General features: G+C 70.1%; 60 protein-coding genes and 3 pseudogenes (2 of these 63 cut by a window edge). 25 read left to right on the plus strand and 38 right to left on the minus strand.

From position 1 onward, the window contains the following. The 3 genes and pseudogenes from ABZ880_RS02155 to ABZ880_RS02165 all read right to left on the minus strand — a co-directional run. A protein-coding gene (locus ABZ880_RS02155; protein WP_361255331.1) for a VOC family protein crosses the window boundary here: on the minus strand, positions 1-347 show its 5' portion. The gene continues 271 nt to the left of window position 1, outside the view; the window shows 347 of its 618 coding nt (coding positions 1-347); the start codon lies at positions 345-347; its stop codon lies off the left edge, out of view. A 63-nt stretch (positions 348-410) separates the two neighbouring features. Further along, positions 411-719: pseudogene (locus ABZ880_RS02160) on the minus strand (alpha/beta hydrolase); the annotation flags it as partial. A 111-nt stretch (positions 720-830) separates the two neighbouring features. Then, entirely contained in the window at positions 831-1,526 is a 696-nt protein-coding gene (locus tag ABZ880_RS02165) for a type 1 glutamine amidotransferase domain-containing protein (protein WP_361255334.1), read from the minus strand. A 298-nt stretch (positions 1,527-1,824) separates the two neighbouring features. Between ABZ880_RS02165 and ABZ880_RS02170 the strand changes: the two genes are divergently transcribed. After that, complete coding sequence (locus ABZ880_RS02170) at positions 1,825-2,376, plus strand: helix-turn-helix domain-containing protein (RefSeq protein ID WP_361255338.1); 552 nt, start codon at positions 1,825-1,827, stop codon at positions 2,374-2,376. Here the strand turns inward: ABZ880_RS02170 and ABZ880_RS02175 are convergent. Together ABZ880_RS02175 and ABZ880_RS02180 are read right to left on the minus strand one after the other, a co-directional pair. Then, positions 2,373-2,516, minus strand: coding sequence for a hypothetical protein (locus ABZ880_RS02175; RefSeq protein WP_361255341.1), 144 nt, complete (start codon positions 2,514-2,516; stop codon positions 2,373-2,375). The genes ABZ880_RS02170 and ABZ880_RS02175 overlap by 4 nt on opposite strands. A gap of 45 nt (positions 2,517-2,561) precedes the next feature. Next, the gene (locus ABZ880_RS02180) at positions 2,562-2,981 is read right to left on the minus strand and encodes a VOC family protein (protein WP_361255344.1); all 420 of its coding nucleotides are present in this window, start codon (positions 2,979-2,981) and stop codon (positions 2,562-2,564) included. A 173-nt stretch (positions 2,982-3,154) separates the two neighbouring features. On the opposite strand from ABZ880_RS02180, the gene ABZ880_RS02185 reads away from it, so the two are divergent. Next, on the plus strand, positions 3,155-3,772 hold the full coding sequence (locus tag ABZ880_RS02185) for a hypothetical protein (protein ID WP_361255347.1): 618 nt from the start codon (positions 3,155-3,157) through the stop codon (positions 3,770-3,772). Between the two features lie 6 nt (positions 3,773-3,778). On the opposite strand, the gene ABZ880_RS02190 is transcribed toward ABZ880_RS02185, so the two are convergent. Next, complete coding sequence (locus ABZ880_RS02190) at positions 3,779-4,525, minus strand: helix-turn-helix domain-containing protein (protein WP_361255350.1); 747 nt, start codon at positions 4,523-4,525, stop codon at positions 3,779-3,781. A 226-nt stretch (positions 4,526-4,751) separates the two neighbouring features. Here ABZ880_RS02190 and ABZ880_RS02195 point away from each other — a divergent pair, with 226 nt between their 5' ends. The 4 genes from ABZ880_RS02195 to ABZ880_RS02210 all read left to right on the plus strand — a co-directional run bounded on the left by ABZ880_RS02195 (position 4,752) and on the right by ABZ880_RS02210 (position 7,449). Then, positions 4,752-5,417, plus strand: coding sequence for a DUF4097 family beta strand repeat-containing protein (locus ABZ880_RS02195; protein WP_361255352.1), 666 nt, complete (start codon positions 4,752-4,754; stop codon positions 5,415-5,417). Positions 5,418-5,470: 53 nt separating this feature from the next. Next, the gene (locus tag ABZ880_RS02200) at positions 5,471-6,433 is read left to right on the plus strand and encodes an ATP-binding cassette domain-containing protein (RefSeq protein WP_361255355.1); all 963 of its coding nucleotides are present in this window, start codon (positions 5,471-5,473) and stop codon (positions 6,431-6,433) included. After that, positions 6,430-7,215 (plus strand): ABC transporter permease, encoded by a 786-nt coding sequence (locus ABZ880_RS02205; protein WP_361255358.1) that lies wholly within the window; start codon positions 6,430-6,432, stop codon positions 7,213-7,215. The genes ABZ880_RS02200 and ABZ880_RS02205 overlap by 4 nt, the downstream gene beginning before the upstream one ends. 105 nt (positions 7,216-7,320) lie before the next feature. Further along, positions 7,321-7,449 carry a hypothetical protein gene (locus ABZ880_RS02210; protein ID WP_361255361.1) on the plus strand — a complete coding sequence of 43 codons (129 nt, stop codon included), beginning with the start codon at positions 7,321-7,323 and terminating at the stop codon, positions 7,447-7,449. Positions 7,450-7,471: 22 nt separating this feature from the next. On the opposite strand, the gene ABZ880_RS02215 is transcribed toward ABZ880_RS02210, so the two are convergent. The 4 genes from ABZ880_RS02215 to ABZ880_RS02230 form a co-directional block, all read right to left on the minus strand. Then, positions 7,472-8,194 carry a VOC family protein gene (locus tag ABZ880_RS02215; protein WP_361255364.1) on the minus strand — a complete coding sequence of 241 codons (723 nt, stop codon included), beginning with the start codon at positions 8,192-8,194 and terminating at the stop codon, positions 7,472-7,474. A gap of 180 nt (positions 8,195-8,374) precedes the next feature. Continuing rightward, on the minus strand, positions 8,375-8,833 hold the full coding sequence (locus tag ABZ880_RS02220) for a PaaI family thioesterase (RefSeq protein WP_361255367.1): 459 nt from the start codon (positions 8,831-8,833) through the stop codon (positions 8,375-8,377). A gap of 52 nt (positions 8,834-8,885) precedes the next feature. Further along, the gene (locus ABZ880_RS02225; RefSeq protein WP_361255370.1) at positions 8,886-9,557 is read right to left on the minus strand and encodes an enoyl-CoA hydratase-related protein; all 672 of its coding nucleotides are present in this window, start codon (positions 9,555-9,557) and stop codon (positions 8,886-8,888) included. A 23-nt stretch (positions 9,558-9,580) separates the two neighbouring features. Continuing rightward, the gene (locus ABZ880_RS02230; RefSeq protein WP_361255373.1) at positions 9,581-10,210 is read right to left on the minus strand and encodes a TetR/AcrR family transcriptional regulator; all 630 of its coding nucleotides are present in this window, start codon (positions 10,208-10,210) and stop codon (positions 9,581-9,583) included. Positions 10,211-10,443: 233 nt separating this feature from the next. On the opposite strand from ABZ880_RS02230, the gene ABZ880_RS02235 reads away from it, so the two are divergent. Together ABZ880_RS02235 and ABZ880_RS02240 are read left to right on the plus strand one after the other, a co-directional pair. Further along, positions 10,444-11,214, plus strand: a complete 771-nt coding sequence (locus ABZ880_RS02235; RefSeq protein WP_361255376.1) for a DeoR/GlpR family DNA-binding transcription regulator — start codon at positions 10,444-10,446, stop codon at positions 11,212-11,214. Between the two features lie 68 nt (positions 11,215-11,282). Then, positions 11,283-11,834, plus strand: coding sequence for a hypothetical protein (locus ABZ880_RS02240; RefSeq protein ID WP_361255379.1), 552 nt, complete (start codon positions 11,283-11,285; stop codon positions 11,832-11,834). A gap of 267 nt (positions 11,835-12,101) precedes the next feature. On the opposite strand, the gene ABZ880_RS02245 is transcribed toward ABZ880_RS02240, so the two are convergent. From ABZ880_RS02245 to ABZ880_RS02255, 3 genes are all read right to left on the minus strand, one after another. After that, the gene (locus ABZ880_RS02245) at positions 12,102-12,449 is read right to left on the minus strand and encodes a hypothetical protein (RefSeq protein WP_361255382.1); all 348 of its coding nucleotides are present in this window, start codon (positions 12,447-12,449) and stop codon (positions 12,102-12,104) included. A 102-nt stretch (positions 12,450-12,551) separates the two neighbouring features. Then, complete coding sequence (locus tag ABZ880_RS02250; protein ID WP_361255385.1) at positions 12,552-12,845, minus strand: antibiotic biosynthesis monooxygenase family protein; 294 nt, start codon at positions 12,843-12,845, stop codon at positions 12,552-12,554. A 203-nt stretch (positions 12,846-13,048) separates the two neighbouring features. Then, positions 13,049-14,008 carry a carbohydrate kinase gene (locus ABZ880_RS02255; RefSeq protein ID WP_361255388.1) on the minus strand — a complete coding sequence of 320 codons (960 nt, stop codon included), beginning with the start codon at positions 14,006-14,008 and terminating at the stop codon, positions 13,049-13,051. 248 nt (positions 14,009-14,256) lie between these two features. On the opposite strand from ABZ880_RS02255, the gene ABZ880_RS02260 reads away from it, so the two are divergent. The 4 genes from ABZ880_RS02260 to ABZ880_RS02275 all read left to right on the plus strand — a co-directional run bounded on the left by ABZ880_RS02260 (position 14,257) and on the right by ABZ880_RS02275 (position 18,371). Beyond that, positions 14,257-15,273: a sugar ABC transporter substrate-binding protein gene (locus ABZ880_RS02260; RefSeq protein ID WP_361255392.1), complete on the plus strand. Its 1,017-nt coding sequence runs from the start codon at positions 14,257-14,259 to the stop codon at positions 15,271-15,273. A 155-nt stretch (positions 15,274-15,428) separates the two neighbouring features. Continuing rightward, positions 15,429-16,442 carry an ABC transporter permease gene (locus ABZ880_RS02265; RefSeq protein ID WP_361255395.1) on the plus strand — a complete coding sequence of 338 codons (1,014 nt, stop codon included), beginning with the start codon at positions 15,429-15,431 and terminating at the stop codon, positions 16,440-16,442. After that, a complete protein-coding gene (locus tag ABZ880_RS02270; protein ID WP_361255398.1) occupies positions 16,439-17,275 on the plus strand; it encodes an ATP-binding cassette domain-containing protein in 837 nt (278 codons plus the stop codon). Before ABZ880_RS02265 ends, ABZ880_RS02270 begins: the two co-directional genes overlap by 4 nt. Before the next feature lie 64 nt (positions 17,276-17,339). Next, positions 17,340-18,371 carry a LacI family DNA-binding transcriptional regulator gene (locus tag ABZ880_RS02275; protein WP_361255401.1) on the plus strand — a complete coding sequence of 344 codons (1,032 nt, stop codon included), beginning with the start codon at positions 17,340-17,342 and terminating at the stop codon, positions 18,369-18,371. Positions 18,372-18,380: 9 nt separating this feature from the next. On the opposite strand, the gene ABZ880_RS02280 is transcribed toward ABZ880_RS02275, so the two are convergent. Continuing rightward, positions 18,381-19,121, minus strand: coding sequence for an SDR family NAD(P)-dependent oxidoreductase (locus tag ABZ880_RS02280; protein WP_361255404.1), 741 nt, complete (start codon positions 19,119-19,121; stop codon positions 18,381-18,383). A 114-nt stretch (positions 19,122-19,235) separates the two neighbouring features. Next, the gene (locus tag ABZ880_RS02285) at positions 19,236-19,730 is read right to left on the minus strand and encodes a MarR family transcriptional regulator (RefSeq protein WP_361255407.1); all 495 of its coding nucleotides are present in this window, start codon (positions 19,728-19,730) and stop codon (positions 19,236-19,238) included. A 131-nt stretch (positions 19,731-19,861) separates the two neighbouring features. Between ABZ880_RS02285 and ABZ880_RS02290 the strand changes: the two genes are divergently transcribed. Continuing rightward, positions 19,862-21,223: an aminotransferase class I/II-fold pyridoxal phosphate-dependent enzyme gene (locus tag ABZ880_RS02290; protein ID WP_361255411.1), complete on the plus strand. Its 1,362-nt coding sequence runs from the start codon at positions 19,862-19,864 to the stop codon at positions 21,221-21,223. A gap of 73 nt (positions 21,224-21,296) precedes the next feature. Here ABZ880_RS02290 and ABZ880_RS02295 read toward each other — a convergent pair whose 3' ends face one another. The 9 genes from ABZ880_RS02295 to ABZ880_RS02335 all read right to left on the minus strand — a co-directional run bounded on the left by ABZ880_RS02295 (position 21,297) and on the right by ABZ880_RS02335 (position 30,882). Next, the gene (locus ABZ880_RS02295; RefSeq protein ID WP_361255904.1) at positions 21,297-21,560 is read right to left on the minus strand and encodes a hypothetical protein; all 264 of its coding nucleotides are present in this window, start codon (positions 21,558-21,560) and stop codon (positions 21,297-21,299) included. 226 nt (positions 21,561-21,786) lie between these two features. Beyond that, positions 21,787-22,197 (minus strand): roadblock/LC7 domain-containing protein, encoded by a 411-nt coding sequence (locus ABZ880_RS02300; RefSeq protein ID WP_361255414.1) that lies wholly within the window; start codon positions 22,195-22,197, stop codon positions 21,787-21,789. After that, positions 22,194-24,305 carry a nitrate- and nitrite sensing domain-containing protein gene (locus tag ABZ880_RS02305; protein WP_361255417.1) on the minus strand — a complete coding sequence of 704 codons (2,112 nt, stop codon included), beginning with the start codon at positions 24,303-24,305 and terminating at the stop codon, positions 22,194-22,196. The genes ABZ880_RS02300 and ABZ880_RS02305 overlap by 4 nt, the downstream gene beginning before the upstream one ends. Before the next feature lie 177 nt (positions 24,306-24,482). Then, positions 24,483-25,358, minus strand: coding sequence for a geranyl diphosphate 2-C-methyltransferase (locus ABZ880_RS02310; RefSeq protein WP_361255420.1), 876 nt, complete (start codon positions 25,356-25,358; stop codon positions 24,483-24,485). Between the two features lie 57 nt (positions 25,359-25,415). After that, positions 25,416-26,702 (minus strand): family 2 encapsulin nanocompartment cargo protein terpene cyclase, encoded by a 1,287-nt coding sequence (locus tag ABZ880_RS02315; protein WP_361255424.1) that lies wholly within the window; start codon positions 26,700-26,702, stop codon positions 25,416-25,418. A 5-nt stretch (positions 26,703-26,707) separates the two neighbouring features. Next, positions 26,708-28,135, minus strand: coding sequence for a family 2B encapsulin nanocompartment shell protein (locus ABZ880_RS02320; RefSeq protein WP_361255427.1), 1,428 nt, complete (start codon positions 28,133-28,135; stop codon positions 26,708-26,710). A 283-nt stretch (positions 28,136-28,418) separates the two neighbouring features. Next, complete coding sequence (locus ABZ880_RS02325; RefSeq protein WP_361255429.1) at positions 28,419-29,534, minus strand: acyl-CoA dehydrogenase family protein; 1,116 nt, start codon at positions 29,532-29,534, stop codon at positions 28,419-28,421. Between the two features lie 335 nt (positions 29,535-29,869). After that, the gene (gene infA / locus ABZ880_RS02330; protein WP_093909198.1) at positions 29,870-30,094 is read right to left on the minus strand and encodes a translation initiation factor IF-1; all 225 of its coding nucleotides are present in this window, start codon (positions 30,092-30,094) and stop codon (positions 29,870-29,872) included. Beyond that, complete coding sequence (locus tag ABZ880_RS02335; RefSeq protein WP_361255433.1) at positions 30,091-30,882, minus strand: GNAT family N-acetyltransferase; 792 nt, start codon at positions 30,880-30,882, stop codon at positions 30,091-30,093. The genes infA and ABZ880_RS02335 overlap by 4 nt, the downstream gene beginning before the upstream one ends. Positions 30,883-31,116: 234 nt before the next feature. On the opposite strand from ABZ880_RS02335, the gene ABZ880_RS02340 reads away from it, so the two are divergent. Beyond that, on the plus strand, positions 31,117-31,350 hold the full coding sequence (locus ABZ880_RS02340) for a hypothetical protein (RefSeq protein WP_361255862.1): 234 nt from the start codon (positions 31,117-31,119) through the stop codon (positions 31,348-31,350). Positions 31,351-31,724: 374 nt separating this feature from the next. Here ABZ880_RS02340 and ABZ880_RS02345 read toward each other — a convergent pair whose 3' ends face one another. From ABZ880_RS02345 to ABZ880_RS02365, 5 genes are all read right to left on the minus strand, one after another. Beyond that, a complete protein-coding gene (locus tag ABZ880_RS02345; protein ID WP_361255436.1) occupies positions 31,725-33,410 on the minus strand; it encodes a putative PEP-binding protein in 1,686 nt (561 codons plus the stop codon). After that, positions 33,407-34,048: a dihydroxyacetone kinase subunit DhaL gene (gene dhaL, locus ABZ880_RS02350; RefSeq protein WP_361255440.1), complete on the minus strand. Its 642-nt coding sequence runs from the start codon at positions 34,046-34,048 to the stop codon at positions 33,407-33,409. The genes ABZ880_RS02345 and dhaL overlap by 4 nt, the downstream gene beginning before the upstream one ends. 130 nt (positions 34,049-34,178) lie before the next feature. Beyond that, the gene (gene dhaK / locus ABZ880_RS02355; protein WP_361255443.1) at positions 34,179-35,177 is read right to left on the minus strand and encodes a dihydroxyacetone kinase subunit DhaK; all 999 of its coding nucleotides are present in this window, start codon (positions 35,175-35,177) and stop codon (positions 34,179-34,181) included. After that, positions 35,174-35,950, minus strand: a complete 777-nt coding sequence (locus tag ABZ880_RS02360) for an aquaporin (RefSeq protein WP_361255446.1) — start codon at positions 35,948-35,950, stop codon at positions 35,174-35,176. The genes dhaK and ABZ880_RS02360 overlap by 4 nt, the downstream gene beginning before the upstream one ends. Positions 35,951-36,250: 300 nt before the next feature. Beyond that, positions 36,251-37,027 carry an IclR family transcriptional regulator gene (locus ABZ880_RS02365; RefSeq protein ID WP_361255450.1) on the minus strand — a complete coding sequence of 259 codons (777 nt, stop codon included), beginning with the start codon at positions 37,025-37,027 and terminating at the stop codon, positions 36,251-36,253. Between the two features lie 61 nt (positions 37,028-37,088). Here ABZ880_RS02365 and dhaM point away from each other — a divergent pair, with 61 nt between their 5' ends. From dhaM to ABZ880_RS02380, 3 genes are all read left to right on the plus strand, one after another. Beyond that, positions 37,089-37,481: a dihydroxyacetone kinase phosphoryl donor subunit DhaM gene (gene dhaM, locus ABZ880_RS02370; protein ID WP_361255453.1), complete on the plus strand. Its 393-nt coding sequence runs from the start codon at positions 37,089-37,091 to the stop codon at positions 37,479-37,481. Further along, positions 37,465-37,755 (plus strand): HPr family phosphocarrier protein, encoded by a 291-nt coding sequence (locus ABZ880_RS02375; RefSeq protein WP_361255456.1) that lies wholly within the window; start codon positions 37,465-37,467, stop codon positions 37,753-37,755. The genes dhaM and ABZ880_RS02375 overlap by 17 nt, the downstream gene beginning before the upstream one ends. 163 nt (positions 37,756-37,918) lie before the next feature. Continuing rightward, a complete protein-coding gene (locus tag ABZ880_RS02380; RefSeq protein WP_361255459.1) occupies positions 37,919-38,230 on the plus strand; it encodes a cutinase family protein in 312 nt (103 codons plus the stop codon). A 390-nt stretch (positions 38,231-38,620) separates the two neighbouring features. On the opposite strand, the gene ABZ880_RS02385 is transcribed toward ABZ880_RS02380, so the two are convergent. Next, complete coding sequence (locus ABZ880_RS02385; protein WP_361255462.1) at positions 38,621-39,316, minus strand: helix-turn-helix domain-containing protein; 696 nt, start codon at positions 39,314-39,316, stop codon at positions 38,621-38,623. 62 nt (positions 39,317-39,378) lie between these two features. On the opposite strand from ABZ880_RS02385, the gene ABZ880_RS02390 reads away from it, so the two are divergent. From ABZ880_RS02390 to ABZ880_RS02405, 4 genes and pseudogenes are all read left to right on the plus strand, one after another. Then, a complete protein-coding gene (locus ABZ880_RS02390) occupies positions 39,379-39,810 on the plus strand; it encodes a hypothetical protein (protein ID WP_361255465.1) in 432 nt (143 codons plus the stop codon). A 327-nt stretch (positions 39,811-40,137) separates the two neighbouring features. Further along, on the plus strand, positions 40,138-40,872 hold the full coding sequence (locus ABZ880_RS02395; RefSeq protein WP_361255468.1) for a DUF899 domain-containing protein: 735 nt from the start codon (positions 40,138-40,140) through the stop codon (positions 40,870-40,872). A gap of 136 nt (positions 40,873-41,008) precedes the next feature. Further along, positions 41,009-41,686 (plus strand): haloacid dehalogenase type II, encoded by a 678-nt coding sequence (locus ABZ880_RS02400; RefSeq protein WP_361255471.1) that lies wholly within the window; start codon positions 41,009-41,011, stop codon positions 41,684-41,686. A 441-nt stretch (positions 41,687-42,127) separates the two neighbouring features. After that, positions 42,128-42,514, plus strand: a pseudogene (locus tag ABZ880_RS02405) (peroxiredoxin-like family protein); the annotation flags it as partial. A gap of 73 nt (positions 42,515-42,587) precedes the next feature. Here the strand turns inward: ABZ880_RS02405 and ABZ880_RS02410 are convergent. Genes ABZ880_RS02410 through ABZ880_RS02425 form a run of 4 tightly spaced genes read right to left on the minus strand, consistent with a single transcriptional unit; the run spans position 42,588 to position 48,001 of the window. Further along, on the minus strand, positions 42,588-43,865 hold the full coding sequence (locus ABZ880_RS02410) for a cation:proton antiporter (RefSeq protein ID WP_361255474.1): 1,278 nt from the start codon (positions 43,863-43,865) through the stop codon (positions 42,588-42,590). Positions 43,866-43,878: 13 nt separating this feature from the next. Beyond that, positions 43,879-45,276, minus strand: coding sequence for a cytochrome P450 (locus ABZ880_RS02415; RefSeq protein ID WP_361255477.1), 1,398 nt, complete (start codon positions 45,274-45,276; stop codon positions 43,879-43,881). Continuing rightward, the gene (locus ABZ880_RS02420) at positions 45,273-46,406 is read right to left on the minus strand and encodes an alpha-hydroxy acid oxidase (protein ID WP_361255480.1); all 1,134 of its coding nucleotides are present in this window, start codon (positions 46,404-46,406) and stop codon (positions 45,273-45,275) included. Before ABZ880_RS02420 ends, ABZ880_RS02415 begins: the two co-directional genes overlap by 4 nt. Before the next feature lie 5 nt (positions 46,407-46,411). Beyond that, positions 46,412-48,001 carry an NAD(P)-binding domain-containing protein gene (locus ABZ880_RS02425; RefSeq protein WP_361255483.1) on the minus strand — a complete coding sequence of 530 codons (1,590 nt, stop codon included), beginning with the start codon at positions 47,999-48,001 and terminating at the stop codon, positions 46,412-46,414. 409 nt (positions 48,002-48,410) lie between these two features. Between ABZ880_RS02425 and ABZ880_RS02430 the strand changes: the two are divergent. Both ABZ880_RS02430 and ABZ880_RS02435 read left to right on the plus strand, forming a co-directional pair. After that, positions 48,411-48,506: pseudogene (locus tag ABZ880_RS02430) on the plus strand (hypothetical protein); the annotation flags it as partial. Between the two features lie 188 nt (positions 48,507-48,694). Next, a complete protein-coding gene (locus ABZ880_RS02435) occupies positions 48,695-48,853 on the plus strand; it encodes a hypothetical protein (RefSeq protein WP_361255906.1) in 159 nt (52 codons plus the stop codon). A gap of 50 nt (positions 48,854-48,903) precedes the next feature. Here ABZ880_RS02435 and ABZ880_RS02440 read toward each other — a convergent pair whose 3' ends face one another. Beyond that, entirely contained in the window at positions 48,904-49,695 is a 792-nt protein-coding gene (locus ABZ880_RS02440) for a transglutaminase domain-containing protein (RefSeq protein WP_361255486.1), read from the minus strand. Between the two features lie 201 nt (positions 49,696-49,896). Here ABZ880_RS02440 and ABZ880_RS02445 point away from each other — a divergent pair, with 201 nt between their 5' ends. Then, positions 49,897-50,184, plus strand: a complete 288-nt coding sequence (locus ABZ880_RS02445; protein WP_361255865.1) for a metal-sensitive transcriptional regulator — start codon at positions 49,897-49,899, stop codon at positions 50,182-50,184. 80 nt (positions 50,185-50,264) lie between these two features. Here ABZ880_RS02445 and ABZ880_RS02450 read toward each other — a convergent pair whose 3' ends face one another. Further along, positions 50,265-52,436, minus strand: coding sequence for an MMPL family transporter (locus ABZ880_RS02450; RefSeq protein ID WP_361255489.1), 2,172 nt, complete (start codon positions 52,434-52,436; stop codon positions 50,265-50,267). A gap of 154 nt (positions 52,437-52,590) precedes the next feature. Here ABZ880_RS02450 and ABZ880_RS02455 point away from each other — a divergent pair, with 154 nt between their 5' ends. Continuing rightward, on the plus strand, positions 52,591-52,989 hold the full coding sequence (locus ABZ880_RS02455; protein WP_361255492.1) for a DUF302 domain-containing protein: 399 nt from the start codon (positions 52,591-52,593) through the stop codon (positions 52,987-52,989). 14 nt (positions 52,990-53,003) lie between these two features. Here ABZ880_RS02455 and ABZ880_RS02460 read toward each other — a convergent pair whose 3' ends face one another. Further along, positions 53,004-53,438 (minus strand): nuclear transport factor 2 family protein, encoded by a 435-nt coding sequence (locus tag ABZ880_RS02460; RefSeq protein WP_361255495.1) that lies wholly within the window; start codon positions 53,436-53,438, stop codon positions 53,004-53,006. Between the two features lie 84 nt (positions 53,439-53,522). Then, positions 53,523-53,801 carry the 3' end of a dihydrofolate reductase family protein gene (locus tag ABZ880_RS02465; RefSeq protein WP_361255497.1) on the minus strand. The gene runs 294 nt beyond the window's last position, so 279 of the gene's 573 nt are visible here — the last part of the coding sequence; its start codon lies beyond the right edge, outside the window; the stop codon is at positions 53,523-53,525.

The raw sequence follows: 53,801 nt of genomic DNA on the forward strand, positions 1-53,801 counted from the left end.
GGATCCGGACCCGGCACCCGGGCGTCGGTCCCGGCGTGGTGGAAGACACCGCCGGCGTCGTGGAACACCTCGCTCGGCTCGGCGCCGAGCCGCTTCAACTCCCCGTGCGCGGCGTTGATGTCGTCCACGATCAGGTGCAGGCCCTGAGCCGAGCCCGGTGTCTGGGAGGTGACCGAGGTGCCGAAGATGACCGACGCCGGCGAGCCCGGCGGCGTCACCTGCACCACCCGGAAGTTCTCGTCGGTGGCGACGTCCGCGTCGAGCCGCCAGCCCAACCCCGTGTAGAAGCCCTTGGCCCGGTCGACGTCGGCCACCGGCACCACGACGACCTCGAGTTTCATGTCCATGACGTGCGCCTCCTGTTCTCGTACGAGATGCCGACGCGACGGGACTCGCGCGGCCGCCAACTGTCAGAGGCACTCGACGTCCAGGACGGCCTGGGCGAACGCCTCCGGGGATTCCTGAGGCACGTTGTGCCCGATGCCCGCCAGCGTGCGGTGGGCGTACGGGCCGCTGAACTTCGCACGGTACGCGCTGCCGTCGCCCGGCAGGGTGAACGGATCCAACGCGCCGTCAAGGGTGATCGTGGGCACCGCGATGCCCGGTCCCGCAGCGAGCTGCGCCTCGATGCCGTCGTAGCGCGGGTCGCCCGCCGCGAGGCCCAGCCGCCAGCGGTAGCTGTGGATCACGATGGCGACGTAGTCGGGATTGTCGAAGGCCTGTTGAGCATGGGGTCCGTCCTGTGAGTTGGGACTGCCGGAGGTTCGCCTCGACGGCGACCGTCGCCCGGGGGAGCACTGCCGTCCGCTGCGCTCCCCCGGGCGTTGCCGCTAGGCCAGCTCCTTCAGCAGCCGCTGCGCCAGGACCGCCGCCGAATGGGGGTTCTGGCCGGTGAACAGATTGCGGTCCTCCACCGTGTACGGCTCCCAGATAGGGCCACGGCTGAACTCGACACCGATCTTTTCCTTCAGCTCGTCCTCGAGCAGCCACTGCGCCTTGTCGGCCAGTCCTACGGCCGCCTCCTCCTCGTTGGTGAAGCCCGTGACCCGGTAGCCCTTGAAGGGCGACCGGCCGTGGATGCGAGTGGCCAGCAGAGCGGAGGGGGCGTGGCACACGATGACGAGCGGCTTGCCGGAGGCGAGCGCCGCCGTCAGCAGCCGGCCCGCGTCGGCGTCCACCCACAGGTCCTGCATCGGACCATGGCCGCCGGGCAGGTAGACCGCGTCGTAGTCCTCGACACGGGCGTCCGACAGCTGGATGGGCCGCCGCATCGCCTCCGCGGAACGGATGATGGCCTCCAGCTCGAGGGCTCCCTCCTCGCCGCCCGCCATCGAGGGACGCAGACTCATCATGTCGACGTTCGGTGTCACGCCGCCCGGTGTCGCGACCACGACCTCATGGCCTGCGTCCGTGATCGCCTTGTACGGCCGCGCGAACTCCTCGGCCCAGTAGCCCGTGGCGTACCGCGTGCCGTCCTTCAACGTCAGGTACGTGGCCCCTGAGACCACGAACAGCACCTTTGCCATCTTCGATCACTCCTGCCGTCCAGGGTGCGCGGTCCGCGTCCGCACCGCAGAACCGCCGTCCCGATCACGCTCCCGCACACGGAGGCACGGTCGAACCCGTGAGACACCCTGGTCGGCCCGGGCCCGCGTGCAGCGCCACAAGTTGGCGACCTCGGGGAACCTGACTGAACGGGTCCCCGTTCAGACTCAGTGGAGGAGAACAGCGTGAAGGAGAACTTCGCCGGGAACGAATCATGACGCTCCCGCCGACAACTCCCTGCACCGAGCGGGCGAATGCCGCCGAAACCGCGCCCGCATCATGGAAGCGGCGGCCCGCCTGGTGATCGAGCGGGGAGCCGAGCAGGTGGCCATGGAAGCCGTGGCGCAGGCCGCCGGAGTGGGGAAGGGCACGCTCTTCCGGCGGTTCGGTGACCGCGAGGGCCTGCTACTGGCCCTGCTCAGCGACGCCGAGGCCGAATTCCAGGAGGCCTACTGCGAGGGTCCGCCCCCGCTGGGGCCGGGCGCCCCGGCCGTGGATCGACTCCTGGCCTTCGGCCGCACCTTGCTGGACCCCGCCGCCAACGCCCAGGACGTGGGCGCCGCCCTCGTCCGCCACGTGCTGGCCGAGCGCCGCCAACGCTCGGAGCTGGGCCGCGCCTTCCACAGCCATATGACGGCACTCATGCAGGAGGCAGACGTGGACGGGGACTGCGCATGCCTCGCCTACGCCCTGCTCACCTTCCTGGAGATCGGACTCCGGGACGATCACCTGCTGCAGGAACGCGGCATGACCGCCACACGTCTGCAAACGGCCCGGGAGGATCTCGTACGGCGCATGACCCGCCCTGCTCCCCGACAAGCCGCCGGCTAGTCCCGTACCTCGTCCACGTCCCACTCCCGCGGCAGCACCTCGTCACCGCAGGCGCAGAACCGGTCGCCCTCCCACACGATGTCGAGCCGCCCGCAGGAGCGGAAACGCACCTCACCGGCACCCGCTCCCCGACTCTTCATGCACGCCAACCCACACGCCCGACGATCGCCCGGGGAATGCCTCCGCTAGCTGCCGCTGCCGTCCACGTAGAGACAGAACGGGTGGCCGGCCGGGTCGAGCATCACTGTGACGTTCTCCTGCGGCTGGTGGTCGGCCTCCCGCGCGCCGAGTTCGAGCGCGTGTGCCACGGCCGCCTGCAGATCGACGACTTCGAAGTCGAGGTGCATCGTCATCCGCTGAGCGCCCTCCTGGGCCGGCCAGACCGGAGGGACGTACCCGTCGGCGTACTGGAAGGCGATGTAGGCCACGCCTTCCGGTGGCGCGATGGCCGCCCCGTCCGCGTCCTCCTTGGCGATCTCCCAGCCCAGCAGCTCCGAGTAGAAGCGGGCCAGCGCCCGTGGATCGGGCGCCTCGAGCACGATGCCCCACCAGTCGTGTCTCGACATACGAGGGGTGCCGGGCTCGTGGCTGGGTCGTCCGTCCATGTCCGCGAGTACTCCCGGATGCTTCGCCGCCGCTGCTGTTCGGCGCCTGATCCCCGGAGCCTACTGGCCTGCTGCGCGTCCGGTCGTGACCGGTCCGCTGAGGCACCCCGTCGACCGGCGGGGTGCCTCTTCGCTCGCCCCCCGAATTCACCCGACCAACAGGACCTCATCCCATGATGGTGCGTCGCTTCTCCCTTGCCATCGCCGGTTCGATCACGGCGATCACATTCGTTCTGCTGACCGCCTGCAGCACCCCGGCCCACTCCACGCCCTCGACCGCCGACGCAACCACCGCTCCCGCCGCCGGTTCGGTGAAGACGCAGCCACCGTCCCAGCTGTGCACGGCCCTGACCGTGGACGCCGCCAGGCAGCTCATCGCCGACGCCCGGCCCACGGCGCAGGTCGGCCCCGACAGGGGCGACGCGCCGGACGTGTGCGGTTACGCCGCCGCCGACGGGACGTCAATACTGTCGCTCACCCCGGCCACCCGCACCTACGCCGCCGAACTGTCCGCCACCCACGACCTGAGCGCGCACCCGACCCCGGCCGGGATGCGTGACGTGCGGGTCGACCCGGTCAGCGACCTGGGCCGGCAGGCCTTTCGGGAAACCGCCCATCAGGTGCGGACGCGGCAGCACATCATCTTCGTCGTGTGGAACTCGGGGGCCCGGACCTGGGTGCTGTCCTTCGCGACCACGGCGGACACCTCGACCAAGTCGGCCACCGTGTCGGACGACAGGGTGGTCCGGGTGGCTCGATCCGTCACCGCGAAACTGGCCGCCGGTCGGTGAACCTCGCTAACTCGGCCCGGCGGCGCTGTCCGAGGGCGTTTCGGGCTTCGTGTGGAGGACCTCGCGGGCCTGTTCCGCGGCGCGGGTCATGCTCTCGGTGACGAAGCCGACGAAGCGGGCGATGTTCTCCAGGCGGGTGGCGGCCGGGGTGCCGGAACCGAGGATGCCGACGCCCTGCCGTGCGGTCTCGGCGAGCTGGGCGGTGGCGCGGGCGCTGGCGAGTATCGACTGATACCAGACGTCGTCGTCGACGACGTAGCGCTCGCGGCGCCCTTCGCCCGGTTCCCGGCGGACGAGGTCCAGATTCTCGAGGAACGCGATCGCTTTGGAGACGGACGCCGGGCTGACCTCAAGGCGCTGGACGAGTTCGGACGCGGTGAGGCTGCCCGCGTCGGTGGTGTAGAGGCAGGTCAGCACTCGGGACATCATCTTGGGAAGGCCCTGCTGCATGAACAGGGTGGCCAGCGTCTCCTCGTACTCCCGCACGGCGGCGGCGTCGCGTCCATGAGCCTGCGTGGGTGCCTCCGCCCCGCCCCGGGGCGCGGCCTGCCTGCGCCGGTGGGCGCGGCGTTCGGTGGCGTGGTGGGCCAGGTCGGCGCGGTAGGCGGCGGGGCCGCCGTTGCGCATCACCTCACGCGTGATCGTCGAGGTCGGACGGTCGAGGCGTCTGGCGATCTCCGCGTAGGCAAGGCCGTCGGCCAGCCCCGACGCGATCTGCTGGCGTTCCTGCTGGGTGAGCCTGCCTCCCGGCATTGCGATCTCCTTCGTCTCTCCCTGGTGCCGCCGCCAGCATAGCGTTCACTCTCAAACCATTGCAACGCAACGAGTGGCTGCTGTTGCATTAGTTCTCAAACCATTGCAACGATTTCCTGTCGCTGGCCTGCAATGGCAGTGAATTTCCGCAACGAACTTGTTGCCGTATTCATGAACGCAACGTAGCTTTTCCTTCATCAGAAACAGCGAGTCGAAGGAGAGCACGATGCAGAAGTTCGACACCCCCGCCCCCGTCCTGGCCGTCCTGGACATCCCCGCGGGCCGCATCCGGTTCATCGCCGCCGACCGCGCCGACACCGTCGTCGAGGTCCTGCCCGCCAACGCCGCCAAGAGCCGCGACGTGAAGGCGGCGGAGCAGATCGAGGTCGGCTACGGCGACGGCGTCCTGCGCATCGCCGCCCCCGCCGCGCACAACCGCCTCCTCGGCACCTCCGGATCCGTCGAGGTGACCGTCCAACTGCCCGCCGACTCCCGCATCGACGCCACGGCGGCCGCCGCCGAACTACGCGGCGTCGGACGCCTCGGCGAGATCACCTTCGACGGCGCCCACCGCCACATCAAGATCGACGAGGCGGCGAGCATCCGCCTCACCGCGACCGACGGCGACATCGAGGTCGGCCGCCTGACCGGCCCCGCACAGATCAGCACCGCACGCGGCGACATCCGCATCGCCGAGGCCGTACAAGGCACCGTCGTGCTGCGCACCCAGGACGGCGACATCTCCGTCACCGCCGCCGCCGGCGTCTCGGCCGCCCTGGACGCCGGCACCGACCACGGCCGCGTCAGCAACACCCTCAAGAACGACGGCACCACCGCACTCGACATCCACGCCACCACCTCCCGCGGCGACATCACCGCCCGCAGCCTCTGATCCGCAAGCCCCTGACCCGCAACCCCTGATCCGCTGCTTCTGAAGGAGCCCTTATGACCACCCCGGCCATCGCGGCACACGGGCTGCGCAAGTCCTACGGCGACAAGGTCGTGCTCGACGGCATCGACCTGGCCGTCCCCGAGGGAACGATCTTCTCCCTGCTCGGCCCGAACGGCGCCGGCAAGACCACGGCCGTCAACATCCTCTCCACCCTCATCTCCCCCGACCCCGCCTCGGGCGAGATCCGCGTCGGCGGCCACGACGTGGCCGCCGAGGCGCAGGCGGTCCGCGCCGCGATCGGTGTCACCGGGCAGTTCTCCGCCGTGGACGGCCTGATCACCGGCGAGGAGAACATGCTCCTCATGGCCGACCTGCACCACCTCTCCCGCGCGGAGGGGCGCCGGGTCACCGCCGAACTCCTGGACCGCTTCGACCTGGTGGACGCCGCGCAGAAACCCGCCTCCACCTACTCCGGCGGCATGAAACGCCGCCTCGACATCGCCATGACCCTGGTCGGCAGCCCACGGATCATCTTCCTCGACGAACCCACCACCGGCCTCGACCCCCGCTCCCGGCACAACATGTGGCAGATCATCCGCGAGCTCGTCACCGGCGGCGTCACCGTCTTCCTCACCACCCAGTATCTGGACGAGGCCGACCAACTCGCCGACCGCATCGCGGTGTTGAACAACGGCACCATCGCCGCCGAAGGCAGCGCCGAGGAGCTCAAGCGCCTCATCCCCGGCGGCCACATCCGACTCCGCTTCACCGACCCCGCCGCCTACCGGTCCGCCGCCTCCGCGCTACGCGAGACCACCCGCGACGACGAGGCGCTCACCCTGCACATCCCCAGCGACGGCAGCCAGCGCGAACTGCGCTCCCTCCTCGACTGGCTCGACACGGCCGGCATCGAAGCCGACGAACTGACCGTGCACACCCCCGACCTCGACGACGTGTTCTTCGCCCTGACCGGCCCCGGCAACGTCCCCAACCAGCCCAAGGAGTCTGCCCGATGAGCGCCCTCTCCCTCGCCGTACGCGACTCGAAGACGATGCTGCGGCGCAACCTCCTGCACGCGCGCCGCTACCCGTCCCTCACCCTGAACCTGCTGCTCACCCCGGTGATGCTGTTGCTCCTGTTCGTCTACATCTTCGGCAACGTGATGAGCGCGGGCATCGGCGGCACCGACCGCTCCGACTACATCGCCTACATCGTCCCGGGCATCCTGATGATGACCATCGGCGGCACGGTGATCGGGGCCGCGGTGTCCGTCGCCACCGACATGAACGAGGGCATCATCGCCCGCTTCCGCACCATGGCCATCCACCGCGGCTCCGTACTCATCGGGCACGTCATCGGCAGCGTGCTGCAGTGCGTGATGAGCGTGGTCCTGGTCGGCGCCGTCGCGGTGGCCATCGGCTTCCGCTCCACCGACGCCACCGTCCTGGAATGGCTGGCCGCGTTCGGGCTGCTCGTACTCTTCGCCCTGGCCCTGACCTGGATCGCCGTCGGGATGGGCCTGGCCAGCCCGAACGCCGAAGCCGCCGCCAACAGTGCCCAGCCGCTGATCCTCCTGCCGCTCATCTCCAGCGCCTTCATCCCGGCCGACACGATGCCGGGCTGGTTCCAGCCGATCGCCGAGTACCAGCCGTTCACCCCGGCCATCGAGACCCTGCGCGGCCTGCTGCTCGGCACCGAGATCGGCCACAACGGCTGGCTCGCCATCGCCTGGTGCCTGGGCCTCGCGGTGCTCGGCTACTTCTGGTCGGCCGCGAAGTTCAACAGCGACCCGAAGTAACCGCCATGACCGCGCGGGCCGTCTCCCGCAACTCGTCCCGCCCGAGGGCGGCGTACCCCGACACCACGTCGGCGCACGCCGCCCCACCGGCGTCCACGGCCACCGGTGGGGCCACGCAAGTCACCACGGCACGACGCCACTGTCGTCGAACAGCCGGCCGACGCAGCCGAGTTCACCCCCGGCGCCGGCGAGGGCCTCCTCGGCATCGCCTTCGACGGCATCACACCGCGCTGACGCCCGCCCGGCACTGCCCTCGCTACCGAGGTGTCAGCACACAGAACTCGTTGCCGTCGGGATCGAGCATCTCCACCCGACCGGTCTCGCCCTCGCCGGAGTCGACTCGGGTCGCCCCGAGGGAGACGAGACGGTCGACCTCCGCCTTCTGGTCACCGTCAGTCGGTGGAGCGAGGTCGAAATGCAGCCGGTTCCGCCCCGTCTTCGGTGCGACGGGCGGACCGCCCCACGTGATCTTCGGACCGCCGTGCGGCGAGCGGATCGCGGTCTCCTGGTCCTGATCCCAGACCAGCGGCCACCTCAGCGCTTCGCTCCAGAAGTAGCCGACGTCCTGCGAACCGTCGCAGGCCAGCGCTCCGATGAAGCCGCATTCGGCGAGGAAGTTGTTGCCCGGCTCGATGACGCAGAACTCGTTGCCGTCCGGGTCGGCGAGCACCACGTGGCCCTCCTCCGGGCGCTGACCGACGTCGATGTGCCGTCCGCCGAGTTCCAGCGCGTCGGCCACGGTCTTCTGCTGCCCCTCCAGGGATGTGCTCGTCAGGTCGAAGTGCATCCGGTTCTGGCCGGCCTTCTGCTCCTGGGTCGGCACAAAACGGATACGGAACCCGGTGTCGTCGCTGGGCAGCAGCGTGACGCCGCCGTGCGGATCGTCGGTCATCTCCCATCCCAGGAGCCCGGACCAGAACTGCGCGAGCCGCAGCGGACGGCTCGCTTCGAAGCAGAGCGCAAACAGTTGAGAAGTCATTCCTTGCACATCTCCGATCCGCTGGCCGACTGCTGCCGCCAGGGCCCCATGGCAGCCCTGCGCGCGGAACCCTATGCGCAAGTGCCGCCATCCGCACCCGAGTTATTCGGCGACGGCCCTGCCCTGCTCTCGGCCACCGCCCTGGGATCACCATTCGGATCGTCTGCGGCAGCGGAGTCCTCAGTCCCGTCCGAGGATGAGGCAGGTCGTGGTGGCGTGGGCGATCAGCTTCCCCTGGTCGTCCACGACCTTGCCCTCCGCCGTGGCGGTGCGCCGGCCGGCGTGGATGACGTTGCCCTCCGCGACGAGCGTCTGGCCGCCGGTGTGGGCGGCCCGGATGTAGTTGACCTTCAGTTCGAGGGTCGTGTAGCCGACACCCGCGGGCAGGGTCGTGTGCACCGCGCACCCCATGACGGAGTCCAGCAGAGTGGCCGCGATGCCACCGTGGACGGCGCCGAGGGGGTTGGCGAAGTCGGGGCGGGTGTCGAGCGAGACGACGGTACGGCCGTGCTCCACTTCGTCGAACCGCATGCCGAGCAGCCTGCCGATGGAGGGGATGTCGGCCTCGGTCGCCTTCACGGACTGTATCCAGCGCATCAGTTCCAGGCCGGACAGGGCGGTGAGGTCGGTCGTGGACACGGGAGTGCTCCTTGCTGTGTGGTGCTCGCGGTCCGGGGTCCGGGGTCCGGGTTCAGCCGAGGGGATTGCCGGTATCGCGCAGGGCGGCGAGGGCGGGCGCGTACATGCGGGTCCTGATGGTCGCGAGGGTATCGCCCGCCTTGGCGGCCTGGGCCTGTGCGATCCGAACTGCCGTGGTCCGTACGGCATCTTCGTCCACGGCGTGGTCGACGATCTCGGCGGACAGGGCGTCGTGGCCGCCGTACCGGCGTGCGGTGACCATGGCCTCATGGGCGGTGCGCGGGGTCAGGCGGGACTGGATGAGGGCGGACATGCCAGGCGTGAAGGGGATGTTGATGTCTGCCTCGGGCAGACACCAGAAGCCGCGGTCGGCGCGCATCACCCGAAAGTCGTGAGCCAGGGAGAACATGGCGCCGGCGGCGAAGGTGTGCCCCTGCAGCGCCGCCACGGTGACCACCGGCAGGGACAGCAGCCGGGCGAACAGCCCGTGCACGGAGACGACGTAGTCCTGGTGCTGGTCGGCGTGGGCGAACAGCCAGTCCAGGTCGAGACCGTTGGAGTAGAACTTGCCCGTCGCCGCGGTCACCAGGGCGCGCGGCCCGTCCGCCTTCTCCACCTCGTCCAGCGCGGCGTCGACGGCGGCGATCCAGTCGGGGTGGAAACGGTTCTCGCCGTCTCCGAGGTCGAGGACGAACACGTTGTCCTGGCGGTCGAGTTGGGGCATGGCGGCTCCCTCGGGGTGGGCGGTCACGGGCGGGTGCCGCGACCGGGATCGGGGTCGGGGTCGGGGTCGTGCCGGTCGCGCAGGGCGTGGACCAACAGGTCGTGGATCTCGGCGGCGGCATCGTCCAAGGGTGCGGTGCTGTGTTCGGCCCGGCACATGATCACGGCGCCCTCGACCGCGGCGATGACGAAGGCGGCCAGTCTCCTGCTGCGTGCCTCGGGCAGGCCGTTGCGGAGGAACAGGCCGGCCAGTGCGTCCCGCCAGCGGGCGAAGACCTCGGCGGCGGAGCGGGCCAGATGCGGGGCGTCGTCGTTGGTCTCGACGGCCACCGCCACGATCGGGCAGCCGGCCCGGAAGTCGCTCTCCACGAGCCGGTCCCGCCACAGGTCGAAGAACGCGTCGATCGCCTCGGTCACGTCGTCGGCCCGCGTCGCGGCGTCGATGAGGTCGGCGATGTAGTCGCCGGCCAGCGCCACCGCCTCGTCGATCAACTGGGCGCGCCCGCCCGGGAAGTGGTGGTAGACCGACCCGCGCGGGGCACCGGTGTGCGCGAGGACCCGGTCGACGCTGGTCGCGCCGACGCCGTACTCACCGAGCAGAGCGGCGGCACCGAGGACCATCCGCTCCCGGCTGTCACTCTTGCGCGGACTCACACCGTCACCGCCCTTCCTCGGACACCCCGACACTACCGGTAAGTAACTTATGGTGTATGCCATAGAACATGCAAGAGGGCTTCGACGCCTTTCCTCCACCGAGGGGTGCACTGTTCCGTGATCACGGCGCGCTCAGGGCTTTGGTGAGCAGTCACCCTGGGACCATGCGCAGTCGTCAACCGCAGCCAAATCCGGGCAGGTTGTGTCGACCGACAGCGTGTAGTGTCCGGTTCGTGCTGGCTGAACGACGACACCAACTCATCCTGCAGGCCCTGCGGTCCGGCGGCACCGCCTCCGTGACCGACCTCGCCGAGCAGTTGGATGCCAGTGCGGCGACCATCCGCCGTGACCTCCTCAAACTGGAGGCGGACGGGCGCCTGACCCGGGTGCACGGCGGAGCGGTCATCGAGGAAGAGCCGCCGCCCTTCGACGAGGCTGCCGCGGTTCAGGTGCACGAGAAGGATGCGATCGCCGCCCGGGCGGCCACCATGATCGAGGACGGCCAGTCGGTCATCCTCGACAGCGGCACGACGGTCCACCGGCTGGCCCTTCGACTGCGCGGCCGCCGGCTCACCGTGATCACCAACAACCTCGCGGTCTTCGACGAACTGCGCGATGACGAGAACATCGAGCTGATGCTGCTGGGCGGCATGGTCATCCGCGAGTCACGCATGCTGGACGGCTTCATGGCCGAGGACAACCTCCGCCAGGTCCATGCCGACTGGCTGTTCATGGGTGCGTGCGGCCTCCGGCCCGGGGGTCAGGTCATGGACACCACCGTGGCCGAGGTGCCCGCCCGGCGCGCCATGATCGCCGCCGGCGACAAGGTGGTCCTCCTCGCCGACAGGAGCAAGTTCCCCGGCACCGGCATGGTGAAGATCTGCGATCCCGAGGACTTGGATGTACTCATCACCAACGCCCCCGAAAACAACGCGACTTGTACAGCTCTGCGGGAAGCCGGCGTGAGGGTGATACCAACAGCGCCGGCCACAGCTGACGGCTGACGGCTGACGGCTGACGGCTGACGGCTGACGGCTGACGGCTGACGGCTGACGGCTGACGGCTGACGGCCATGGTCGACGGTGCAGGTCTCCCCCTGCTCTTCCTGGAATTCGACGGGACGCTCCTGCCATACGACGGAGTGCAGCTTCCGTCGACCGCTCAAGGATGGGAGGACTGGCAGGACGTATCGAATCCTCAGCTGGCGAAGATCGGCCTCGGGCGCGGTCCGCGTCTGCTGACGCTGCCCTGCGTGGTCATGTGGGTCACCGCGTGGAAGAACAAGGCCAACGAGGTGCCGGCTCCGCTGCTCGGGCCGCCGGAGCTTCCCGTCGCCGACCTGCCGGACGTGTCGCAGGAGTACGAGGTCGGCGTCTTGAACTGCAAGACCCGAGCCTGCCACTTCGGCGACACCTGGAACTCGGTCGGCGTGCAGAATCCGCCCGCGGCGTGGGCGAACATGAACTACAGCCACATGCGCGATGCCATGTACGACTACGTCCACCACTCGTGCACCCGCGTCTGGGAGCCGTCTCGGGAGCGGGCTCGCGACTCGCTGAAGGCGTTCATCACCGGGCTGAAGAGCTTCGGCGGCCTCACGATGGCCCTGTCCCGGTCTGACTGATCCGGCTGCTGGAGTCACTGCCTACGGTCGACGGGGTTGAGACGATCAGGGTGCTGTGCGAGCGCATCGGCGCCTTGCCCCGCTCGGTCGATGACCTGGTCAAAGCCTGGGCGCGGACAGCGGGATCTCCGAGTCGGAGGTGTCACGGACATGCGGCGAGCTCGACACCGACTCACCGCGTTCAAGGAACGGGGCGGGGCATGGAGTCGAGGTCCTGTTTCCGCACCCGGCCCCAGGGCTGGAGTCGGCCCGCGGGAGGGTTCACACCTAGCTGATCGCGAGATCTGCGTCCGTGAGGGTGCCGTGGGGCGGGTTGATGTCGCTCTCGCCGCCGTTGCCGTCGCAGCGCCGGGCGGGATTGTGGAGCAGATAGGTGCCGGAGGACCAGGTGATCCACATCTCGGCGTCGCCGCCGACCACGAGGTTGCCCGACAGGTCGGCCCCGTCCTGCACGATGGCATGGTCCTCGACGACCACGTTGCCGCTGATCGTGGCCCCGGAGTTGGCCCAGACAAGGCCCTCGATGCGGGCGTTGCCGGTCACCGTGGAGTTGCCGAAGACCGCGGCGCGCGGGCCGGCGTAGACGGAGGCCGCCACGTCGGCGCGCTCGTCCACCCAGCTCCGGCGGCTGAAGTGCCAATGGCCGCCTCCGGTCGCGGCTGGCTCACCCGCTCCCTGCCATGAAGACGCGTCGAAATCGGTCCGGATCGCCGCCGGTCACGACAGCGGGTCGAGGAAGGTCAGCACCGACGCGTCCTCCTCGATCAGCGGGGTGAGAGCCGTGTTGAACGGACCGCCGTAGGGCGCCTTCAGGTGGGCCTGGAAGGCGTCCTCGTCCCGGTACACCTCGAAGATCCAGTAGGCGCGCGGCTCGGCCGTCTTGGTGTAGACGTCGAAGGCGAGGTTGCCCTCTTCCTCGCGCACCTTCTTGGCGTACTCGAGGATCAGCCGGGAGACCTCGTCCTCCGCGCCCTCGCGGGCGGTGAACTCGGCGAGCAGAGTCTTGTTCACGGTGTCGCGTCCTTCGTGGTCGGGACCGGTCCGGGGTCAGTAACGATGGGAGGTCAGGTCCAGCGCACGTCAGGTCCAGCACTCATGAATGTCATCGTTGACTTGTGTCATCGATGACATCACCTGGGCCCGATGATGACCTCGCTCCCACAGCCGCGTCAACGGTTCGGTCGTGATCTCCCGCTGCACCGCTCCCGTACCGGTCATGCGGGATCGGCGGCGAGCTGCTCCAACCGGCTCTGCCACGGTGGGTTGGGACCGGCGACCGAGCAGGTCAGGGCCGCGACCCGGGCGGCGAAGCGGCAGGCCTCCGCCACGTCGTCGAGCCGGAGTTCCGTCAGCCGGCCGCCGAGGAGCCCGCGGGCGCCCAGGTGGTGCAGCAGCCCGGCGGTGAAGGAGTCCCCTGCCCCGACCGTGTCGACGACGGTCGTCGGTACGGCGGGCACTTGGACCCGTTCGCCGTCGAGCGAGGCCAGCGCGCCGTCGGCGCCGCGGGTGATCACGACGAGTCGCGCGCCCGCCGCGTGCCAGATGTCGCATGCCTGCTCGGGCGGGGTGCCCGGCAGCAGAAGTTCCAGGTCGTCCTCACTCAGGCGCAGCACGTCGGCGAGGGCGCACCAGTGGGCCAGCCGGGCACGGTAGACGTCGGGGTGCACGAGCAGCGGCCGGACGTTGGGGTCGATGCTGATGGTCGCGGCGGGCGCGGCCGCCGCCAGGAAGTCCTCCACCACGGCCGCGCCGGGCTGCTGGACCAGGGCGAGGGATCCGGTGTGCACGCAGGCGGTCCCGGACAGGTCCACCCGGGCCAACTCCTCGGCGGTCCACTGCCAGTCGGCCGTGTTCTGCGCGTGGAAGGAGAACGCCGCCTGGCCCCGGGCGTCCAGCTCCGCCACGGCCAGTGTGCTGGGCTCGGCCGCCGCAACGGCGTCCGACAGGTCCACGCCGGACGCCTCGAGGTGGCCGCGGAACAGCCGGCCGAACACGTCGCCGGACAGCCGCGCGAGGAAGCGGGCGGGGGTGCCGAGGCGGGCCAGGGAAACCGCCGTGTTCGCAGGTCCGCCGCCCGGCAGCACCCGCAGGGCGAGTTCGTTCGTGGTGCTCGCGGGTTCGGTGAAGGCGTCGGCGACGCACTCCCCCAGGACGGTGATCTGGCGCAGGCTCATGAGCTGCTCTTCTCTGACGGACGTACGGACGCGGCGGGCACGTCGTGGCGCGGTTGCCGGACAGCCGGGGTGGGCGGCGGCGCCGGTGTTTGCCGATTTGTGACGAGCGCAAGGCATTGACGTTTCCCGGAGCCGGAGTCCATCATCCTCGCCATGCGGTGTCAACGATGACATAAGTCAACGATGACACCGGGCGGCATGCAGTGATCCCCAGCCCCGTGCCGCTCGCCATCCCACAGGAGTCGAAGATGCCTCGCACCACTCGTCTGTCCTCCCCTCTGCTCAGAGTCGCCGCGGTCATGGGCGTCGCGGCCCTCACGCTGACGGCCTGCGGGTCCGGCTCCAAGTCGGGTTCCACCAGCGCCGGTTCGGGCAGCATCAAGGTCGGTCTGATCACCAAGACCGACACCAACCCGTTCTTCGTGAAGATGAAGGAGGGCGCGGAGAAGGCCGCCAAGGCGGACGGCGCCCAACTGGTCAGCGCCGCGGGCAAGTTCGACGGTGACAACGCCGGTCAGGTCACCGCGATCGAGAACATGGTCGCCTCCGGTGTGAAGGGCATCCTGATCACCCCGAGCGACTCCAAGGCCATCGTGCCCGCGATCCAGAAGGCCCGCGCCAAGGGCGTTCTGGTCATCGCCCTGGACACCCCGACCGAGCCGCAGAGCGCGGTCGACGCCCTCTTCGCCACCAACAACCTCAACGCGGGCAAGCTGATCGGCGCATACGCCAAGGCCGCCATGAAGGGCAAGACCGCGAAGATCGCCACCCTCGACCTCGCGCCGGGCGTCTCCGTGGGCGTGCAGCGGCACAACGGCTTCCTTCAGGGCTTCGGCGCCACGGACAAGGACGTCGCCTGCGCCCAGGACACCGGCGGCGACCAGGCCAAGGGCCAGACGGCGATGGAGAACTGTCTGCAGAAGGCCCCCGACATCAACCTCGTCTACACGATCAACGAGCCGGCCGCGCTGGGTGCGTACACCGCGCTCAAGGCCAAGGGCCGGGAGAAGGACGTGCTGATCGTCTCGGTCGACGGCGGCTGCACCGGCACCCAGGCGGTCAAGGACGGCAAGATCGCCGCCACGTCGCAGCAGTACCCGCTGAAGATGGCCGCCGAGGGCGTCAAGGCCGTGGTGACGTACGCCAAGAACGGCAAGAAGGTGTCCGGTTACACCGACACCGGCGTCAACCTGATCACCGACAAGGCGCAGGCCGGTGTCACGTCCAAGGACACCGCGTTCGGCCTGCAGAACTGCTGGGGCTGAGCGGCCCGGCAGCACCGTACGACTCCGTCTCTCCCCTTCAGCGGGGCGGCCGGCCCCTCCTCCCCGACCAGGGGCGGCCGCCCCCTCGTCTCCTTGTCCTCCGACGCCTGCGGCAAGGACGGACACAGACATCTGTCTTCCGACAAGGACTTCGCATGACAGCCACGACCACGCCCCCGAGCAAGTCCTCGCCGTACGCCGAGCTCAAGGTGCCGACCGCGGCCCGCAGACTGCTCACGGCACCGACCACCGGCCCGCTGGTCGCCCTCCTCCTGGCCTGCGTCTTCTTCTCCATCTCGACCGACCAGTTCCTCACGGGCGGCAACTTCTCGCTGATCGTGCAGCAGGTCATGGTCGTCGGCACGCTCGCCATCGGCCAGACCCTGATCATCCTCACGGCGGGCATCGACCTGTCGTGCGGTGCCGTGATGGCCTTCGGCAGCATCATGATCGCCAAGATGGCCGCCAACGGCACCCTGCCCCCGCTCGTCGCCATCGCTCTGGGCATCGCCGTGTGCGCCGGATTCGGCCTGCTCAACGGGCTGTTGGTGCAGAAGATCCCGCTGCCGCCGTTCATCGTCACCCTCGGCATGCTCAACGTGGCGTTCGCGCTGACCCACATCTACTCCGAGGAGCAGACGGTCACCGGCCTGCCCGGCCCGCTGACGGCCCTCGGCCAGACCTTCCCGCTCGGCCACACCGACATCACCTACGGCTCCCTGGTCACCATCGCCCTGTTCCTCCTCCTGGCGTACGCGCTGAGCAACACCAGCTGGGGCCGGCACGTCTACGCCCTGGGCAACAGCCAGGAAGCGGCCCGCCTGAACGGCATCCGCACCTCCCGCCTGACCATCGGCATCTACACCGTGGCGGGCCTGCTCTACGGCATCGCCGCCCTGCTGCTCATCTCCCGCACCGGAGTGGGCGATCCGCAGGCCGGCCAGACCGACAACCTCGACAGCATCACGGCCGTGGTGCTCGGCGGCACCAGCCTCTTCGGCGGACGCGGTTCGGTCCTGGGCACCTTCATCGGCGTCCTGATCGTCGGTGTCTTCCGCAACGGCCTGCAGCTGATGGGCGTCGCGTCCATCTACCAGACCCTGATCACCGGCGTGCTGGTGATCCTCGCGGTGACCGTCGACCAGATCTCCCGGAAGAAGGCCCGATGACCGCCACCTCCTCCCCCACGCCCGTGCTGCAGGCCCGCGGTCTGGTCAAGCGCTACGGCCATGTCACCGCGATCGACGGCGCCGACTTCGACCTGCTGCCCGGTGAGGTGCTCGCCGTCATCGGCGACAACGGTGCCGGCAAGACCAGCCTGATCAAGGCGCTGACCGGAGCGGTGGTCCCGGACGCGGGCGAGATACGGCTCAACGGGAAGCCCATCACCTTCTCCGGTCCGCAGAGCGCCCGCGCCCACGGCATCGAGACGGTCTATCAGGACCTCGCCGTGGCCGCGTCCATGGACATCGCCTCGAACATGTTCCTGGGACGCGAACTGCGCCGCCCCGGTGTCCTCGGCAGTGTCTTCCGCATGCTGGACAAGAAGCGCATGCGCCAGGAGGCCGCCGAGCACATGGCCGACCTGAAGATCGGCCTGCGCTCACTCACGCAGTCGGTCGAGACGCTCTCCGGCGGTCAGCGGCAGGCCGTCGCGGTCGCCCGGTCCGTCGCCTGGGCCAGCAGCGTCGTCGTCATGGACGAGCCCACCGCCGCCCTCGGCGTGAAGGAGTCCGGGCAGGTTCTGGACCTGATCCGCCGCGTCCGCGACAAGGGCATGCCGGTGGTTCTGATCAGCCACAACATGCCGCACGTCTTCGAGATCGCCGACCGGATCCACGTCCACCGGCTGGGCAAGCGTGCTGCCGTGATCAAGCCGTCCGACTACTCCATGGCGGAGGTCGTCGCCATCATGACCGGCGCGCTCACCGTCGATGCGGCCGGAGGTACTGTCGTAGCGGATTCCGAGGCCGCGAAGGCCGCGGGAGTTCAGGCCAACTGAATCACTCACAGGTTCCGGCCGAGGCCGCGGTCGGAACCGACGAGCACAGGAGACTGTTTCCTCCATGGCAGCGAACCGCCGCCCGACGCTGGCAGACGTCGCCCGAGAAGTGGGCGTCAGCGCCAAGACCGTCTCCCGCGTCCTCAACGAGGACGGACCCGCCTCCGCCGAGACCAGGGAGCAGGTTCTCGCCGCCGTCGCCAAACTCGGCTTCCAGCCGAACCTGATGGCGCGCAACATCCGCGTGGGCGGACCGGACACCACCGTCGGACTGGTCATCCCCGACCTGGCCAACCCCTTCTTCGGGGCCGTGGCCCGGAGCATCGAGGACACCGTCCGCGACCGCGGACTGACCCTGCTGATGGGCTCCTCCGCGGACGATCCCGACCGCGAGCGCGCGCTGACGGACAAGTTCCTCGCGCGCCGCGTCAGCATCCTGATGGTCGCGCCGTCCGTCGGCGCCGACCACTCCCACCTCAAGGCCCACCGCACCAGGGGCCTGCCCGTCGTCTTCATCGACCGTCCGGGCGCGGGACTGTCCACGGACAGCGTCGTCAGCTCCAACCGCGCCGGCTCCCACGAGGGCGTCGCCCACCTGATCACCCACGGGCACCGGCGCATCGGCTTCATCGGGGATCTGCCGGCCAAGCTCTACACGCGTCGCGAACGTCTGGCCGGCTACCGCACCGCCCTGCAGGAATCCGACATCCCCTACGACCGCACACTGGTCGCCAGCGCGCACGACCAGCAGGGGGCCGAGGCCGTGACCTCGGCCCTGCTCGACCTGGCCGATCCGCCCACGGCCCTGTTCGCCGGCAACAACATCATGGCGCTGGGCATAGTCGCCGAACTCGCCCGCAGCAAGCGCAAGGACGTGGCCGTCGTCGCCTTCGACGACGTATCGCTCGCCGAGGCACTCGAACCCGCCCTGACCGTCGTCGCCCAGGACCCCGAGGAAATCGGCAGGGCGGCCGCGACAACCGCCCTCGCCCGCCTGGACGGCGACCGCTCCCGAGCACGCACCGTCACCGTCCCGACCCGGTTGATCGTCCGCGGCTCGGGGGAGATTGCCGCGCCGGTGCTGCAGGAGGCCTGACGCCGGCCGCTACGCCGCGGCCTGCGGGGTGAGCGTCTCGGGGTGGAACCGCTCGACTCGATCACGCTTGACGTACATGTCCCAGTAGTGCTCGGCGAGTTGGTCCGGGTCGACGACCGGGAACTTCGCGCCGGCGGCCGACTCGGCCTCGATCCGGGCCGCGGCCGCCTCGCCCATCTCGCTGCGGGCGATCGCGGCCCCGATGGTCAGCGTGCCGGCGTAGACACCGGTGCCGGCCAGTTCGGCGTTGAGGGAGTACAGGTAGTTGCGGGCGGCGGACATCACCGGTCCCACGCCGCTGAGTTGGGGCAGCGGCTGCGCCGCCGAGTAGCCCTGCGTCAGCAGAAAGGCCCCGTCGCCGCGCTCGGTCCACTCCGGCAGTACGGCCTGGACCACCTCGACGGGGGTGAGCAGCAGCAGCGGCAGCAGGCTCTCCAGGGTGGCCGCGTCCAGTTCGGTGGCCGCGGTGAAGCCCTGGTCGCCGCTGATCGGCCCGTACTCGACGACATCGATACGGCCGAAGCGGTCACGAATCGCGTCGACGAGCGCGGGCACCTCGGCGGGCCGGGAAAGGTCGGCGGAGAAGGCGGCCGCCTCGATCCCCTCACCGGCAAGCTGCTCGGCGAGGGCGTCCAGCCGCTCCTTGCGCCGGGCCACCAGGGCGACCCGGAACCCTTCCCGCCCGAAGCGGCGGGCCACAGACACACCGAGACCGGTACCGGCACCGAAGACGACGATCACTTTGGACATGGGTCTGCTCCTTGGCACGACAGTAAACGTGACCACCAGGTCAACTTACCGTCGACGGTAGCACGTAACTTGACCCCAGGGTCAAGTTAAGCCGAGGAGCGGAGCCTACGAGCGTCACCCGCCGTCCGAGCGCAGGGCCCTGTCGATCTCGCCCAGCGCCCGCGTGAGCCGGGCGTAGTCGTCGGCGGCCAGGGGCTTGACGAAGCACTCCTCCACCACGCGCGCATGCACGGCCGCGGCCCTGACGAACACTTTCCGGCCCTCCTCGGTCGGCTCCACCAGGGCCACCCTGCGGTCCCCCGGGGACGGCACGCGGCGGACCAGCCCGGCCTCCTCCATGCGGTCGACCAGCCGGGTCGTGCCGCTGCTGGTGAGCGTGAGGTCGTCGGCGAGTTGCCGCTGCGAGACCTCCTCGCCGGACTGCCGGCAGAGCCGTATCAGCACCTCCAGCATCGTGTGGCTGATGCCGCACTCCTGCCGCACCTCGCTGTCGATCCGCTGCTCGATGCGAGTGGCGGACCTGATCAGCAGGCCGAAATCGCGCACCAGCGGGCTGTTGGCGGCACGGGTTGCGGCAGCCTCATGACTCCGGGAGCTCCTGGCATTCACGTACGAACCCTACTGCCAGGTCACCTACTGCAAGCTCACCTACTGCTGTCTCAATCACTGAGCAGTCAATTGCTGAGTAGTCAATGAAATCCTATGGTGTGCGGCAGCACCCGCGAGAGAGGGAGAGCACAGTGGATCTGCAGCACTGGCTCGGCCGAGCCACCGACGCCATACAGGACTGGGCCGACACCTTCGGCCCGTACCGCACCCACCCGTCGCTCGACGTCGACGACGACCGCCTCGCGGCGGTCTTCGAGGAGTTCACGGGCAGGCTGAAGGACAACTACCCCTTCTTCCATCCGAGTTACGCGGGCCAGATGCTCAAGCCCCCGCACCCCGCCGCGGTGCTCGGATACCTCACCGCCATGCTGATCAACCCCAACAACCACGCCCTGGACGGCGGCCCCGCCACCGCGGCCATGGAACGCGAGGCCGTCGCACAGCTCGCCGCGATGTTCGGCTACGACACCCACCTCGGCCACCTCACCACCAGCGGCACGATCGCCAACCTGGAAGCCCTGTTCGTGGCCCGCGAACTCCATCCCGGCCGGGGCATCGCCTACAGCGAGGACGCCCACTACACCCACGGCCGCATGTGCCACGTCCTCGGCATGACCGGCCACCCCGTGCGCACCGACAGCCGGGGCCGCATCGACCTCGACGCGCTCGAGGACGTCCTGCGCACCGGTGCGATCGGCACGGTCGTCGTGACCACCGGCACGACCGGACTGGGTGCCGTGGATCCGGTCCACGAGGTGCTGCCCGTCGCCGAGCGCCACGGCGTGCGCGTCCACGTCGACGCCGCGTACGGCGGCTTCTTCACCCTGCTCGCCGGCGCGGAGGGACCCGAGGGGCTGCCGCCCGAGCCCTGGCGGGCCATCGCCCGGTGCGACTCGATCGTGGTCGACCCGCACAAGCACGGCCTGCAGCCCTACGGGTGCGGCGCGGTCCTCTTCCGCGACCCCGAGGTGGGCCGCTTCTACCTGCACGACTCGCCGTACACCTACTTCACCTCGACCGAGCTCCACCTCGGCGAGATCAGCCTGGAGTGCTCCCGTGCGGGGGCGGCCGCCGCGGCCCTGTGGTTCACGTTCCGGCTGCTGCCGCCGACACCGGACGGCCTCGGCCGGGTCCTGGCGGCCGGCCGCCGGGCCGCCGTGAGGTGGGCGGAACTCATCGCCGTATCAGAGCACTTGGAGCTCTACCAACAGCCCGAGCTGGACATCGTCAGCTACTTCCCCACGGTCGAACCGGCCACCCTGTCCGGCATCGACGCCACCTCCGCCCGCATCCTCACCGACGGCATGACCGGCCCGGACCCGGTGTTCCTGAGCACCTTCAGGGCGAGCCGCGAGGCGTTCGCCGTACGGCATCCCAAGGTCGGCACGGACACCGACGGAGCCCGGATCCTGAGGAGCGTACTCATGAAGCCGGAGTCCGAGGACGCCGTCGGGCATCTGCACGCACGGGTGGAGCAGCTCGCCCGGTCTTGACGGGGCTCCCCGGACGCCGTTGCCCGGCCCCGACAGGACGAGGCCGGGCAGGACTTCCAGGGAGCGGGCCGGTTCACTCGGCGGAGTCGGCGTACTCCTCGTCCTTGTCGGTCTCGGCCACCGGCTCCTCCTGGCGGTGCTTACCCGCGGCCTTGCGGCCGGGCAGCACCGCGATGACGCGGGCTCGACGTACACCGACTGCGTGGTCGCACGCGGCCACGACCAGCGACGTGTTCGCCGTGACGACGATCAGCCGGCCGAGGCAGAAAACGGGCAGGACCCACCACCGCCATGGCAGATGCGGGGATCTGCTGGTCGGCAGGAGCAGTGCGGGCACGGCCGCGGCGCTGACGGACAGTTGTTTGCCCAGTGAGAGTGCTACGCCCGCTTGGGGGCCGACCGTCGCGGCCGCAGGAGCGCCGAGGCATGAGAACGGTACAGATCCTCACCGCCGTTGTGCTTGCCCTGGTGGCGGTGGCGTGCGCCGGGCTGTCGATCGCCGCTTGACCTCGCCCACTCGGTACCCCAAGGCCACCCCCTGCGTACTGCGCAACCGGTTTGGCTCACGCAGGCATCGACTGCAGCTCGCGTACCAACTGCGGCGTGAGCAGTTCCCCGCAGCGGTCGGCGAGGACGGCCATTTCGTAGCCGACCAGGCCCACGTCGCAGCCTTCGGCGGCGAGGACGCCGAGGCAGCTTCCGTCGCGGATGCGGCCGACCATGAGGAAGCCGCCCAGCATTTCGATCATGACGAGCTTCATGCCGCGGAAGCCGTGTGCGGTGGCCGCGTTCTGGGCGAGGCTGGTGATGCCGGAGACGACGGCGGCGAGGTGGTCGGCGCGATCCCGGCCGAGGGTGTCCGAGGCGGCCATGAGCAGGCCGTCGGAGGAGACGGCGACGGCGTCGGTGACACCGTCGGCGGTACGGACGAACTCCGAGATGAGCCAGCCGAAACTCTGGACGGCGGTGGTCACGATGACGCTCCTTGAGTGGTCCGGGCCTCACCACGGGCGACACCCGCTCGGAAGCCGTTGAGCAGGGCGGAGACTGCGGGTTTGGCGGGCGGCGGCGGGGTGTTGGGGTCCTCGGCGGGGGCGAGCAGGCGTCCGGGGAGGACCAGGAGTGCCGACAGTCCACCGCCGGCGGTGTCGAAGAGGTGGACCTGGGTGCCCTCGCCGAGACGGTGGGCGAGCCGGCCGACGACGAGGTGGCCGAGGAAGCGGGTGGGCGTGGCAAGGAGGGCCTCCTCGCCGGAGTCGGAGAAGCGGGCGTTGGCGCGTTGCTTGTCGGCCTCGGACATGCCGACGCCGTGGTCGACGACGGCGAAGGAGTAGGTGTCGTCCTCGGCGTCGTACCAGCCGTGCACCTCGACCGGTTCGGTCGGCGGCGAGAAGTTCAGCCCGTTCTCGATGAGTTCGGCGAGGAGGTGGGCGACGTCGGCGACGGCGTGCCCGCGCACCCGTACCGGCTCCACGGTCGCGATCAGGACCCGCCGGTACTGCTCGACCTCGGCGACGGCGGACTGGACGACTTCCAGGGCGCCGGCGGGTGCGACCGTGGGCCGCGGCGGATTCTGCCCGGCCAGGACCAGCAGGCTTTCGGCGTTGCGCCGCATGCGGGTGGCGAGATGGTCGAGCTCGAAGAGTTCGCCGAGGGCGTCCGGGTCGAGTTCCTGCCGTTCCAGGCGGGTGATCAGGCCGAGTTGACGTCGTACGAGGTTCTGGTTGCGGCGGCCGAGGTTGGCGAGGGACTCGGTGGTGTTGCGGCGCAGGCCGGCCTGCTGGGCGGCCAGGTGGACGGCGGTGCGTTCCACCTCGTGCAGGGAGTCCGCGACCGCGGTGATCTCCGCCGCGCCGCCCAGCAGGCGTGGGTCAGGGGCGTCCGGAGCGGACTCCGGCGGGAGGAACTCCGCATCGTCCTGCGGGGATTGCTGGATGCGGGCGACGGTCGCGGGCAGCCGGTGAGTCGCCACGTCGTGGGCCTCCTCGGCGAGCGTGCGGAGCGGGCGGGTGAGGGAGCGGGAGGCGAAGGCGGCCAGGCCGGCGACGAGCACGGCGATGAGTGTTCCCGCGCCGAGATAGGCGAAGAGGCCCAGCTCGGCGTCGTGGCTGAGCCGGTCGGCCCGGTGCCGTACATCGTCGCCGACCGACTGCTGGACGGCGTACAGATCGTCGACGAGTACGGTCATCACGTCCCACCAGGTGCCGGCGTCGGCCCGCACCGCGGAGCCGTCGGCGGCTTCTTCCGCCTGGTTCTCGTAGGCGGTGGCGCGTTGGGCGTCCTCGGTTGCGAAGGCCTTGTTGAGGGCCGCGCGCTGGGGTGCGGTGGCGACCTGCCGGAAGCGGGCGAGGGCGGCGACGCGCTCGGCGCGCACCTCGGTGAAGTCGATGTAGGCGTGGCCGTGAAAGGCGCCTTTCGCGAACACGCCGTTGAGGAGGCCGCGTTCGAGGGCGACGGACTCCGTGGCCGCGGCCAGTTCCCGCAACGCGGCAAGTCCGTCGGAGAGTTGGGGGTCGGCGCCCGCCGCGTTCTCCGCCACCGGGTCCACGGTGTTCAGGGCGCCGATGGCGGTGGTGTAGAAGGTGAGGGTCGTCACCTGGTCGGCGCTGCCCCGGTCGGCGGCGGCACGGACGGCGGCAAGGCGCCGCAGGTCCCGCCGGACGACGCCCTCGACCGCGCTTTCGCTGCGCAGGCCGTGCAGCGCCGTGTCGACGCGCTTGCGGGTGGCGGCGAGCGGTGGGCGGAAGTCCTTCTCGCCGCCCAACAGGCCGTTCGTCAGGCCGCGTTCGCGTTGCAGCTGGTGGACCAGGGCCTGGATGCGCAGGCTGAGGCCGACCTCGGCACGGGTCGTCCGGGCATCGCCGAGGACCTCGGCCCTGCCGTGCACGGCGACACCGGCCACCGCCAGCAGCAGGCAGATGGGAACCGTGATGACCACCGCCACCCGGCCCCGGATGCTGCCCCAGCCGGGCACCGGCCGACGGCCGGCCGTCGTCGCCTCACCGTGCCGGCGCCCCGGCCTGCCCTTGCCGATTGCGCCAAGCCTGCCGAGCAGCGGCCGTAACGGCGTCCACACCCTCATGCCACGACGCTAGTCCGATCGCCGGAGCTGCCGGTTTCCGAGCTGTTAGACCGCGTGTGACATTCAGTTGCGCCGCTCTCACACCGCAGGCCAGGAGGGTGTGACCGCGGATGAGAAAACAGCGGGACGGCGTTCGGGCCCGCCCCCGTCGAGTGTCCGCGGGCCCGAACGCCGGGATCAGATGCGGTCGGCGGCGATCAGGAGGTAGTGGAAGCTGCCCTCCTGGTAGGCGGTGAGGAACGGGTCCTCGATGCCGGTGGCCACCGACGACTTCGCACGCAGTTCCCAGTAGGGGATGGTGTCGGGGGTCAGGTCGACGACCTGGATGGGGACGAGGTTGTTGGCGGCGAGTGCCTTGAAGTACTCGCTGCGGGGGTGGATGTTGCAGGTGTAGTGCTCGTCGATCCGGCTGACGGCCTTGGAGCGCATGCCGGTGACGTCGTTGGAGCAGCCGGTGATGCACACGTACCGGCCGCCGTACTCCAGCAGACGGGAGAACTCGGCGAACAGTTCGAAGAGATCGACGTACATCGTCGTCTCGTTGGTCCAGATCGCGCGCCGGGAGCCGGTGTCCAGGCGGGTGTCGAGCATGTTGCGGAAGTGGAAGCCGACCTTGTCGGCCACGCCCCGCTTGGCCGCCTGCTCGTTCGCGAAGGCGACCTGCTGCTCGGAGATGCTCACGCCGTCGACGTGACAGCCGAAGCGGCCGTTCGCCATGAAGCTGGTGCCGCCGCGGCCGGAGCCGGCGTCCAGGAGGCGGTCGCCGGAGCCGATGTCGCCGAGGTGGTCGAGGAGAACCTCGGCCTGGGCGGTCTCCAGGCGGTGCATCTCCTCGATGATGCGCTGCTCGCGGGTGTCGGCCGGACCCTCGAGGACGGAGGGGTCGTAGTCACCGATGCCGTAGTGGTGGTGGAAGAGGCCGTCGACCTCGCCCAGTCGGATGTTGACCGGGGCCTTCTCTGCGTTCCAGTAGGCGGCCACGGACTTCTGGTAGTCGGTGCGCAGGACGTCGCCCATGGCGAAGCCCTCCATCTGCGTGTCGATACGGGGCATGGGGGGAAGGCCTTCTCACTCGTGCTTACTTGTGGGGGGCGGGGAACTGCCTTGTGCTCAGGCGGCGTTGGCGTCGGCGTCGTGGTAGCGGGCACTGCTCGCGTGCCACTCGCGGCTGCCGCCGACCCAGGCCCAGGTGCCCGCGAAGAACCGGCGCAGCTCGGGGGAGCCGGTCAGACTGAGGGCGGCGGCCTCGGCCTCGAAGGTCTGCATGAGCTCGTTGTGGATGTCGACGGTGCGGTCGACGGCCTCCTCCAGGGAGCAGCCGTCCTCGGCGGCGATCAGCCGGGGCAGACTGAAGTCCGTCGGGTTCTCCTTGCCCATGGAGTACAGGTCGTTGACGATCACGGTCGCCGATCCCGCCAAGGTGAACGCGCGGCGCACCCGGGGGTCGGCGAACTCGCCCTGCGGCACCTCGTAACCGGCGATCGCGTCGACGAGCACCATGCACGGGATGAAGCTGTTCTCGTGCCGGTGCATCAGGAACTCCCAGACGGGCGGCGTCTGTCCGGTGTTCTGCCAGACGCCCTCCTGGTTGTAGGCGACGAACATGATCCCGAGCTCGTGGCGGAGCCGGCGCACCTGTGTGGTGGTGGCGAAGCGGGCGAGGTTGTTCAGCCCCGAACGCAGGGCCCGCATGACCGGGTCGGCCTGGACCACCTCCTCCAACTGCGGTGCGTACGCCCGCGGGAGATGGGCCTGGTCGATCACCGAGTGGGCGATCGCGAGGCGCTGCCCGAGCAGTTCGGGGCGGGCCTCCTCCACCTCGCCGTCCATGTAGTGGTCGTCGACGGACCACTCGGACAGCCCGCACTTGGCCGCCGCCAGCAGTCGGTCGGGGTCGTCCGTCTCGGGGTGGGCGAGCATCATGAGGCGCCCGAAGCCGGCCTTGCGGACCATGTCGAGCTTGCCGGGATAGATCCCGACCTCCTCGGCCCACTGGACCAGCCGCTCGTTGACTGTCTCGCCGAGTGCGGGGTCGTCCCGTACGGCGGGCGGACAGTGCAGTCTGCCGGCCAGGTCCGACCGGGCTGGTTCCCGCCGGGGAGCGGGGGGCAGTGGCCGGGCGGCCGCCGTGCCGAGACCGGCCGGCCCGGTGGGCAGTACGGGAGCCGGTGGCCGTACGACGGCGGGCGCGGCGACCGGGAGCGGGCGCCGGGGAATCCGGGCCGCCGCCGTGCCCAACCCCCTGGGGGCGGAGGGCAGTCGGGGGCCGCGTGACGCCGCGTTCGGGGCGAGCTGCAGCCGCGGCGATGCCGAGGCCTGCGCCGACAGCAGGGCCCGGACCAGACCCGCCACGTCGTGGTTCGCCGCGGGCGCGAAGGCCCGGGAGATCAACGACACGCCCGTCAGCTCCCGTTCGTACGGGTCACCTGGACGTTCTCCAGAACGCCGAGCGCGTCCGGCACCAGCACGGCCGCCGAGTAGTAGTTGCTGACCAGGTAGGAGATGACCGCCTGTTCGTTGATGCCCATGAAGCGCACGTTCAGGCCGGGCTCGACCTCGTCCGGGATGCCCGTCTGGTAGAGGCCGATCACGCCCTGGTCGTCCTCACCCGTACGCATCGCGATGATCGACGAGGTGCCCTGCTCGCTGATCGGGATCTTGCCGCACGGCAGCAGCGGCACGCCGCGCCAGGCGGGCAGCTGGTTGCCGTGCAGGTCCACGCCGCCGAAGTAGATGCCCCGCTTGTTGCACTCGCGGCCGAACGCGGCGATCGCCTTGGGGTGGGCCAGGAAGCAGCGGGTCTTGCGCCGCATGCTCAGCAGTTCGTCCAGATCGTCCGGGGTGGGCGGGCCCGAGACGGTCGAGATGCGCTGGTCGAAATCGGCGTTGTGCAGCAGGCCGAAGTCCCTGTTGTTGACCAGCTCGTACTCCTGACGCTCCCGCAACGCCTCGATGGTCAGCCGCAGTTGCTGCTCGGTCTGGTTCATCGGCTGGTTGTAGAGGTCGGCGACCCGGCTGTGCACCCGCAGCACCGTCTGCGCCACGCTCAACTCGTATTCGCGCGGGGTGAGTTCATAGTCGGCGAAGGTCTGCGACAGGGTGGCCTCGCCGATGTGCCCCGAGCTGAGCGCGATCTCCGACTCGCCGGAGCGGTTCAGCTTCCGGTGGCCGTTGGAGCTGATCATGTGCACATGCGCCCGCAGTCCCTCGTGCTGCTCGGCGATCGCCTTGTACGCCGTCACCGGCAGCGCCAGGATCGTCGTGGCGGTCGCCGTACGCGCCGTGAACTCCCACTTCTTGCCGGAGTCGGCCAGCGCCTGCCCGCCGAAGGCGTCCCCGTCGGCCAGCAACCCGACGACCGACTCGTCGCCGTAGGGGCCCTCGACGATCTTCTCCACCTTGCCGTGCGCGACCAGGTACACGTGGTCGGCCTTCCGGCCGGCCTGCACGATGACCTGGCCGGGCTCGTACTCCTTCTGCACGAACTTCTCGGCCAGCGCGCCGAGCGCATCGCCGTCGGTGAAGCCCCGCAGCGTCGGCAGTTCACCGAGCTCGGCCGGTACGACCTGGACCTTCGCGCCGGTCTTGACGAAGGAGACCCGTCCGTCGCCCAGCGTGTACGACAGGCGGCGGTTGACCCGGTAGGTCGCGCCCGGCACGTTCACCCACGGCAGCATGCGGGTCAGCCAGCGCGAGCTGATCCCCTGCATCTGGGGTTCGGACTTGGTGGTCGTGGCAAGATTGCGGGCTGCCGCGGTGCTGAGGCTCTGCTGCTCCTGTTGCGTGGCCGCCGCCTCCGGCGCCGGCGCTGTTGCGGTGTCGAGCGACATCACGTACCTCTTCCTGTGGTCATGGCTGGGCGGCGCGACGACAGACCCCTTTCGTCACGCTGCGTATACAACTAGCAGGAATCAGTTACGTTGAGTAATCAAGTGAGATGGCGCTCGAGGGTCGCACCCTCGCCGGAATGCGCCTTCACGCCCCCACTCGACGGGAACCTGCTGTTCAGGTGTGGTGCACGTCAGGCTGACGATGACGCCAATGTGTCAACGCCGCGCGCAGCCCGCAGCCGGAGACGTGCCGGATGGGCGTGGGACGAGCACGAAGGCCCGGCTACGGGTAGCCGGGGAAAGGCTGCACTCCGGCGAGGACGGCGCCCGCGGCGTCGTAGATGTCCTCCTGGAGGAAGGCGTGCTGCGGGACCACGGAGGCATCCCGCAGATGGCGCTGCAGGGGGCCGGCCTCCGTGATGGCGGGGATGCCGGCGAGCCGGTACGCGGACCGGACGACGTCGAAGGAGGTCCCGGCGAGGTGGGCGGAGGCCAGCCGCAGCAGGCTGGCCTGGTGCGCCGTGGCCCGATCACCGCCCTCCACCGCCTCCCACACCTCCTGCGTGACCTCGTAGAAGAAGGCACGCGCGGACCGGAGTCGGGCCTCTGCCCGGCCGACGCCGATGCGGAACGTCGCACGGTCGGCGGCCCTGGGCCCGCCGGTGAAACCGGAGTTCCCGCCCTCGGCGATGACGTGGTCGAGTGCGGCCCGGGCGATGCCCAGGCCGACGACCGCCAGCACCTGTGCGGCGTAGGGGACGGCCGGATAGCGGTACAGCGGCTCGTCTACGGTGGGCTCGCCACCGCGGACGAAGGTCCACTCCTCCGATACGACGACGCCGTCGACGGCGAGGTCGTGGCTGCCGGTGCCGCGCAAGCCGACGACGTCCCAGTTCTCGACGATCTCGACCTGTTCCGGCCGCAGTACGGCGGTCAGTGGCCGCCCGGCCTTGTCCTCGCCGGCCCTGATCCCGACGCCGAGGACATCCGCCCCCTTGCAGCCGCTGGCGAACTTCCAACGGCCGGAGACCCGGTAGCCGTTCGTGACCCGCTCGGCGGGCTGGACGGGGAACAGCCCCCCGGCGAAGGCGACGTCGGGGCCGTCGGCGTACAGCTCGGCCTGCGTCTCGAGCGGCAGTGCGGCCAGGTAGATCAGCGACGAGCCGAAGCTGGCGACCCAGCCCGCAGAACCGTCGACCTCGGATATCCGCTCGATCCGCCGCAGGAATTCGGCCGGCGCCAGCGGCTCGCCCCCGAAGCGACGCGGCGCACTGGCCCGGTAGAGGCCCGCCTTCTTGAACTCGGCGACGACCTCACGCGGCACGTGCCGCTTTTCGTCGAACTCGTCCCGCCGGTCGGCCACGAGGGCCAATACACGTTCAAGTGCCGTCTGGGGCATGGGAGTTGTCCTCCGTGGTACCGGTCGCTTTTCGACAGTCTCCGTCATCGGACGGGGAGCCTGTGAAGTACCCAGAGCGTCAAACGAGCGTCACGGCTGACGATCAGCCGCGGCGAATGTCTGTCCAGCTGGGCCTGGGCCCTTGCAGCAACCAGTCACGCGCGACGGCTGCTGCCCTGGCCCGAGAAGGCTCCTGGCCCGCGGCGGTGCCAGACCTGCTGGCGGCGGCTGTGGCGGTGGCCGCCGCGGTCGTGCCGGCCGCCATCAGGGCCCCGGTCACGGAACGCCGCGACCGGGGCCCCGGAATCAGCTACATCGCAAGGTGCCGGCCGCCGCTAGTTCCGGTACCGGAACACGATCCGGCCGCGCGTCAGGTCGTAGGGCGGGAGCTCGACCAGCACCCGGTCTTCCAGCACGATCTTGATGTAGTTCTTGCGGATCTTCCCGCTGATGTGCGCGAGCACCTGGTGGCCGTTCTCGAGCTCCACGGTGAACATGGCGCTGCGCAGGCACTCGACGACCTTGCCCTCGACTTCGATGACGTTCTTGTTCTTCGTCATCGCACCAGCTCCAGGTTGCTGCTCATCGGCCGGGCGCCGATGCGCTCGAACAGCGCCGAGGCTGGTTGGTTGGACTCGTGGACTTCGGTCCAGGCCGCGGCGAACCCGGAGCGGTGCAGCGTCCCCAGCGCGTGGGCCAGCAGCGCCCGCGCGATGCCGCGGCGCTGCTCGCCGGCCCGGACCGCGACAAGCCCGATGCGCGGCCGGTTCACCGTCACCACCCGGACAAGACCCAGGTAGCGGTCCGGTGCCGCGGCCACCGCGTACTTCGACGGGTCGACGATGGTGTCGCCTTCGGGGCGGGGAATCACCTCCGCGGGCATCGACTGCCACCCGACGGTCGCCTCGACTTCGTCACGGATCGCGCGGTCCACCGCCCGCAGCAGGCTCTCGTCCGCCTGACCGGCGGGCACGATCGTCACGCCCGAAGGCGGCAGGACCGCTGCGAGCCCTGTGCCCCGCGGATCGGTCGGCACGACGTACTCCCACTCGCGGCGCCGGATCGTGAAACCGGCGCGCCGCCAGCCGGCCGCCAGCTCTACGTCGGCTTCGTCGACCACCGTGTACAGCGGCGCCGGCAGTTGCGCCACCATCGCCTCGGTGAGCCGGTCGAAGGCGTCGTCGTGCCAGGCGTCGATGCTGACGAACAAGCGTCCGTCGGGCCGGTGCTCTGCATGACCGCGGCCGACCACCAGGTCGTCTTCCAGTGCATGCCAATGCCTGTCCGCGACGCGCGTGATCATCACCGCGTTCTCGCTCAGGCCAGATGTGAAGGGCTTCGTGTTCATCGGAGTCTCCTCCCAGGAGTGCCTCGATCTCAGGCGCTCCTGGCGACACCGAACGTCAGCCGCCGGACCGTGACGGGTTGAGGGAGCACCCACGGGTAACTGTGTTCACGGGGCTCACCTCCATAAGACGACTTCACGGTCCACCGCGAAAGTAGCAGCCGGGCGCCGCCGCGCTCCAACCATTTCCTGTGCCATGCCTTCGCGGACGCGTTCTCCCTCACCGGCGAGCCGGAACTGCAAGACGCCGTCCGGATCGCGCACCAGCAATTCGCCGACATGTTCGCCGAGTTGGTCCGCACGGGACAGCGGGAGGGCGCCCTGCGCCGGGACCTCGATCCGCACGCGGCGGCCTGGTGGCTGCTGTCCCTGCTGCACGCCCGCACGTTCCGGGCCGCATTTATGCCCGAACAGGCGGGACTGGAGGGCCAGTTGGTGACCATGACGCTGAACACGCTGACCGGTCACTGAGCTCCTGACACCGTGGCCCCGCCGGAGTGTCGCAGGGCCGCGACGCCTGCGACAAACGCGTCAGGATCAGGGGTGCGCCCGGCGTGATGACCGCCTGACCTGCATCGAGGTGCGCGACGACGGCCCGAGGCCTTCGTCACCGACCCGGCCCAGGTCCCGGACGCCGCGCCCCCCCTTCGACATGTGAGGCGTGGAACTCGGCCACCACGGCGTCCTTTGCGGAGCGGCTCCGCCGGGGACGAGCACGGCCGGATTCAAGGTTCCTGCGAACTCGACCCCCAGCGCTGATCCCCCGTGCGCAATACCGTTGGCCGGCACCAGAGCCAGGTACTCGTCCTCCTGCCCGAACACCTCTTGTCCGTTTGTGCCATGGGTCATGGCAGCGGCGGTTGACAGCGCTGCTGGACGAGTTGCCATACGTCTTCGGGGGTTTGCAGGGCGAGGGCGGTGGCTGCCGTGGAAGCGCAGGTGTCGTGGCGGAGCCGGCGGACGCGGGCACGGACTTCGTCGAGGGCGGCGGGTGCGACGGAGAGGCTGTCGCAGCCGAGGCCGATGAGGAGGGGGATGACAAGGGGGTGAGCGGCGGCGTCACCGCAGACGGAGACCTGGCGGTCGTGTCGGTGTGCGGCGGTGACCACCTGGGAGATGGCCTCGAGCACGTCGGGGTGTGCGGCCATGGCGGGGGTGGCGGCGGGGTCGCGCCGGTCCAGCCCCAGGATCTGGCAGGTCAGGTCGTTGCTGCCGATCGAGAGGAAGGAGGCTTCGCAGGCAAGGTCGTCAGCCACTGCCACGGCCTCGGGGAGCTCGACCATGATGCCCAGCGGAGGTTCCGGGACCCCGAGTTCCGCGGCCGCGGACTGCAGAAGCGCACGGCAGGAGCGGAGTTCGTCGACGCTCGCGACCATGGGGATCATGATGCGCAGGTCGGTTTCCGCTCCGACGCTGAGGAGGCTGCGGAACTGATCGGCGAACGCATCCGGTTGGGCCAGCATGAGAGGCAGTCCGCGGCCAATACGCCCGTCCGCACGGCCTGTTGAGAGGAACGGCGGCAGTTTGTCGTCGGCGAAGTCCAGGGTGCGTACGGTGACGACCTGTCCCGCAAGGGTGCGCAGGACGGGGATGAGGGCGGCCGCATGCTGGTCGCGGGTTGGCCAGGCACGATGGTTGAGGAAGGGCAGCTCGGTGCGGAGCAGGCCGACGCCGTCGGCGCCCGCGGTCAGCGTTGCGCGGGCGTCGGCCGGGGTGGCGACATTGGCCCGCAGGACGACACGCCGGTGGTCGAGCGTCTCGGCGGGCAGGTGGCGTTCCCCCGCGAGTGCGAGGCGGCGAGTGCGGGCGGCTGCCATGGCGTGGAGCGCGGTGTGGCGTTCGCCGTCGTCGGGGTGGACGACCGCGGACGCCCGATCGGCGTCGAGGAGGATCTCCTGTCCGTCCGGTTCGTCGAGCAGGGCAGGGTCGACGGCGAGCAGGAGAGGTATGCCCTGGGAGCGGGCGACGATGGCGGCGTGGGAGTTGGGTCCACCGGTGACAGAGATGGCGGCGGTCACGGTGCGGCCGGGTTCGAGCAGGTCTGCCGCGCCGATTTCATGGGCGACCAGGACCAGGGGCCGGTCGGGTGCGGGGCCCGTGTCGCCGTACAGCCAGGCCAGGACGCGGCGGCCGACCTGCCGGACATCGGCGGCGCGTTCGGCCAGGGTCGGGTCGTCCAGGGCGGCGATGATTCCGGCGTACGTGTCGACGGCCTGCCGGACGGCGACCGGCACCGGCTGCCCTTGGCGCGTGCGCTTGATGGCCTGTTCGCGCAGATCGAGGTCCTGCGCGATGTAGCCGTTGACCTCCATGATGTCGGCCTGTTCGTCCTTGCCCTGTTCGCGCAGCGAGGCGGACAGGTCGAGGAGATTGGTGGCGACGGCGTCGAAGGCGTCGGTGATCTGCCGGGCGGGATCGCCGCCGGCGCGTTGGGGAAGCAGGGCGGGGGTCGGTGGGCGGTCGGTGCGGTGGAGGAAGCCCAGGGCTGTGCCGAATGCCGCCGTATGCCCCGTGTAGGTGTGGCGGGTCATCGGGCCTCCACCGTCTCCGCGAGGGCGCGGAAGATCAGGGCGGTGGAGGTGGCGCCGGGGTCCTGATGGCCGATGCTGCGGGCGCCGAGGTAGGAGGCCCGGCCCTTGCGTGCCTGCAGGGGGGTGGTCGCGCGCATGCCCTCTTCGGCAGCATCCGCCGCAGCCCCGGCCGCGGCGGCGAAGTCCCCACCGGAGTCGACCTGCACCTGGAAGGCGGCCACCGCGGGGGCGTAGGCATCGACCATGGTCTTGTCACCGGGCTCTGCCGCGCCGAGCTTCTGGACGCTTTCGAGGCCGGCTGCGAGGGCGGCGGCGAACTGCTGCGAGTCGGCCGTCGGCGCCTCCAGCGCCTTGCCGATGGCGCGGAACGCGCTGCCGTACAGCGGGCCGGACGCGCCTCCGACGCTGGAGATGAGTGTGGTGCCCGCCTTGACCAGGACGGCCCCGACGGTTGCCGGCTCCGATCCGGCAAGGACCTTGGCCGCGGCGGAGAAGCCGCGGTGCATGTTGATGCCGTGGTCGGCGTCGCCGATGGCCGAGTCGAGCTGGGTGAGATGGTCCTTGTGCTGGTCCACGGCGGCGGCGATGGCCTGCACCCACGTGCGGGCGAGGTCGGTGTCCACGGTGTCTCCGTTCATGGTCGGTGCGTGGGTGTTTGCGGTGGGGTGAGCCGGGGGCGGGGGCGGATCCGGCAGTGTGGTCCGTCCGGCCGGAGGGGTTGTCTCCGGCCAGGACCCCGCTGTCGCACAGCCCCGCCCCCGGCTCGGTTCAGACGCCCCAGCGCAGTGCGGGAGTGTTCACGGGTGCGTCCCACAGGGACAGCATGTCGGCGTCGGCCTTGCACACGGTGATGGAAACGCCCGCCATGTCCAGGCTGGTCACATAGTTCCCGACGAGGCTGCGGGCGACAACCACTCCCTTGTCCGCGAGGGCGGCTGCCACCTCCCTGAAGACCACGTACAGCTCGATGAGGGGTGTGCCGCCCAGGCCGTTGACCATGACGATGGTCTCGTCCCCGGCAGCCGGCGGCTGGTCGGCATGGATCGCCTCCAGGGCAGAGGCCACGATCTCCTTGGCCGGGCGGAGCTTCTCCCTGCGGCGCCCGGGTTCGCCGTGAATACCGACGCCGACCTCCATCTCGTCCTCGGGCAGGTCGAAGCCCGGCTTGCCGGAGGCGGGAGTCGTGCAGGCGGTCAGTGCCACGGCGAAGGAGCGGGAGGCGGCGTTGACCCGCTTGCCCATCTCGGCGACGGTGGCCAGGTCGGCGCCCTGCTCGGCAAGGGCACCGGCGATCTTCTCGACGAAGACGGTCGCTCCGGTGCCGCGACGACCGGCGGTGTAGGTGGAGTCCTGGACGGCGACATCGTCGTCGACCAGTACGGTCTCCACGGTGAGGCCCTCCTCGCCGGCGAGCTCGGCGGCCATCTGGAAGTTGAGTACGTCGCCGGTGTAGTTCTTCACAATGAACAGCACGCCGGCGCCGCCGTCCACGGCCTGGGCAGCGGCCAGCATCTGGCCCGGGACGGGAGAAGTGAACACCTCGCCGGGACATGCTGCGTCGAGCATGCCGAGCCCCACGAGACCGCCGTGCAGGGGTTCGTGTCCGGAGCCGCCGCCGGAGACAAGGGCGACCTTGCCCGGCCTGGTGCCGCCCGCGCGGGCGATCACCTTGTTCTCCGCGTCGACCGTCAATTCCCGGTGGGCGGCGGCGATCCCGGCCAGGGCGTCGTCCAGCACCGCCTCGGGCGCATTGATGAGCTTCTTCACGACAGGGCTCCTTCGGCGGTGGCGGGCTCAACGTCCCGGTTCTCGGCTGGAGTTGCGGTGGCCGCCTTGCGGTCGGTGTTGAGAGCGACGTAGAGCACGCCGGCGGCAACGGCTCCGATCACCTCGGCGGCGAGGTAGACGGGCAGCTGATCCCAGTGGACCGTTCCGCCGAACAGCTCTCCAGTGATCATCGGGCCGAGCGTCCTGGCGGGATTGATGGACGCCGAGGTGGCGGGCGCCACCGGAATGATGATCGCGAATACGCCAAGTCCTATGGCCAGGCCCGCGAAACCGCCGGCCGCGCGCCGGTCGATGGCCCCGAAGACGATGAAGGCGAGGATGAACGTGCCGACCGCCTCGGCGAAGAAGGCCTGCACGGCACCGACACCGGTGCCGTAGGCGGCGATTCCGAGGCCGACGTCGACGGCTTTCTTGCCCAGCACTCCGACGATCGCCAGAGCACCCAGCACCGCCCCGGCCACCTGGGCGGCGACATAGCCGGGGACGTCCCGCCAGGGCATCTTCTTCGTGGCGGCCAGCGCCAGCGTGATGGCCGGGTTGATCTGGCAGCCGGAGACATGGCCGATCGCATAGACCATGGCGATCACTGCGGTGGCGAAGGCCAGCGAGATCATGCCCAGTTGCGCCATGGTGAACGGTGCGTCGCCGCCGACGATGAGTGTGGCGGGGACCGAACCGACGCCGATGAACACCAGCACCGCGGTGCCCAGCATTTCGGCGAGAAGCTTCTGTGGGTAGGTGTTTTCTTCCATGGACGGCGCCCAGTGCCGGGCTACGGCTCGGGGCGCTCACCTCCTCCGCGTTGAGCAGGTTATGGGGGTGGCCGTCAGGTGGTCGGGGTCGGGCATCCTGACGGCCGGCCCAGGGGAACCGGACAGCTCAGCGCTTCCGGCGGGGTGTTCATCATTGATGAACGTTGTTCCGGAAATTAAGCCCACGTTTCGCGCCTGTCAAGAGCTTCGGCGACTACTGGGTCCCGGACGCGCGAAAGGCCCCCCGGCAGCGTGCCGAGGGGCCGGGGCGGGCGCCGGAAGGCGAAGGCCGCCGCCCGGTCAGGTACCCGTGGTGCGGGCGCCCCCGCGGGGGGCGCCCAAGTCGCGGGAGAGGTTGCGGGCGGTCTCGCGGACCACGACGGCAAGCTCCTGACGTGCCGGTTCGGCCAGCAGGCGCTCGACGGGACCGACGATGCCGATGGCGCCGACCACCTCGCCGGATCGGTCGAAGACGGGAGATGCGATGCCTGCGTCCCCGATGGCGGACTCCTGGTCCTCGAGCGCGTAGCCCGTGCGGAGAATCTCCTTCAACTGCCCGGCCAGCTCCTGCGGATCGGTGATGCTGGCGCCGGTGAGCACGGCCGGCTCGCCCGCGAGCAGCCGCTCCCGCTCGGACGCCGGGATGCAGGCCACGATGGCCTTGCCCAGGGCACAGGTGCTCCACGGAATGCTGGCGCCCACCTCGAGGATCTGCACGGCACCCTCGGGCCGGAAGGCGTGGTGCACCACCAGGATGTGGTCGCCGGTGAGCACAGCCACCCACACCGCCTCGTTCGCCCGGGTGGCGAGCTGGTCCGCCCAGGTCAGTGAGCGGGTCCGCAGCTCCTGGGTGTCCAGGTAGGCGTTGCCCAGCTGCACCAGATCCGGGCCGAGCTGGTACTTCGAGCTGTCACGGTCCTGCACCACCAGCCCCTCCGCCTCCAGCGTGCGCAGCAGCGCATGCACGGTCGGCTTGGCCACGCCCAGGCGGTCGGCCAGCTCGGTCACGCCCAGCCGAGGACCGGTGGACGCGAGCTCCCGCAAGATCTGCACCGCACGCTGCACCGCCTGCACCATCGAAAATTTCTCCTCGATTCAGTATTGATGAACAGCGTTCCGAGATTTAACGTACCTGTTCATGAGCAATCCTGTCGGCATCGTACTCGTGTCCCACAGCGCCGAGCTCGCCGCGGGCCTTCGCCTGCTGGTGGAGCAGATCGGCTCCGACACAGTCCCCCTCGCCATCGCCGGAGGAACCGACGACGGCCGGATCGGCACCAGCTACGACCGCGTCCTGACCGCGATCCGCCACGCCGACCGCGGAGGCGGCGTCGTGGTCCTCCCCGACCTCGGCAGCTCCGTCCTGACCGCCCGCACCGTCCTGGAAGACCACCCCAGCCCCGACGTGCTGATCATCGACGCACCCTTCGTCGAAGGAGCCGTCGCAGCCGTCGTCACCGCCGCATCCGGCGCCGACCTGAAGACCGTAGCCGACGCCGCCAAGGAGGCCCGCAATGTCCCCAAGCTCTGACGCCGCCACCACGAACTCCGCGATTCACGAAAAGCTCGTCATCCTGCCCGCCAACCTGCACGCCCGCCCCGCGGGCCAACTCGCCCGCGCCGCAGCAGGATTCACCAGCGCGATACAACTGGAGCACAGCGGCCGCACCGTCAACCCGACGGGGGTCCTCGCCGTTATGGGGCTGGGCGCCACAGTCGGCACCACTGTGACCGTCCGCGCCGAGGGCCCCGACGCAGAGCAGGCCGTCACGGCCTTGGCCGACATCCTCACCAAAGCCGAGTAGCCCGGCCGCTGCCGCCGGGCTAACGAGCCGCCCCTTCCCCTACCGTGCCAAAGCAAGTCGAGGTGGCACGGGAGCTGAAAAGCATCCTGCCCACCGACCGCGGCGCCGCTCCCTGACGCCGCGTCCTCGGGCAGCACATCAGCAGCCCGCCGGTGTGCGGACCTTGCCCCTTGGCCAGGGAGCGGCCATCCGCATCAGGCGTGCGCCCCGGGCAGACGCCACGGCCATCCCGGAATCGCTCGCGCCCCGCGTCGCCGCCGTCGTCACCTTCGGCAACCCGATCCGCCTCACCGGCCAGAGCATCGACTCCACGAGCCCCACCTACGCGCCCAAGCGGGACGACTTCTGCGCCTCCGGCGACCCGGTCTGCGGCGGCGGAGTCAGCGGCGACTCCCACATCGCCTACCTCACCAACGGCGACACCGACAAGGGCGCCAGGTTCGCCGCCGAGCACGTCCTCGCGCTCAAGAACTGACCCCGCGCCGTCGGCCCGGCAACGCCTGCCGGGCCGGCGGCGACCGCAGAGTCGTCGTCCGTCTCCGGGACTTCTCCGGCACTTTGGGCCCGCGCGAAGAAGACCGAACAGCGCCGGTCAGCCCTGGTAGTGGTGAACTGCGATGGCTCGGCCGAGGGCGGCATGGTCCGCCCAGCTGCCATGGAAGCCCAACGACACCCGGCTGGGGAGCCTGACCCGCTGGCCTTGGTCAGGCTGGGGAGCCTGACCCTGGCCAGCGGGGTCCGGCGCAGGTCGGCCGCGTCATGGATCAGCAGCTCGCGCAGATCCGTCGTCCTCGCCACGGGCTTCTCGCGGGCGACGAAGACCGGTTGGAATGCCGGTGCGCGGTCTCCCATCAAGCGCCGCAGATCAGGCGGCCGGCTGGAGACGGACACAGCAATGGCCCGGCGTCGGCGCCAGGCACGCCTCGAGTCCACTCTCGCCCAGCCCCTTGAGTACCCCGCGCAGCAGGTGCAGGTTCATGCCGCACACCGTGTCCGTGTGCTCACGCGCCAACACGTGGAAAGGACAGTTGCCCAGAAGGATCGCGTCGCCTTCGCCACGTGGCTCGAAGCCGTGGCCCTCCAGCAGGTCCGTCAGGCCGGCTCCCTGCGCGCCCAGTTGCTCGCCCAGTTCCGTCGCCTTGCGGTGGAGCACCGTACGGACCGGCTCACCTGTGGCGTCGGACTCCTCGACCGCCTGCGCCAGCAGCCGCCCGGCCAGCTCGTAGCGCCGCTCGGGCAGGCTGACGCTGACCTGTCTGTCGGAGCGGCGGTAGAGCTTCGCGGGCCGGCCCGCGCCCGGTCCGCTGCGTCCGCTGCGTCGCTCGTACACCACCTCGAGCAGCCCCTGATCCGCCAGCCGATCCAGATGGAAGGCCGCCGTCTGCCGCGCCAGCCCGAGAGCCTCGGCCGCCTCGTCGCGGCCCACCGGGGCGGTCTGGCGCACTACGTGCTCGTACAGCCGCCGACGCGTCGGCTCGTCCAGGACTGCGACCGCGGAGACGTCGCCGCCGGGTGCTTCCTTCGAGTGGTCCACGAACACCAGTGTAAAACCAACAGCCATTGACTAAAGAGACGGGGCGCGCTTCTATCGTTAATGAAGGTTGTCGATAGAAGGAGGTCGCCATGTCGTCCACCACCACCGCGCCGGTCACACCCCGGCGCAACCTGGCCGCTGACCCGGCCTACCAGGCGTTCTGGATCCTTCGGACGGGGTTCACCGTGGCCCCGATCCTGTTCGGCCTGGACAAGTTCGCCAATCTGCTCGTGGACTGGCCGACGTACCTCGCCCCGTGGATCAACGACGTGGTTCCGGGCAGCGCCCAGGCCGCCATGTACGCCGTCGGCGTCATCGAAATCGTCGCCGGCGTCACCGTCGCCGTGGTCCCGCGGTTCGGGGGCTGGCTGGTGGCCGGCTGGCTGGCAGGCATCATCGTCAATCTGCTGACCATTCCCGGCTACTACGACATCGCCCTGCGCGACTTCGGACTCCTGCTCGGCGCCGTCGCCCTGGCCCGGCTCGCCGACCGCTTCCACGCCGCGCGGCAGCCGCACTGACCCGGCTCCCCGCGCACACCCGGGCGGGTGAGCAACCGCGGACTCACCCGCCCTGAGAAGAAAACCCCCAGATCAGCGATCAGGTCAGCGCCGTCGTGCAGTTCATACACCGAAGCAGAGCTCAGACGCCTCTCGTACGCCCCACGCGGCTTGTGTACACGCACCCGAGCAGCGGCACGGCCGCCGTCAGTCGGGTCGAAGGCCCGCCATCGCACGCGTACGGTGGACATGAGGACGAACGGGTACGCCGGTGCAGTCACGACCGGCAGCCGCTGCAGGCGGCCACACGCGGTCCGCTGGTCTGCTCCCACACAGGAGGGAGAGGCAATGCCCGAGCACAAGGTCGGCACACAGGAGGAATTCGAGGCAGCCCGAGCCGAGTTGCTCGCGCAGGAGAAGGAACTCACCCGGCGTGGTGACGAGCTCGCGCGGCAGCGGCGGGCGCTTCCCTGGGTGCCGGTCGAGAAGGACTACCGCTTCGAGACCGAGGACGGGACCAAGTCGCTCGCGGACCTCTTCGACGGGCGCTCGCAGCTGCTCGTCTACCACTTCATGTTCGGCCCGCCCTACGAGGCAGGATGCACGGTCTGCTCCTCGATCGCGGACACCCTCTCTCCCAACGTGGTCCATCTCAAGGCCCGCGACGTGACGCTGATCTGCTCCTCGCGAGCGCCGATCGACAAGCTCCTCGTGTACCGGGACCGGATGGGCTGGAGCTTCGACTGGGTCTCCGCGGGCGGCAGCGACTTCCACCGCGACCTCGGCTTCCAGTACACCGAGGAGGAGCTGCGGCCGTTCCTGGACGGCGACATCCCGCCGACCGTGACGCAGATGGCCGGGCTGTCCGGCACGGACGTACTCGGTTACGTCACCGAAGGGCCGGGGCTGAGCGCCTATGCGCTCTCGGACGGCACCGTGTACCGGACGTACGTCACCACCGCGCGCGGCCTCGAGCCCGCCATGGCCTACTACGGGCTCCTCGACCGGGCGCCGCTCGGCCGCCACGAGGAGGGCGAGGAGACCCACTGGCTGCGCCGCCACGACGAGTACGGCGAGACCTGAACGGTCGTCTGGTCCCGACCTGCACGCGGTACTGGCGCCACGACGCCCCGTGGACTCGAGGCATCCGTACGACCCACCTCAGAATGTGCTGGAGTCTGCCCACACCACGACTCCACCTGTCAGGAGGACAGCGGCCGTGCCCCCGAACCGACCGTCGGTGCTGGTATTCGACGTGAACGAAACCCTCAGCGATATGGGCCCGCTGCGTGACCGCTTCGAGGAGATCGGCGCTCCCGGCGGCCTGATGCCCCTCTGGTTCGCCGGAACGCTCCGCGACGGGTTCGCGCTGGCCGCATCCGGCGGCTATGCCGACTTCGCCGAGCTGGCCCGCGACAGCCTGCGTGGGCTGCTGGCCAGTGCGGAGCACCGGCCAGTCGATCTGGATGCCGCGGTCCGTCACGTCCTGTCCGGATTCTCCGAGCTGGCGGTTCACCCCGACGTGCCCCCGGGAGTACGGGCTCTGCGCGCCGCCGGATACCGGTTGGTGACGATGACCAACGGCAGCACCGCCCTCACCGAGAAGCTCCTGGACAAGGCCGGCGTACGGGACTGTTTCGAGGCCCTGATGGACGTCGCAGGACCAGGCCGGTGGAAACCGCACCCGAGCGCCTACAGCCATGTGATCGAAGGCTGCGCCGTCAGTGCCGATCAGGCCATGCTCGTGGCCGTCCACCCGTGGGACGTCGACGGCGCCCAGCGGGCGGGGCTGGCCGGCGCCTGGCTCCGGCGCGGTGCCGCCGTCTATCCGGATTCGCTCACCGAGCCGACGCTGATCGCGGAAGACCTGACGGACCTCGCGCGCCTCCTCGGCTGATCGAGATCGCGGCTGCTCCGCCGCCGGGACCAATCGGGGCCCTTGTCGGCGCCCGCTCATGCGATGGTTACCAGCCCCGTCCGCACGGCCGTTGGGCGGCGAGGACCCGCTGCCCGCATGGGGTCGCCGTCAGCGGTATCTCGGCCCCCTGCCTCGGCGCGCTTGCAGGGCGTGAGGGCGGGAACCGCACCAGCGTGCCTGGCCTGTCGCGTGCGTCGGCCTGGCCTTGGTAGTGCGCCAGCGCGCGGTAAAGCGACTGAAGGATCCGTGTCGCCGGGACGTCGATGCAGATCCGATCCTCCGCGTAGGCGTGGACGAGGTCGTGCACCCGGAACCATCCGGCTTTCGCCTCACTGACCAGGCGCAGTGCGGACAGTGCGTCGAGGTGTTGCCGAACGGTCGCCTCGGATTCGCCCGTGAGGGCGGCGTCGAAGTCGGGCAGTCGCCCTGCGCGCCCTCCAGCACCACCACAGCGACATCACCGCACGCGGCGCCCGCCTCGTCGCCGTCTCCCCGCAGATCCCCGACGAGTCCCTCTCCCTCACCGAGAAGCACGGCCTGGCCTTCGACGTCCTCAGCGACATCGACTCCGACACCGCCAAGCAGTACGGCCTCGCCTTCGGCCTCCCCGACGGCCTCGCCGCCGTTTACGACAAGCTCGGCTTCGACCTCCAGCGCGTCAACGACGGTCACCCGCGCACGCTGCCGTTGCCCGCCACGTATGTCATCGACCGCGACGGCACCATCCGCCGGGCCTTCGTCGACACCGACTACACGACCCGCGCCGAACCGGCCGACGTCCTCGCCGCCCTCGACGCACTGCACTGAGTCGCGTCTCGTGGCGAGGGCCGGAGCGGTCCGTTCCCTCGCCGGAGGAACGTCAACGCCCGCGCCCCGCTCATCAACGCGACGTCGCTGCCGCCTCCTCGCTGTCGTGCGTCTCCTCCGCCGCCCGGGATCCGGCGTCCCGGCGGTCCAGCCAACTCAGCACCGGAACCGTCATCACCGTGGTGATCAGGGCGACGAGGACCAGCGCGGTGAACAGTTCCTCGCTGACGATGCCGGCCGCCAGCCCGATGTTCAGGGCGATCAGTTGCATCAGCCCCCGGGCGTTCATCAGGGCGCCGACCCGGACGGCCACCGGGCCGGGTTCGCCCCTGAGCCGGGCAGCGGCCCAGCAGCCGCCGAACTTGCCGGCCACCGCCAGGACGACCGCGGCCGCCCCGAACGCGGTCACGGACGGGTCGGAGAAGACGTCGAAGCGGGTGTTCAGGCCGGAGTAGGTGAAGAACATCGGGACGAACACAACCTGGGTCACGGACTGGGTGGTCCGCACGAGCCGTTCGGATGCCTCGCCGCGGGGCATGGCCATCCCGACGCAGAACGCCCCGAAGACGGCGTACAGGTCGATGGTGTCGGTGAACCAGGCGGCGCAGAACAGCACGGCGACGGTGAAGAGGAGGCGGGTGTCGTCGCCGAGGCCGGGCCGGTCGACGATCCACTTCAGCAGGCGGCGTCCCAGCAGGAACAGGACGGCCACGAACAGCAGGGAGCCGCCGACCGCCCTCAGGACGGGCCCCGCCTCGCCCTTGGCCACGCTCAGCACGCCGGCGAGCAGGATCCAGGCGACGGCGTCGTCGGTGGCCCCGGAGGCCAGGGCGAGTGAGCCGAACCGGGAGCCGGCCAGCCCCCGTTCGGTGATGATCCGGGCCAGCATCGGGAACGCGGTGATCGCCAGGGCGACGCCGACGAAGGCCGCCGTCACCCAGACCGACACCCCGTCGACGAAGATGCCGACGTGGCCGTGGGCCACCAGGGTCAGCCCCACGCCCAGCGCCAGCGGGATCGCCACCCCGGCCGAGGAGACGGCGACGGCGGTGCCGGCCAGCCCGCGTCCGGCGTGCGTACGGAACTCGTAACCGGCGGCGAACATCAGGGCCACCAGGCCGATCTGTCCGGCCACGTACAGCATCGGCTTGAGTTCGGATGGGAAGACCTCGGCGGAGAGCCCGGGGGCGAGGAGTCCGAAGAGCGAGGGGCCGAGGAGTACGCCGGCGATCATCTCGCCCACCACAGGTGGCTGTCCGAAGCGGCCCGCCACCAGGACGACCAGACGGCACGTCAGCAGAATCACGACGACGGCCAGGAAGAAGGCGGGAGCGAGCTCCACGGGAGTCATGGTCTCGTTCCTCTCAGTGGCCTGTTGTGACGGGGGCGGCGGGGCCGCCGGACGCGGCGGCGAAGTAGTTCCGGCACAGGCCCTGGCGCCGGGCGTCCCACACCATGTAGCTGCCGAGGGCGAGTTGGGTGAGGCTGCGCGGGACCGCCGCCCAGCGGTCGGCCAGCCGCATCGCCGCGAGTCGGATCCGCCGGCGTGCGGGGCTCCGGGCCGCCCCGGTTCCGCTGCGTGGGATCAGCAGGCAGGGGCCGCGGCTCGGCAGCGACCGGGTGTGCTCCGCCGAGGACTCCAGCCGGAAGCGGCGCAGGGTCTCCTCGGCCGCGACCCGCATGGTGAGGACGGCGAAGCCACGTGCCGGGCAGGGGCGGTTGGCGGTGACCCCGAACGGGATGAAGGCGGACGGCCTGGTGTCCGGGTCCAGCCACCGGTCCGGGTCGAAGGGGGCTGCACCGGAGCCCTGGTACTCGGGGTAGTTGAACAGCAGGACCGAGCCGGCCGGGATGGGGGCGCGTCCGTCCCGGGGGATCTCCCCGGAGGTGATCCGGTGGGCCACGCCGAAAAGCGGGAAGTGCTGCAGCGTCTCGTTGATGACCCGATCCAGGAATTCCGGGTCCCCCTCGCCGGCCGCCAGCCGGTCCTGCACGGGCCGGTGCGTGGCGAGGGCCAGCAGCAGGTGGGCCATCGCCTCCGACATCTGCACCACAGCGGTGTTGAAGAACGTGCCCTGCAAGTAGTAGGCGCGCTCCCGCTCGGAGAGCGAGGACGGCAGTGGCACCGGCGGCGGATCGTGGGCGAGCCGGTCGCGCAGGTGGGCGGTGAGCCGGGCGCGGCGGTCCATGTGGCGCAAACTCGTGCACTTCAGGGCGCTGACCACGTCGTCCGCGTTGCCGGTGATCAGGTCCCGGACGTGACGTGGGCACGGTGCACGGAAGACCACCTCGTAGTAGACCTCGGCCCAGACCGGCATCGTCAGGTCGCGCAGTCTGACCCGGTGCACGCGCGCGTGACGGTCGAGTTCGTCGAGCACCCGCCAGGTGCAGCGACCGACCAGTTCCGTCCACTGCTCCCGGGACAGCCCGGCCAGGATCTGCCGGGTGGTCCGGGCCACGTCGTCGTAGCGCGGTCCGGGCTCCAGGTGCTCCTGGTGTACCTCCGGGCCGGGCGAGAGCCAGTACCAGAACAGGTCGGACAGCGCGGCGCCACGGCTGCGGCCGTTGGCCGCCGGATGCCCGTACACGCTCTTGAACTCCTCGGCGGGAACCTCTCGACCTGGTGCCCGGATGCCCTCCTCGCCGCCGACCCGGGCGAAGATGCGCACCCGCAGCGCGACCACCGCCCTGGGCAGCCAATACGGCAGACCGGCCACCAGGACCACGGCCGCGGCCGCGACGAGCCATCCGGTGAGACTCACGCGATCACCCCACCGGATCGGCGGTCCGATCCCGGAGCCACGACAGGGCCCGGCACGCGACCCCACGCGGGCACCCGGACCAGATCGGGCGTCAGGTCGCCGAGCCCGGACGCCCCGCACAGGGCCAGGGTGTCGTCGAGTTCCTCGCGCAGCAGCTCCAGCAGCCGCCGTACGCCCTTCTCGCCGCCCTGGGCCAGCGCCCACATCACGGGCCGGCCGATGCCCACGGCCGTCGCGCCGAGCGCCAGCGCCTTGACCACGTCGGTGCCACGCCGGATCCCGCCGTCCAGCACGACCGGGATGCGGCCCGCGACGGCGGCGAGGATCTCCGGCAACAGCTCCAACGTGGCGGGGACGGTGTCGAGTTGGCGACCGCCGTGGTTGGACAGCAGCAGCCCGTCGACGCCGTGCCGGACCGCGAGCCGGGCGTCCTCGGGATGCAGTACGCCCTTGAGCAGGACCGGCAGATCCGTCACGCCGCGCAGCCGGTCGATGTGCTCCCAGCTCAGTTCCGGGGACATGGCGATCTGGCGTACGTGGCCGCGCTCGCCGTCGCGCAGATCCACCAGGTTCTCGCAGCGCAGCCCGGGTGGCAGATCGTGGAAGCCGTTGCGCCGGTTGCGTTCTCCCGCGCCCAGCACCGGGGAGTCGACCGTGACGACCAGGGCCGTACACCCGGCGTCGGTGGCCCGCCGTACCAGCGCCTCGGTGATCTCCGGGTCGGGCTGGATGTAGAGCTGGAACCACAGGGGCGCGTCACCGTCCGTCGCACGGACCGCGTCGGCGATCTCGCCCACCGCCACCGTGGACGCCATGGACACGATCATGATCGCTCCGGCGGCCGCCGCGGCTCGCGCGGTCGCCAACTCCCCCTCCGGATCGACCAGTTTGTGAAAGGCGGTCGGGGAGAGGAGTATCGGTAGCCTCGCCCGGCTGCCGAGCAGGGTGACGTCCAGGTCCCGTACCGCGCTCCCCCGCAGCACCCGGGGCAGCAGCTGCAGCCGCCCGAACGCCGCCTCGTTGGCCCGTACGGTGATCTCGTCGCGTGCCCCGCCGGCGATGAAGTCGGCGTGGACGGGGTCGAGTTTGTCGCGCGCGGCGGCCTCGAAGTCGTGCACGGTGTACTGCATGCCGCTCACCGCCCGGCGGGGTTCGGCAGGCGGTCCAGCTCGCGGGCGAAGAACTCCGCGAGCGGGGCGTGGTGGACCTCGGGATGGTCCCACTCGTTCTCCAGGTTCTCGGCCAGGTGATGCGTGCCGAGCAGCTCACGGTCCCTGAAGTGGCGGATCACCGGGTGCAGGTAGGCGGCGTCGAAGGCGGCGTCGACCGAGTTCTGGGCGGTGCGGCGTACCGTGATGTCGAAGGGGTCGACCTTGTCGTGGTCGGGGCCGTACTCCAAGGTCACGATGAAGTAGTCGCCGGTCGCGGCGAGTTGGCTCTCGTGGGCGTAGGCGACCGGGACTTCCTCGTGGTAGCGGGCCGGTTCGCCGGGTGAGGTGACGATCAGGTCCCCGATCACGCCGAACTGCTGCCACAGCGCCGAGCTGCGGTTGACCCTGGCCACCACGGCGTCCGCCAGCGCCGGCGGGGTCGCCTCCAGTGACTGGTGCGGCCAGGGCCGGTCATGGTGGCGTTCGTCGAGGATGCGGCTCAACGCCCGGACGGCGTACCGGAATCCGTGGATGAAACCGCCGGTGGACTTCTTGAAGTCACGCTGCTGCATCAGGGTGCCGGCGAAGTACAGGCCGGGCATGTTCACCGACTCGTACGCCGGAGTCAGGGCGGCGAAGCGGTCGTCGATGACGAGGTCGGGGCGGCACTCCGGGTCGAAGGCCGAGGCGTCGAAGCGGAAGCCGGTGCAGACGATGACCCGGTCGTAGCGCAGCTCCTTCACGACCTCGTCGGCCCGGGAGAAGCTGAAGCGGACGCGGTAGCTCCCGTCGGGATCCTTGTCGATCGACAGCACCTGGCCGTCCAACAGGGCGTTCTGCGACTTGAGTTGGTAGGTGTCGAGGAAGTTGTTGTTGACGGCGCGCAGATGGCCGACGTAGTGGGTGTTCCATGCCATGCGGACGGAGTGCGGCCCGGCGACATGGATCACGGCCGCGGTCTCGACGAGGTTGTCCGCGGTCTCCAGGGCGGAGTTGCCCTTGCCGATGATCAGGACGCGCCGGTCGGTGAAGTCCTCGGGGTCCACCGATACGGCGGAGTAGTCCTCGGCGGTCTCGATGCCGGGGATGTCAGGGGTGTTGGGCCGGGTCAGTCCGGTGGCCATGACCAGGCGACGGGCGTGGTGCTCGTGCCCATGCTGGTCAGTGACGGTGTAGCCGTCGGCGTCGCGCCGGATCCGCTGCGCCCGGGTGTCGTAGGCGATGTCCAGCTTGAACGCCTCGGCGAAGTCGGCGAGATAGCGCACCAGATCGTCGGCGTGCGGGAAGTAACGCTTGCTGTAGCGGGTGAACAGCAGCCGGTCGTCCGGGGAGAGCAGGGAGTTCCAGTCCATCCGGAGATTCAGCTCGGGATCTTTGGTGCCGTTGTGCACCTTGTTGATGGAGATCAGCTTGCGGTGGCGGGGGAAGGTACGGAAGAAGGTGCCGGGGGCGTGGCCGCCCTCCAGGATCCGGTATCCGTGACCTGCCGCCTGGAGTAACTGCCCGAGCTGGAGCCCGGCGGGACCTGCGCCGACGACAAGGTAATCGAGAGGCTCGCTGTGCATGGAGTGCATGGATCTCTCCTTCTGCTCCAGGCTGCTCCGGGCGAAGACATGCCTGGAGGCTGGTGGGGGTGAGAAACGGGAGAGTGCGGTTGCGCATGGCGGCCGGGCGCGCCGTGGTGCCGGTCGGCAGGCGCGCACGGCGATGCTTCACAGGCGTGCGGAGCGGTCCGGAAGACAGCCGCAGCCAGTGGCACCCGAGGGCGGCACAACCGGGCATTCCGTCAGGGACATGACTGACCCCTCCGTCGGATTTCCCTTTGAAACCTCAAGCAGCACGCTAGTGACGAGCTGCAGCCGAGGGCAACAACCCCTCTGGGATGACAGGAATTCGACAGGTGCCGCCCTGCACGCTGCGAGGGTCGGACGGTCGTTGTCTCCGTGGGTCCCCCTACACCCCACATTGGAGACAATCAAGGACATGGCAGATCCCGTTGAGATCGCCGACTACGACCCCGCCTGGCCGGAGCGTTTCCGCGCGTTGGGGGCCGAACTACGCGACGCACTGGGCCAGGTCGCCGTCCGTATCGATCACGTCGGGTCGACCGCCGTGCCGGGCGTGGCCGCAAAGGCCGTCCGGCACCGCTCGGCCCTGGCGGCCGGGGCGATCGCGCTGCTGGGCAGCTTCGGGTTCGCTCTGCCCACGGTCAGCGCCGCCGCACCATCCAGATCGGCGGCATCGGCGGCGGCGTATTCCTTCTCGCCGTGGTCGTCGCGGCCTGGCGGCTGTGCAGCACCGGGGTGGACCGCCGCTTCCGGAGCAGCCCGTGGCCGACCGCGGCCCTCGCCCTCAGCAGCGTCGCGGTCGTGTGTCTGGGCGTGTACGGCGTCCTGGACACCCTGGGGCTCACCCCGGCCGGCTGAGGCGGCGCGGGCCTGCTGAAGAGGTGACTCGCAGCTCGCCCGGGCGGCTCTCAGGTGTCCGCCGGGCGGCGACGCCCCAGGACGGGTTCGGCCAGCGCTCTCGCTGTCCAGCAGAGGGTCTGGCCGTGCCGGGCGAAGAGTTCGTCGCGCGAGTCGAGGCGGCCCAGGTCCGCCAGGACGTAGGCGGAGAGATCGCACGAGGCGCCGGCGGCCGGGCACAGGGTCGTCGCGCCGTCCCAGTCGATCGCCGTCCTGGACAACGCCTCGAAGAGCGTCTCCGCGTCCGCGTTGGTGAAGCCGCCACCGTGGCCGTCGCTCAACTCGCCGAGGCTGCCGAAGAGTTCGGAGACCGGCAACCAGGGTGCCGTGGCGTGGACGGTCGGCGAGAGTCCCTCGATACGGAACTCCGGCCACGCCAGCAACACCTGGTCCGGGACGAGCCGACGCAAACGAGGGAAGCGCGGATACCAGAAGGCCCCGTCCACCAGCAGTCCGCGCACCCGCGTCGCCACCCCGGACGCCCGCGCCACCGCCTCCAGCACGGCCAGCCGCTGGCTGCACGAGCCACGACCGCGGCGCAACACCTCGGACACGGGTCGGGCGTCCTGCACCGAGTACACGGGCCGCACGGTTGCGGTGATCCGCCGGTGGGCCCGGCGCAGAATCGCCATCCGGTCGGTGGGCTCCACCCCCGTCGGCATGTCGAGCTCCCGACGCAGCGAGGCGACGAGCGGATGCCGCCAGTTGAGGATGCGCGTCGGGTCCGTGCTCCCGACCGCCGTTCCCCCGCCGGTCGTGCTGATGCGGGACCGACCTCGTGGTGCGAGCAGCGAACTCGTCATGACCGCGGTCCTCTCGTCCAGCGCCCCGGATCGTCAGAGGCATCATGCCGGAGAAATTGAACGCGTTCAACTACGATTGAGTGTCACTGAGCGGTCGGGGCGCAACGCCGGCGGTCAGGCCCACCGTGCATCGCTTGCCGCCCCACCACGGATCGGACGGGTTGGGTATATTACCCCTAGGGGTATTTCTGAGGAGTGATGGTGGATCTGGAACTCGCGGGTGCGGAGCTGAAGTCCGTGCTGAACCGGCTGCGCAGGGCGCAGGGCCAGATCTCCGGTGTGATCCGGATGATCGAGGAGGGGCGGGACTGCGAGGAGGTCGTGACCCAGCTGTCCGCGGCGTCCCGCGCTCTCGACCGGGCGGGGTTCGCCATCATCGCCACGGGTCTGCAGCAGTGCCTGACGGACGTCGACGGCGACGCGAGGTCCGACGAGAGCCGCGAGCAGATGCGCGCCCGCCTGGAGAAGCTGTTCCTCTCGCTGGCCTGAGGACGATGCCCCATAAGACCCCCCGGGGTATTTGAGGGACGGCAGCGCGATCACCCCAGGGGGTATCCCCGAGACGCGAGTCAGCCGTGCGAGAACCGGATCGCGGGCAGCACCCGACGCAACCACGCCGGCGACCACCACGCGGCCCGGCCGGTCAGACGCAGCAGCACCGGGAGCAGGACGAGCCGGATGAGGAAGGCGTCGAGGAGGACGGCGACGCCGAGCACGATGCCCATCTCCTTGGGCGGCAGCGGGTCGGCGAGCGCGAAGGTGAAGAACACCGCGACCATCACTGCGGCCGCGGCGAAGACGACCCGGCCGGACTGGGCCAGGGCGCCGACGACCGCCCGCCTGGGGTCACCCGTCTTCTCGTAGTTCTCCTTGGCGGAGGAGAGCAGGAAGACGGTGTAGTCCATGGCGATGGCGAAGATCATCGCGAAGAAGAACACCGGTCCCCATCCGTCGAGGAAGCCCTGAGGCTCGAAGCCCAGCAGGTCCGACAGATGCCCCTCCTGGAAGATCAGCCTCGCGACGCCGAAGGCGGCGGCGGTGGCGAGGAGATTCGTCAGTACGCCGATGGCGGCGACCAGCGGGGCCTGCAGGGCGACCAGCAGGAGGAGGAAGCCGAGGACCAGGATGACCCCGATGACGAGCGGCGCCTTGTCGTCCAGGGCCTGCTTGAGGTCGAGGTTCTCCACGGCGGCGCCGCCGACCAGCGCATCACCCGGGAGTTCTGCGCGCAGCGTGTCCACGGTCTTCGCCAGGGAGGGGTCGGACGGGTCGACGGACGGCACGGCCTGGATGAGACTCCACCCGGATCCGTCGCCCGCCCGCTGGGCGGGCAGGACGCCCGCGATGCCATCGGTCGACTTCAGCGCTTCGGTCGTCGCCGTGACGGACGTGTCCGGTACGGCGATCTGCAGCATGCCCGGCGCTCCCTTGCCGAAGCTCTGCTGCACCAGGGCGTAGCCCTGGCGTGAACTGTCGTTCTCGGGCACGACCTTGATGGACGGCATCGCCGTCTTCAGCCCGAACACCGGGACGGCCAGGGCGATGAGCACGGCCAGCGCGAGAGCGCCGAAGCGCAGCGGCTGCCGCCACAGGCGCTCGCCCCACGCACCGAAGCGCGGCGACTCGGTGCGGTCGGTGCGGGTGCGGGGCAAGGCCAACTTGTCGACGCGCGGCCCGAGTTTGGCGAGGACCGCCGGGAGCAGCGTGAGGGTGGCGGCGAGGACGAAGACGACGGACAGCATGATGCCGACGGCCATGGTCCGCACGGCGGGAGCGGGCACGAGCATCACCGCGGACAGGCTGACGAGCACGGTCAGCCCCGACAGCAGGACCGCCTTCCCCGCGGTGTCCATGGTCTCCTCGACGGCCCGCCGCCGCTCCCCGCTGTGCGCGAGGGCCGCCCGGAAGCGGATCACCAGGAACAGGGCGTAGTCGATGCCCAGCGCGAGCGCGAACATCAGGGCGAAGTCCATCGCCCAGATGGAGATCGGCGTGACGTGGCTGATGAGGACGAGCGAGCCGACCGAGGCGGCCAGTCCCGCCATGGTCAGCAGCAGCGGCAGTCCCGCGGCGACCAGCGAGCCGAACGCCACGACCAGCACCGCGAGCGTCACCGGCCAGGACAGGATCTCCGCGTGGATCATCGCCTCGAGATTGGCGGTGTTGAAGTCGCTCCACATCACCGAGGCACCGGTGGCCCGCACGGTCACGTCGTCCGTGGACAGCTTGCGCAGCGGTTCCTTGAGGTCCTCCGCGGCGCGCACCATGTCGTCGGTGTCCGCCGCGGCACCGCCCAGCACGACGGCGGTCCTGCCGTCGCGGCCGATGCTCGCGCCGGCCTGAGGCGCCACGACCTCGCCGATCCGGTCGTCGGACTTCAACTCCCTTGTGACCTCAGCGATGACGTGCTGCACGGAGGGATCACCGACCTGGTGGCTCTTCGAGGACACGGCCACCTGTATCGCGGAGGAACCGGTCCCGCCGAAGTGCTTCTCGGCCAGTTCCCGGACCTTCACCGACTCCGAACCGTTGCTCTGCCACCCCGCACCGGACAGCACCGAGGTCACCTGCGGTGCGAACGCACCCAGGACGCCGACGACCACCAGCCAGCCGATGAGTACGTGCCTGAAGTGCCCGGCGGTCCAGGCCCCGAGCCGCCCCAGCGGCCCGGCCGGGCCCGGGGCCGAGGGGTCCTCGGCACCCCCGGCGTCGGTTGCGTCGGTGGTGGTGGCTGTGGACATGCTTCCTCCTCGGCATTTATACCCCAGGGGGTATATGAGACGTCCGGAGCATACCTCATACCCCTGGGGGTATCCGAAACGTGAGATGAATACCCCCAGGGGTATTATCGGAACTACACCAAGGACCGACCGCACACCCGAAGGGATCCGCGCAATGCGCTACGACCGCACCGTTCACCTCGACACCGACTTCGCCACGACCGTCATCGCGGTGCGCGAGGCCCTCGCCGAGCAGGGGTTCGGCATCCTCACCGAGATCGACGTCGCGGCCACGCTCAAGGCCAAGCTCGGTCACGACATGGAGGACTACGTGATCCTCGGCGCCTGTAACCCGCCCCTGGCCCACCGGGCGCTCGACATCGACCGCACCATCGGGCTGCTCCTGCCCTGCAACGTCGTCGTACGCGCCGAGGGCGACGGCACCACCGTGCAGGCCATCGACCCGGGCACGATGACCGCCCTCACCGGACTCGATGCGCTGCGGCCCGTGGCGGAGGAGGCGGCTCGCCGGCTCGACGCGGCCCTGAACGCGCTCGCGCAGCCCGTTGCGTGAGGCATCCGGCGTACCTATGCACGCAGGTGGCGACTCAGGTCGCCCACCAAGTGAATGCGAACCCGACGCTCCACGAACCGCCACTGCCCGTCACGCCGCTCGAAGCGGTCGCCGTAACGTCCGGCGGCCACGGGCTGCAGCGGCAGGTCGGGCAGGGCCTGGAAGACGGTGACATACGAACGCGCGGCGGTGGTGCCCGCCTGCTCGTCGACCTCGACGGCAATGTTCGTCGTGGCGTGGTGGGTACGTGGCGTGCCGTCCTCGTAGAGAATCACCGAGTCGCGCAGCATTCGCTCGACGGCTTCACGGCCCTTGACCGGCCCCCCGCTTCCGATGAACACGGCGTCGGAGAACAGCACGCCGACACCGGCGAAGTCGCCGTCGTCGACCAGCTCTGCATACCTGGCTGTCAAGTTCGTCACGGCGGACGTGTCCGCGGCTGCGTCCATGACGGTCGAGGGTACGAGGCCGCCGCGCGCCCGCCGCGACTCCGTGTCGTACGGAGATGCCGCGCCGCCCCGCAGGCAGCGAGCTCAGCGACGGACGCGGTAGCGGATGTGGGTCGCCTCCGGAGTGTCGATCACCCGGAGGATCTCCAACTCGATCTGTGACGGCAGGACGTCGAACAGCCGACGGCCGGCACCGAGCAGCACCGGAATCTGGTGGACCTGGATCTCGTCGAGGACCCCGGCCTCGAGCGCCCGTTGCGCTGTGTACGCGCCGCGCACCTGTACATCCTTCTCCCCCGCGGCGGCCTTGGCCTGCGCCATCGCGCTCTCGATGCCGTCCAGCACGTACGTCACCAGCGGATA

This window comes from Streptomyces sp. NPDC047043, assembly GCF_040644055.1.
Taxonomy (GTDB): domain Bacteria; phylum Actinomycetota; class Actinomycetes; order Streptomycetales; family Streptomycetaceae; genus Streptomyces.

What these genes read in the sequence shown, in the direction of transcription:
- ABZ880_RS02420 (WP_361255480.1), bottom strand. Translation starts at nt 46,406, where the DNA reads ATGCAGTACACCGTGCACGACTTCGAGGCCGCCGCGCGCGACAAACTC.
- ABZ880_RS02425 (WP_361255483.1), bottom strand. Translation starts at nt 48,001, where the DNA reads ATGCACTCCATGCACAGCGAGCCTCTCGATTACCTTGTCGTCGGCGCA.
- ABZ880_RS02205 (WP_361255358.1), top strand. Translation starts at nt 6,430, where the DNA reads ATGAGCGCCCTCTCCCTCGCCGTACGCGACTCGAAGACGATGCTGCGG.
- ABZ880_RS02345 (WP_361255436.1), bottom strand. Translation starts at nt 33,410, where the DNA reads ATGACCCGCCACACCTACACGGGGCATACGGCGGCATTCGGCACAGCC.
- ABZ880_RS02460 (WP_361255495.1), bottom strand. Translation starts at nt 53,438, where the DNA reads ATGGACGCAGCCGCGGACACGTCCGCCGTGACGAACTTGACAGCCAGG.
- ABZ880_RS02440 (WP_361255486.1), bottom strand. Translation starts at nt 49,695, where the DNA reads ATGACGAGTTCGCTGCTCGCACCACGAGGTCGGTCCCGCATCAGCACG.
- ABZ880_RS02195 (WP_361255352.1), top strand. Translation starts at nt 4,752, where the DNA reads ATGCAGAAGTTCGACACCCCCGCCCCCGTCCTGGCCGTCCTGGACATC.
- ABZ880_RS02365 (WP_361255450.1), bottom strand. Translation starts at nt 37,027, where the DNA reads ATGGTGCAGGCGGTGCAGCGTGCGGTGCAGATCTTGCGGGAGCTCGCG.
- ABZ880_RS02215 (WP_361255364.1), bottom strand. Translation starts at nt 8,194, where the DNA reads ATGACTTCTCAACTGTTTGCGCTCTGCTTCGAAGCGAGCCGTCCGCTG.
- ABZ880_RS02410 (WP_361255474.1), bottom strand. Translation starts at nt 43,865, where the DNA reads ATGACTCCCGTGGAGCTCGCTCCCGCCTTCTTCCTGGCCGTCGTCGTG.
- dhaM (WP_361255453.1), top strand. Translation starts at nt 37,089, where the DNA reads ATGAGCAATCCTGTCGGCATCGTACTCGTGTCCCACAGCGCCGAGCTC.
- ABZ880_RS02280 (WP_361255404.1), bottom strand. Translation starts at nt 19,121, where the DNA reads ATGTCCAAAGTGATCGTCGTCTTCGGTGCCGGTACCGGTCTCGGTGTG.
- ABZ880_RS02270 (WP_361255398.1), top strand. Translation starts at nt 16,439, where the DNA reads ATGACCGCCACCTCCTCCCCCACGCCCGTGCTGCAGGCCCGCGGTCTG.
- ABZ880_RS02335 (WP_361255433.1), bottom strand. Translation starts at nt 30,882, where the DNA reads ATGAACACGAAGCCCTTCACATCTGGCCTGAGCGAGAACGCGGTGATG.
- ABZ880_RS02310 (WP_361255420.1), bottom strand. Translation starts at nt 25,358, where the DNA reads ATGCCCCGTATCGACACGCAGATGGAGGGCTTCGCCATGGGCGACGTC.
- infA (WP_093909198.1), bottom strand. Translation starts at nt 30,094, where the DNA reads ATGACGAAGAACAAGAACGTCATCGAAGTCGAGGGCAAGGTCGTCGAG.
- ABZ880_RS02395 (WP_361255468.1), top strand. Translation starts at nt 40,138, where the DNA reads ATGCCCGAGCACAAGGTCGGCACACAGGAGGAATTCGAGGCAGCCCGA.
- ABZ880_RS02385 (WP_361255462.1), bottom strand. Translation starts at nt 39,316, where the DNA reads ATGGCTGTTGGTTTTACACTGGTGTTCGTGGACCACTCGAAGGAAGCA.
- ABZ880_RS02275 (WP_361255401.1), top strand. Translation starts at nt 17,340, where the DNA reads ATGGCAGCGAACCGCCGCCCGACGCTGGCAGACGTCGCCCGAGAAGTG.
- ABZ880_RS02320 (WP_361255427.1), bottom strand. Translation starts at nt 28,135, where the DNA reads ATGTCGCTCGACACCGCAACAGCGCCGGCGCCGGAGGCGGCGGCCACG.
- ABZ880_RS02325 (WP_361255429.1), bottom strand. Translation starts at nt 29,534, where the DNA reads ATGCCCCAGACGGCACTTGAACGTGTATTGGCCCTCGTGGCCGACCGG.
- ABZ880_RS02260 (WP_361255392.1), top strand. Translation starts at nt 14,257, where the DNA reads ATGCCTCGCACCACTCGTCTGTCCTCCCCTCTGCTCAGAGTCGCCGCG.
- ABZ880_RS02455 (WP_361255492.1), top strand. Translation starts at nt 52,591, where the DNA reads ATGCGCTACGACCGCACCGTTCACCTCGACACCGACTTCGCCACGACC.
- ABZ880_RS02190 (WP_361255350.1), bottom strand. Translation starts at nt 4,525, where the DNA reads ATGCCGGGAGGCAGGCTCACCCAGCAGGAACGCCAGCAGATCGCGTCG.
- ABZ880_RS02375 (WP_361255456.1), top strand. Translation starts at nt 37,465, where the DNA reads ATGTCCCCAAGCTCTGACGCCGCCACCACGAACTCCGCGATTCACGAA.
- ABZ880_RS02450 (WP_361255489.1), bottom strand. Translation starts at nt 52,436, where the DNA reads ATGTCCACAGCCACCACCACCGACGCAACCGACGCCGGGGGTGCCGAG.
- ABZ880_RS02225 (WP_361255370.1), bottom strand. Translation starts at nt 9,557, where the DNA reads ATGCCCCAACTCGACCGCCAGGACAACGTGTTCGTCCTCGACCTCGGA.
- ABZ880_RS02180 (WP_361255344.1), bottom strand. Translation starts at nt 2,981, where the DNA reads ATGGACGGACGACCCAGCCACGAGCCCGGCACCCCTCGTATGTCGAGA.
- dhaL (WP_361255440.1), bottom strand. Translation starts at nt 34,048, where the DNA reads ATGAACGGAGACACCGTGGACACCGACCTCGCCCGCACGTGGGTGCAG.
- ABZ880_RS02170 (WP_361255338.1), top strand. Translation starts at nt 1,825, where the DNA reads ATGGAAGCGGCGGCCCGCCTGGTGATCGAGCGGGGAGCCGAGCAGGTG.
- ABZ880_RS02390 (WP_361255465.1), top strand. Translation starts at nt 39,379, where the DNA reads ATGTCGTCCACCACCACCGCGCCGGTCACACCCCGGCGCAACCTGGCC.
- ABZ880_RS02165 (WP_361255334.1), bottom strand. Translation starts at nt 1,526, where the DNA reads ATGGCAAAGGTGCTGTTCGTGGTCTCAGGGGCCACGTACCTGACGTTG.
- ABZ880_RS02185 (WP_361255347.1), top strand. Translation starts at nt 3,155, where the DNA reads ATGATGGTGCGTCGCTTCTCCCTTGCCATCGCCGGTTCGATCACGGCG.
- ABZ880_RS02200 (WP_361255355.1), top strand. Translation starts at nt 5,471, where the DNA reads ATGACCACCCCGGCCATCGCGGCACACGGGCTGCGCAAGTCCTACGGC.
- ABZ880_RS02255 (WP_361255388.1), bottom strand. Translation starts at nt 14,008, where the DNA reads ATGAGCCTGCGCCAGATCACCGTCCTGGGGGAGTGCGTCGCCGACGCC.
- ABZ880_RS02175 (WP_361255341.1), bottom strand. Translation starts at nt 2,516, where the DNA reads ATGAAGAGTCGGGGAGCGGGTGCCGGTGAGGTGCGTTTCCGCTCCTGC.
- ABZ880_RS02240 (WP_361255379.1), top strand. Translation starts at nt 11,283, where the DNA reads ATGGTCGACGGTGCAGGTCTCCCCCTGCTCTTCCTGGAATTCGACGGG.
- ABZ880_RS02265 (WP_361255395.1), top strand. Translation starts at nt 15,429, where the DNA reads ATGACAGCCACGACCACGCCCCCGAGCAAGTCCTCGCCGTACGCCGAG.
- ABZ880_RS02305 (WP_361255417.1), bottom strand. Translation starts at nt 24,305, where the DNA reads ATGAGGGTGTGGACGCCGTTACGGCCGCTGCTCGGCAGGCTTGGCGCA.
- ABZ880_RS02360 (WP_361255446.1), bottom strand. Translation starts at nt 35,950, where the DNA reads ATGGAAGAAAACACCTACCCACAGAAGCTTCTCGCCGAAATGCTGGGC.